At 72.5% G+C, this 57,203-nt stretch carries 47 protein-coding genes (1 of these 47 running past the window's edge); 19 read left to right on the top strand and 28 right to left on the bottom strand.

Features of this window, described 5'->3' with window-relative positions; all coding sequences use genetic code 11:
• Positions 1-604 carry the end of a radical SAM protein gene (locus ACODT5_RS17500; RefSeq protein ID WP_422520227.1) on the top strand. It extends 743 nt beyond the left edge of the window, so only the last 604 of its 1,347 coding nucleotides appear in the window; its start codon lies beyond the left edge, outside the window; its stop codon occupies positions 602-604.
• A 22-nt stretch (positions 605-626) separates the two neighbouring features.
• On the opposite strand, the gene ACODT5_RS17495 is transcribed toward ACODT5_RS17500, so the two are convergent.
• The 10 genes from ACODT5_RS17495 to ACODT5_RS17450 form a co-directional block, all read right to left on the bottom strand.
• Positions 627-4,040: a molybdopterin-dependent oxidoreductase gene (locus tag ACODT5_RS17495; RefSeq protein ID WP_422520226.1), complete on the bottom strand. Its 3,414-nt coding sequence runs from the start codon at positions 4,038-4,040 to the stop codon at positions 627-629.
• 153 nt (positions 4,041-4,193) lie between these two features.
• Positions 4,194-5,126, bottom strand: a complete 933-nt coding sequence (locus tag ACODT5_RS17490; protein ID WP_422520225.1) for an ABC transporter permease — start codon at positions 5,124-5,126, stop codon at positions 4,194-4,196.
• Positions 5,123-6,007, bottom strand: coding sequence for an ABC transporter ATP-binding protein (locus ACODT5_RS17485; RefSeq protein ID WP_422520224.1), 885 nt, complete (start codon positions 6,005-6,007; stop codon positions 5,123-5,125). The genes ACODT5_RS17490 and ACODT5_RS17485 overlap by 4 nt, the downstream gene beginning before the upstream one ends.
• Positions 6,004-6,393 carry a GntR family transcriptional regulator gene (locus tag ACODT5_RS17480; protein ID WP_422520223.1) on the bottom strand — a complete coding sequence of 130 codons (390 nt, stop codon included), beginning with the start codon at positions 6,391-6,393 and terminating at the stop codon, positions 6,004-6,006. Before ACODT5_RS17480 ends, ACODT5_RS17485 begins: the two co-directional genes overlap by 4 nt.
• Positions 6,394-6,471: 78 nt before the next feature.
• A complete protein-coding gene (locus ACODT5_RS17475) occupies positions 6,472-7,512 on the bottom strand; it encodes an LLM class flavin-dependent oxidoreductase (protein WP_422520222.1) in 1,041 nt (346 codons plus the stop codon).
• A 78-nt stretch (positions 7,513-7,590) separates the two neighbouring features.
• Complete coding sequence (locus tag ACODT5_RS17470) at positions 7,591-8,358, bottom strand: GNAT family N-acetyltransferase (RefSeq protein ID WP_422520221.1); 768 nt, start codon at positions 8,356-8,358, stop codon at positions 7,591-7,593.
• Between the two features lie 52 nt (positions 8,359-8,410).
• Complete coding sequence (locus ACODT5_RS17465; RefSeq protein WP_422520220.1) at positions 8,411-9,433, bottom strand: transporter substrate-binding domain-containing protein; 1,023 nt, start codon at positions 9,431-9,433, stop codon at positions 8,411-8,413.
• 128 nt (positions 9,434-9,561) lie between these two features.
• Complete coding sequence (locus ACODT5_RS17460) at positions 9,562-10,296, bottom strand: amino acid ABC transporter ATP-binding protein (RefSeq protein ID WP_422524951.1); 735 nt, start codon at positions 10,294-10,296, stop codon at positions 9,562-9,564.
• A 77-nt stretch (positions 10,297-10,373) separates the two neighbouring features.
• Entirely contained in the window at positions 10,374-11,333 is a 960-nt protein-coding gene (locus tag ACODT5_RS17455) for an amino acid ABC transporter permease (protein ID WP_422524950.1), read from the bottom strand.
• 212 nt (positions 11,334-11,545) lie between these two features.
• Complete coding sequence (locus tag ACODT5_RS17450) at positions 11,546-12,541, bottom strand: amino acid ABC transporter permease (RefSeq protein WP_422520219.1); 996 nt, start codon at positions 12,539-12,541, stop codon at positions 11,546-11,548.
• Positions 12,542-13,267: 726 nt separating this feature from the next.
• Between ACODT5_RS17450 and ACODT5_RS17445 the strand changes: the two genes are divergently transcribed.
• From ACODT5_RS17445 to ACODT5_RS17435, 3 genes are read left to right on the top strand one after another with little or no spacing between them, the layout of a single operon-like run.
• Positions 13,268-14,437 (top strand): LLM class flavin-dependent oxidoreductase, encoded by a 1,170-nt coding sequence (locus ACODT5_RS17445; protein WP_422520218.1) that lies wholly within the window; start codon positions 13,268-13,270, stop codon positions 14,435-14,437.
• Complete coding sequence (locus tag ACODT5_RS17440; protein WP_422520217.1) at positions 14,434-15,435, top strand: ABC transporter substrate-binding protein; 1,002 nt, start codon at positions 14,434-14,436, stop codon at positions 15,433-15,435. The genes ACODT5_RS17445 and ACODT5_RS17440 overlap by 4 nt, the downstream gene beginning before the upstream one ends.
• A 23-nt stretch (positions 15,436-15,458) precedes the next feature.
• Positions 15,459-16,211: an amino acid ABC transporter ATP-binding protein gene (locus ACODT5_RS17435; protein ID WP_422524949.1), complete on the top strand. Its 753-nt coding sequence runs from the start codon at positions 15,459-15,461 to the stop codon at positions 16,209-16,211.
• A 134-nt stretch (positions 16,212-16,345) separates the two neighbouring features.
• On the opposite strand, the gene ACODT5_RS17430 is transcribed toward ACODT5_RS17435, so the two are convergent.
• Both ACODT5_RS17430 and ACODT5_RS17425 read right to left on the bottom strand, forming a co-directional pair.
• The gene (locus ACODT5_RS17430) at positions 16,346-17,227 is read right to left on the bottom strand and encodes a carbon-nitrogen hydrolase family protein (protein WP_422520216.1); all 882 of its coding nucleotides are present in this window, start codon (positions 17,225-17,227) and stop codon (positions 16,346-16,348) included.
• An 8-nt stretch (positions 17,228-17,235) separates the two neighbouring features.
• A complete protein-coding gene (locus tag ACODT5_RS17425; RefSeq protein WP_422520215.1) occupies positions 17,236-18,738 on the bottom strand; it encodes an APC family permease in 1,503 nt (500 codons plus the stop codon).
• Between the two features lie 147 nt (positions 18,739-18,885).
• Between ACODT5_RS17425 and ACODT5_RS17420 the strand changes: the two genes are divergently transcribed.
• A complete protein-coding gene (locus ACODT5_RS17420; protein ID WP_422520214.1) occupies positions 18,886-19,554 on the top strand; it encodes a TetR/AcrR family transcriptional regulator in 669 nt (222 codons plus the stop codon).
• A gap of 104 nt (positions 19,555-19,658) precedes the next feature.
• On the opposite strand, the gene ACODT5_RS17415 is transcribed toward ACODT5_RS17420, so the two are convergent.
• Both ACODT5_RS17415 and ACODT5_RS17410 read right to left on the bottom strand, forming a co-directional pair.
• Positions 19,659-21,488 carry an IPT/TIG domain-containing protein gene (locus tag ACODT5_RS17415; protein WP_422520213.1) on the bottom strand — a complete coding sequence of 610 codons (1,830 nt, stop codon included), beginning with the start codon at positions 21,486-21,488 and terminating at the stop codon, positions 19,659-19,661.
• 337 nt (positions 21,489-21,825) lie between these two features.
• Entirely contained in the window at positions 21,826-22,554 is a 729-nt protein-coding gene (locus tag ACODT5_RS17410) for an SOS response-associated peptidase (RefSeq protein WP_422520212.1), read from the bottom strand.
• Positions 22,555-22,671: 117 nt separating this feature from the next.
• Between ACODT5_RS17410 and ACODT5_RS17405 the strand changes: the two genes are divergently transcribed.
• Positions 22,672-23,106, top strand: a complete 435-nt coding sequence (locus ACODT5_RS17405) for a DUF6924 domain-containing protein (RefSeq protein ID WP_422520211.1) — start codon at positions 22,672-22,674, stop codon at positions 23,104-23,106.
• Here the strand turns inward: ACODT5_RS17405 and ACODT5_RS17400 are convergent.
• Complete coding sequence (locus ACODT5_RS17400) at positions 23,074-26,166, bottom strand: acyltransferase family protein (protein WP_422520210.1); 3,093 nt, start codon at positions 26,164-26,166, stop codon at positions 23,074-23,076. The genes ACODT5_RS17405 and ACODT5_RS17400 overlap by 33 nt on opposite strands.
• A gap of 16 nt (positions 26,167-26,182) precedes the next feature.
• A complete protein-coding gene (locus tag ACODT5_RS17395; RefSeq protein ID WP_422520209.1) occupies positions 26,183-27,922 on the bottom strand; it encodes a glycosyltransferase family 2 protein in 1,740 nt (579 codons plus the stop codon).
• A gap of 292 nt (positions 27,923-28,214) precedes the next feature.
• Here ACODT5_RS17395 and ACODT5_RS17390 point away from each other — a divergent pair, with 292 nt between their 5' ends.
• Positions 28,215-28,769, top strand: a complete 555-nt coding sequence (locus ACODT5_RS17390) for a hypothetical protein (RefSeq protein ID WP_422520208.1) — start codon at positions 28,215-28,217, stop codon at positions 28,767-28,769.
• A 143-nt stretch (positions 28,770-28,912) separates the two neighbouring features.
• On the opposite strand, the gene ACODT5_RS17385 is transcribed toward ACODT5_RS17390, so the two are convergent.
• Entirely contained in the window at positions 28,913-31,822 is a 2,910-nt protein-coding gene (locus ACODT5_RS17385) for a collagenase (RefSeq protein WP_422520207.1), read from the bottom strand.
• Between the two features lie 539 nt (positions 31,823-32,361).
• Here ACODT5_RS17385 and ACODT5_RS17380 point away from each other — a divergent pair.
• Positions 32,362-33,579: a serine hydrolase domain-containing protein gene (locus ACODT5_RS17380; protein ID WP_422520206.1), complete on the top strand. Its 1,218-nt coding sequence runs from the start codon at positions 32,362-32,364 to the stop codon at positions 33,577-33,579.
• Between the two features lie 23 nt (positions 33,580-33,602).
• Positions 33,603-34,469, top strand: a complete 867-nt coding sequence (locus ACODT5_RS17375; RefSeq protein WP_422520205.1) for an alpha/beta hydrolase family protein — start codon at positions 33,603-33,605, stop codon at positions 34,467-34,469.
• 21 nt (positions 34,470-34,490) lie between these two features.
• On the opposite strand, the gene ACODT5_RS17370 is transcribed toward ACODT5_RS17375, so the two are convergent.
• On the bottom strand, positions 34,491-35,144 hold the full coding sequence (locus ACODT5_RS17370) for a TOPRIM nucleotidyl transferase/hydrolase domain-containing protein (protein WP_422520204.1): 654 nt from the start codon (positions 35,142-35,144) through the stop codon (positions 34,491-34,493).
• A 158-nt stretch (positions 35,145-35,302) separates the two neighbouring features.
• Between ACODT5_RS17370 and ACODT5_RS17365 the strand changes: the two genes are divergently transcribed.
• The 3 genes from ACODT5_RS17365 to ACODT5_RS17355 are packed head-to-tail and all read left to right on the top strand — an operon-like array spanning position 35,303 to position 38,831.
• Positions 35,303-36,979, top strand: coding sequence for an NAD(P)/FAD-dependent oxidoreductase (locus ACODT5_RS17365; RefSeq protein WP_422520203.1), 1,677 nt, complete (start codon positions 35,303-35,305; stop codon positions 36,977-36,979).
• Between the two features lie 11 nt (positions 36,980-36,990).
• Positions 36,991-38,481 carry an ATP-binding protein gene (locus tag ACODT5_RS17360; RefSeq protein WP_422524948.1) on the top strand — a complete coding sequence of 497 codons (1,491 nt, stop codon included), beginning with the start codon at positions 36,991-36,993 and terminating at the stop codon, positions 38,479-38,481.
• Positions 38,478-38,831, top strand: a complete 354-nt coding sequence (locus ACODT5_RS17355; RefSeq protein WP_422520202.1) for a UBP-type zinc finger domain-containing protein — start codon at positions 38,478-38,480, stop codon at positions 38,829-38,831. Before ACODT5_RS17360 ends, ACODT5_RS17355 begins: the two co-directional genes overlap by 4 nt.
• A 34-nt stretch (positions 38,832-38,865) precedes the next feature.
• On the opposite strand, the gene cynS is transcribed toward ACODT5_RS17355, so the two are convergent.
• Together cynS and ACODT5_RS17345 are read right to left on the bottom strand one after the other, a co-directional pair.
• Positions 38,866-39,336, bottom strand: coding sequence for a cyanase (cynS, locus tag ACODT5_RS17350; protein ID WP_422520201.1), 471 nt, complete (start codon positions 39,334-39,336; stop codon positions 38,866-38,868).
• A gap of 105 nt (positions 39,337-39,441) precedes the next feature.
• Positions 39,442-40,041 (bottom strand): carbonic anhydrase, encoded by a 600-nt coding sequence (locus ACODT5_RS17345; RefSeq protein ID WP_422520200.1) that lies wholly within the window; start codon positions 40,039-40,041, stop codon positions 39,442-39,444.
• A gap of 123 nt (positions 40,042-40,164) precedes the next feature.
• On the opposite strand from ACODT5_RS17345, the gene cynR reads away from it, so the two are divergent.
• Positions 40,165-41,073, top strand: coding sequence for a transcriptional regulator CynR (gene cynR / locus ACODT5_RS17340; RefSeq protein ID WP_422520199.1), 909 nt, complete (start codon positions 40,165-40,167; stop codon positions 41,071-41,073).
• Here the strand turns inward: cynR and ACODT5_RS17335 are convergent.
• Positions 41,058-42,113 (bottom strand): helix-turn-helix transcriptional regulator, encoded by a 1,056-nt coding sequence (locus ACODT5_RS17335; RefSeq protein ID WP_422520198.1) that lies wholly within the window; start codon positions 42,111-42,113, stop codon positions 41,058-41,060. The genes cynR and ACODT5_RS17335 overlap by 16 nt on opposite strands.
• Positions 42,114-42,424: 311 nt before the next feature.
• Between ACODT5_RS17335 and ACODT5_RS17330 the strand changes: the two genes are divergently transcribed.
• From ACODT5_RS17330 to ACODT5_RS17315, 4 genes are all read left to right on the top strand, one after another.
• The gene (locus ACODT5_RS17330; protein WP_422520197.1) at positions 42,425-43,237 is read left to right on the top strand and encodes an alpha/beta fold hydrolase; all 813 of its coding nucleotides are present in this window, start codon (positions 42,425-42,427) and stop codon (positions 43,235-43,237) included.
• Positions 43,238-43,717: 480 nt separating this feature from the next.
• Positions 43,718-44,368 (top strand): TetR/AcrR family transcriptional regulator, encoded by a 651-nt coding sequence (locus ACODT5_RS17325; RefSeq protein WP_422520196.1) that lies wholly within the window; start codon positions 43,718-43,720, stop codon positions 44,366-44,368.
• Positions 44,361-44,978: a hypothetical protein gene (locus ACODT5_RS17320; protein ID WP_422520195.1), complete on the top strand. Its 618-nt coding sequence runs from the start codon at positions 44,361-44,363 to the stop codon at positions 44,976-44,978. The genes ACODT5_RS17325 and ACODT5_RS17320 overlap by 8 nt, the downstream gene beginning before the upstream one ends.
• A complete protein-coding gene (locus ACODT5_RS17315) occupies positions 44,971-45,657 on the top strand; it encodes a GNAT family N-acetyltransferase (RefSeq protein WP_422520194.1) in 687 nt (228 codons plus the stop codon). Before ACODT5_RS17320 ends, ACODT5_RS17315 begins: the two co-directional genes overlap by 8 nt.
• Positions 45,658-45,683: 26 nt before the next feature.
• Here ACODT5_RS17315 and ACODT5_RS17310 read toward each other — a convergent pair whose 3' ends face one another.
• The 7 genes from ACODT5_RS17310 to pgfA all read right to left on the bottom strand — a co-directional run bounded on the left by ACODT5_RS17310 (position 45,684) and on the right by pgfA (position 55,441).
• Complete coding sequence (locus ACODT5_RS17310) at positions 45,684-45,923, bottom strand: Trm112 family protein (RefSeq protein ID WP_422520193.1); 240 nt, start codon at positions 45,921-45,923, stop codon at positions 45,684-45,686.
• Complete coding sequence (locus tag ACODT5_RS17305) at positions 45,907-46,842, bottom strand: hypothetical protein (protein ID WP_422520192.1); 936 nt, start codon at positions 46,840-46,842, stop codon at positions 45,907-45,909. Before ACODT5_RS17305 ends, ACODT5_RS17310 begins: the two co-directional genes overlap by 17 nt.
• The gene (locus tag ACODT5_RS17300; RefSeq protein ID WP_422520191.1) at positions 46,839-48,158 is read right to left on the bottom strand and encodes a condensation protein; all 1,320 of its coding nucleotides are present in this window, start codon (positions 48,156-48,158) and stop codon (positions 46,839-46,841) included. Before ACODT5_RS17300 ends, ACODT5_RS17305 begins: the two co-directional genes overlap by 4 nt.
• Positions 48,155-52,261, bottom strand: a complete 4,107-nt coding sequence (locus tag ACODT5_RS17295) for an alpha-(1->3)-arabinofuranosyltransferase domain-containing protein (RefSeq protein ID WP_422520190.1) — start codon at positions 52,259-52,261, stop codon at positions 48,155-48,157. The genes ACODT5_RS17300 and ACODT5_RS17295 overlap by 4 nt, the downstream gene beginning before the upstream one ends.
• Entirely contained in the window at positions 52,258-52,989 is a 732-nt protein-coding gene (locus ACODT5_RS17290; RefSeq protein WP_422520189.1) for a class I SAM-dependent methyltransferase, read from the bottom strand. The genes ACODT5_RS17295 and ACODT5_RS17290 overlap by 4 nt, the downstream gene beginning before the upstream one ends.
• Complete coding sequence (locus ACODT5_RS17285; protein ID WP_422524947.1) at positions 52,986-54,173, bottom strand: glycosyltransferase family 4 protein; 1,188 nt, start codon at positions 54,171-54,173, stop codon at positions 52,986-52,988. Before ACODT5_RS17285 ends, ACODT5_RS17290 begins: the two co-directional genes overlap by 4 nt.
• Before the next feature lie 272 nt (positions 54,174-54,445).
• Positions 54,446-55,441, bottom strand: coding sequence for a cell envelope lipid trafficking protein PgfA (gene pgfA / locus ACODT5_RS17280; protein WP_422520188.1), 996 nt, complete (start codon positions 55,439-55,441; stop codon positions 54,446-54,448).
• 260 nt (positions 55,442-55,701) lie between these two features.
• On the opposite strand from pgfA, the gene ACODT5_RS17275 reads away from it, so the two are divergent.
• Together ACODT5_RS17275 and ACODT5_RS17270 are read left to right on the top strand one after the other, a co-directional pair.
• Complete coding sequence (locus tag ACODT5_RS17275) at positions 55,702-55,848, top strand: hypothetical protein (protein WP_422520187.1); 147 nt, start codon at positions 55,702-55,704, stop codon at positions 55,846-55,848.
• Positions 55,849-55,878: 30 nt separating this feature from the next.
• The gene (locus ACODT5_RS17270) at positions 55,879-57,177 is read left to right on the top strand and encodes a PucR-like N-terminal domain-containing protein (protein WP_422520186.1); all 1,299 of its coding nucleotides are present in this window, start codon (positions 55,879-55,881) and stop codon (positions 57,175-57,177) included.
• The last annotated feature ends 26 nt before the right edge of the window (positions 57,178-57,203 follow it).

Raw genomic sequence — 57,203 nt, 5'->3', positions numbered from 1 at the left:
CGCCCAGGCCATCGAGGAGCGCTTCCCCGGCCGCTGGACCGGCAAGGTCGTCGCCCAGGCCCTGCCCCGCGACGCCGTGCAGCGCTTCCACGACCACGGCATCAAGATCTACCACCCCAACTTCGAGGTGTGGGACGAGTACCTGTTCAAGCTCCACTGCCCCGGCAAGGAGCGCTACGTCGGCCGCGACGAATGGCACCGCAGGATCCTGGACTCCACCGAGGTGTTCGGGCCGCGCAACGTGATCCCGAACTTCGTGGCGGGCATCGAGATGGCCGAGCCCTTCGGGTTCACCAAGGTGAGCGAGGCGATCGCGTCCACCCAGGAGGGCCTGCGGTTCTTCATGTCGCACGGCGTCGTCCCGCGCTTCACCACCTGGTGCCCGGAGCCGACGACTCCGCTCGGCAAGGCCAATCCGCTGGGCGCGCCCCTCGAGTACCACGTCCGCCTGCTGGAGACCTATCGGGCGACGCTGGAGGAGTTCGGCCTGAGCTCCCCGCCCGGCTACGGCCCGGCCGGCCCCGGGCGCGCGGTGTTCTCCGTCTCCTCCTTCATGGACAGCCTGGAGGGGCTGGAGGAGAAGGACGCGAGCACTTCTTCCTGACGGCTCCGGCTCCGGATCCGGCTCAGAGGTCGAGGACCAGGTCCGAGGTCGGCAGGGACTGGCCGGTCAGGACGTCGGTGTCGGGCAGGTCCTCCGAGGGGGTCACCAGGTGGGCCGCCGTGCCCTTGAGGACCGTGCAGGCGCAGCTCTCGCACTGCCCGACCCGGCAGCCGCTCGGCATGGTGACCCCGGCCGCCTCGCCGAGGGCGAGGAGCGGGCCGTCGTTCTTGCGCCAGGTGGCGCTGCGTCCGGACCGGGCGAAGGTGACGGTGTACTCGGCATCGTCGGGCACCGCCACCTCCCGCCGGGCCGGGCGGAACTTCTCGCTGAACACCTCGAAGCGGGGGACACCGCGCGCGATCAGCGCGCCGGTCAGGGCGTCCAGCATGGGCTGGGGTCCGCACATGTAGAAGCGGGCACGGCGGGCGATGAGGCCGGGGTCGATGTCGTCGACGGTGATGAACCCGGCGCGGTCGTAGTCGCGGCCGAGGACGTCCTCCGAGCCGGGAGCGGCATAGTGGTCGACGACCGTCAGCGCCGGTATCAGGGCGGCCAGTGCGTGCAGCCGGTCCCGGAACGGGTGGTCGGCCGCGTTGTTGTTGCCGTAGTGCAGGACGACTTCGGGGACCGTGCCGCCGGTGGCGGCGAGGGTTTCGAGGTAGCTGAGGAACGGCGTGATGCCGATGCCGCCTGCGAGCAGTACGACCGGGTTGCCGGTGTGCGTGGGGATGGCGAAGACGCCTCCCGGGCTCGCCAGGTGGAGCCGGTCCCCGACCTCGAGGTCCTCGTGGATCCGGGTGGAGAAGGCTCCGCCGGGGATGTGGCGTACGGCGAGCCCGTAGTCGGTGCGGCCGGCCGCGAGGGCGGGTCCGGTGAGGGAGTAGCTGCGGCCGTCGGCCGGGTCCTGGACGGTGCCGTCCCGGTTCTCGGCGCGGACGGTCAGGTGCTGGCCGGGCCGGTGGTCCGGCAGGGCTCCGCCGTCCTCAGGAGCGAGCCGCAGGGCGCGTATGCCGGGGCTCACCTCGGTGAGGGCCGTCACGGTGAAGGGGCGGGTCCCGGTCCAGGTGCCGTCTCCGGGAACCGGGCCGATCCGGCAGGCGGCCGCCCGCATCGGCGCCGACCCGCTGAGCGGGTCGGTCTCGGTGTGGTCGATGAGCCGGTTGAAGTTGCTGCCCGTGGCGGCGGTCGGGTCGGCGCCCGGGAGGGCGAGGTCGGTGGCCTCCTGCCACCAGCCGTACTCGCCCACGACGACGGAGGGGTGCAGGGAGTCGTCGAAGCGGGCGCGCAGCCGGATGGAGCCCAGGCGCGTGGCGAGCTCCAGCCATTCGCCCTCGCCGATGCCGTGGGCGGCGGCGGTACGCGGGTGCAGGTCCACGGAGGGGTCGGTGGCCCGGCGGCGCAGCGAGGTGAGGGAACGCTGCTGGCTGTGGACGAAGTACCCGTGCTTGGCGCAGGTCAGCACGAGCGGGTACGCGGCGTCCGTGGGCGTGGGGTCGTGGTGCTCGGGCACCGCCGGGTAGCCGTGCTCCAGCAGCCGCTCGGAGTACAGCTCCACGCGCCGGGTGGGCGTGGCGAAGCCGGTGACCGTGTCCGCGTCGCCTGCTACGGGGGCGGCGTACTTGCGGTAGGCCTCCTCGCGGGGCACCCGGACGCCGCCCTGCTGCCGGCGCAGCTCCTCGACGGTGAGGCCGAGGGGTTCGAGCTGCCAGTTCCACGCCGCCTCGATGTCCCCGTCGAAGAAGTCGGCGCCCATGCCCAGACGGCAGGCCAGGTCGAAGACGAACTCGGTGTCGCTGCGGGACTCGCCCTGCGGCTCCACCATCCGGGGCCGGAGCTGGACCTGCTCCTGGGCCCGGTGGCCGACCTCGAAGCCGAAGCGCAGGGCCTCGTGCTCGTAGGAGCTGTTGACCGGCAGGACGATGTCGGCGCTGCTGCTGGTCGGGTTGTGGAAGAGGTCGAGGTGGACCTGGAAGTCGAGCACGCCCAGCGCCCGCGCCGTGCGGTCGGAGTCGGGCTGCGCGACGACCAGGTTGGACCCGAAGCCGACGAGGGCGCGGACGGGGTAGGGGCGGCCCGTCTCGATGGCGGTGCACAGGTCGCCGGAGTTGATGTAGCCGAAGGCCGGCGGGCCCAGCGGGTGCTTGTCGAGCCCGAGGGCCTTGGCACGCTGCGCGGGGGCGAACTGGTCGAAGGACGCGGCCGGGTTGTAGGGCGGGGCGGGGACCACATGGTTGCCGCCGGGGGCGTCGTAGGAGCCGGTCAGCGCGTAGAGGGTGGCCAGGGCGCGCTCGGTCTGGGCGGCATTCGCGCTCTGCCCCACTCCGGTCCAGCCGTAGTAGGTGACCGAGGGCGCGGCGGCGATCTCCGCGGCGAGGGCGCGGATCTCCCGCTCGGGGATCCAGGTGGTGGCCGCGACCCGGTCCGGAGTCCAGGCCGCGCAGGCGGCGGCGTACCGCTCGAAGGCGGGCGCGCAGTCGACGACCGAGCCGTCGGGGAGGGCGACCGCCCGCGTGCCGCGCAGCGCGAAGCGCTCCGGGCGGACGGCGGTGCGTGCGGAGTCGTACGCCTCGGCCAGGCCGGTCTCCTCGTCGAAGACGGCGAAGCCCCTGCCCTCCTCGGGTGTGCCGGGGAGCTCGTCCGCGCGCAGGAAACGTCCGGTGTCGGCGCGGACCAGGAGGGGGCCGTTGGTCCAGGCGCGGACGAATGCCGCGTCGTAGCCCTCGTCGGCGATGAGGAGGTGGGCCAGGCCCAGGGCGAGCGCGGCGTCGGTGCCGGGCCGGACCCGCAGCCAGTGGTCGGCCCGCAGCGCGCTGGTGGAGCGGCGCGGGTCCACGACGGCGAGCTTGGTGCCGGTCGCCTGGGCGGCGGAGAGGGCGGCGGACTGGGCGAGCCAGGTCTTGGCCGGGTTGAAGCCCCAGAGGAGGGCGAGGCCGGCGTTCGCGTAGTCGGGCGGCGGGATCGGCGAGCCGAAGGTGAAGGCGTGTGCGAAGTCCTTGTGCCAGTTGCAGATCTCCGCGCTGTACACGGTGTTCGGGCTGCCGAAGAGGCGTACGAAGCGCTCGATCCACTCGGTGGCGTCCGACACCATGGTTCCCGAGGGCGTGGCCACGGCGAACGCCACCGACTCGGGGCCGCTCTCGGCGGCGATCGCCCCGATCTTCTCGGCGATCTCTTCCATCGCCTCGTCCCAGGAGACGGGCACCCAGCCCGGGTCCGGGTCGGACTTGGGGTGGGTCCGGCGCAGCGGGGTGGTCAGCCGGTTCGTACTGTGCGCGATCTCGGGGGCGGAGCGGCCCTTGGGGCACATCGCCGTGCCGGTGGGATGGTCGGGGTCCGGCCGGACGCCGGTCAGCCGGCCGTCCTCGATGGTGAAGATCGCGCCGCAGCGCGACTTGCAGAGGGTGCAGAACCCTCGCTTCTCTTCGGACACGGACACGACGTTCTCCCTGCTCGCGGGCCTCCTTCCAGTGGACAGCCCGGCGTACGGCACTGACCAGCGGCGATGGTCGCGAACGGAGTACCGGACGACCCGCCCGGCCGGGACCTTCGCCCCGGGCCGAACGGGTCGTGCGCGGTGCTCACGGGAGGTTCAGGGGTGTCGTTTGCGCACCAGGCGGAAGGCGGCGTAGAGGGCCGCGGCGGCCAGGGCGAGGAGGATGGAGGTTTCGATGAGCTGGGTGGGCCAGTAGTGGGAGACGGGGTGGAAGTCGACGTACTGCGCGGTGATGTTCAGATCGGCGGGGCAGTCGCCCACGCCGTGCGTCCGTTCGAAGCAGGCATTCTCCGAAAGACGCTCGCCGGCGGCGGTGAGGAACCCGGTGTCCATCATCAAGGCGGAGGGGGGCATCGGCGCATTCAAGTGCCCCGAGGAAGGAGTCGTGTTCGTCACCACAGGGAGGAAGGACCAGCGCAGCGCGCCTAGGGCCAGCAGTACGAGGCCCGTGAGGAAACCTGTGACCGCCATGGCGGGCAGTGTCCGTCGGATCAGCTGCCCGACCAGGGCGCCCAGGGCCACGCCGAGCAGGCAGTAGCCGAGGAGCACCGGGCCGGTGGCCTCGTAGGGACCGCGGTCGGCCCAGGTGACTTGCCATGTCTGGTTCACCCGAACCCATCCGAGGCGGTAGACCCCGATCAGGGCGAGCGACCCGAGTACCGATACCGCGGCCGCCACCAGGACCTTCGAGCCGAGCCAGGCTTTCGGCGTCGTCGACTGGGTGAGGGCGAGCCGCCAGGTTCCGCTCTCCAGTTCGCGGGCGACCATCGGGCCGGCGACGAAGGCTCCGACCAGCAGCGGAAGGAACAGGAGGGTGTTGCCCGCGTACATGATGCAGAGCCGGAGGAACTCCCAGACGTAGTGCTCGGTCGACATGGTCATTCGGTCGGAGTCCGAATTCCCGCTCCAGGCACGCAGCGCGATCACCATGACGAGGCTCGCGCCCACCAGCGCGGGCACCGCCCACAGCACGCGCCGGTGCTGGCGGGCCGTGACCCAGTACGGCCCCTTCAGCGTCAGCGAGCTCATGCCGACACCCCCTCGGCGGCATCGGCGTCGACAACGTACGCCGGGGCTTCGGGCGCGCGCAGATGGGCGAGCAAGAGTTCCTCCAGGGACGGGTGGGTCGTCTGCCAGGTGCCGCTGTCGATCGGGCCCCGGGGCCGTACGAGCGCCGTGAGTTGCCGGCCCGTCGTACGGGCCTCGACGACGGTGTGCGCGGAGAGTTCGTCACGGGCGGTGGCGGGGCCGGTGAGCAGCTGGTGCGCCGCTCCGATCTCGTCGATGGGGCCGGAGAGGCGGATCCGGCCGCCGTCCACCAGGAGCAGGTGGTCGCAGGCGCCCTCCAACTCGGTGAGGATGTGCGAGGACATCACCACGGAGGTGCCGTTCTCGGCGGCGTCGGCCATCAGCGTGCCCATGAGCCGGTGCCGGGCGAGGGGGTCGAGGTCGGCCATCGGCTCGTCGAGCAGGAGCAGGCTCGGGCGTTTGCCGAGGGCCAGGGCCAGGGCGACCCGGGTGCGCTGCCCGCCGGAGAGCGCACGGATCTTCGCGTGCGGGTCGAGGTCCCCCGCCTCCACGATCTGCTCCGCCCTGCTCGCGTCCCAGCGGCCCGGGTTGAGCTCGCGGCCCATGCGCAGCGTGTCGCCGACGGTGAGCTGCGGGTAGAGCGGCTTGTCCTGGGCCACGTAGGCCAGTTCCTCGCGCGGTACCGAGCGGAGGTGGCCCTCCGTCGCGGACACGAGCCCGGCAGTGATGGTCAACAGGGTTGACTTCCCTGCACCGTTGGGTCCTACGAGTGCACAGACACGGCCCTCGGGCAGCCGGAAGGAGCAGTCGCGCAGCGCCCACCTGCCCCGGCGTCCGTAGCGCAGGCCGAGGCCGTCCGCCTCGATCACGGTGTGCGTCATACGTGTTCTTCCCCCTTGAAGTGCTCTTCCAGTACGGCCGAGAAGAGTGCGGCCGCGTCGTCCCGCTCCATCCCGGCCTCCCGTGCCCGCCGCGCCCAGTCGGCCAGTTCGGTGCGCAGCGGGGATTCCGCCGGGGCGCCGCCCAGGGACTTGCGGATGAAGGTGCCCAGGCCCCGCTTCGCCTCGACGAGCCCCTCGCGCTCCAGCTCGCGGTAGGCCTTGAGGACGGTGTTCGGGTTGATGGCGGTGGCCTCGACGACCTCGCGCGCGGTCGGCAGCTTGTCGCCCGGCTCCAACAGACCCAGGCGCAGGGCCTGTTTGGTCTGCTGGACGATCTGCAGGTACGTGGCGATGCCGCTACGCCGGTCGATGCGGTACTCGAGCACGACAACACCACCCTTTCACTAGGCAAGTAGTGAAAGGGTGGTGCAGGGGGGTGCTTCTGTCAACTGTCCTTCGCCGGCTCAGGCGAAGGAGGGGTCCGGAATCGAGCTGCGCAGCACCGGGGCGATCCGTGACTGGAACAGTGCGAGGGAGTCCCGGTGTTGGGCCCCGGTCAGCCCGCCCGGCTCGGCCTGGAGGTGCAGGACCGTGTGGCCGAAATCCTCGTGGTAGCGGTGCACCTTCTCGATCACCTGCTCGGGGCTGCCGATCAGTGCGGAACTGCGCTCGACGAAGTCCTCCAGGGTCGGGAACACCGGATCCAGCCCCTGCGCGGCGTGGGCCGCGAGGTACCGGGCGAAGGCCGGCCGGTACGCGGCGACCGCCTGCTGCGAGGTGGGCGCCGTGTGGAAGCCCGCCGTGCCCGCACCCACGACCGCGTGCGCCGGATCGTGTCCGTAGTGCTCCCAGCGCTCGCGGTAGTGGCGGATCAACGCGGCGTACGGGCCGATGGGATGGGTGACGTTCGCGGAGAAGAGCGGATCGCCGTAGCGCGCCGCGAGATCCACGGACTCACGGCTCGTGGCGCTGCCGTGCCAGACCCGCAGCGTCTTCTGGTACGGCCGGGGCAGCACCTCGGCGCCGGTCAGCGCGGGCCGGAAGCGCGGCTGCGCCGTCACCTTGTCCTCGTGCCAGATCCGCCGGAACAGCTCGTAGCCCTCGGAGTTGCGCTCCCACTGGTCCTCGGAGCTCACGTCGAACAGCTCGCGCTGCGCGGTGCCGTTCCCCTTGCCGATCATCAACTCCAGCCTGCCGTCGCTGAGGTGGTCGAGCGTCGCGTAGTCCTCGTACGCCCGCACCGGGTCCAGCAGGCTCAGGGTGGTCACGGCGGTGTACAGCCGGATGCGGCGGGTCAGGGCCGCGATGTGGGAGAGCACCACGGGCGGGGAGGACGACAGGAACGGCCGCTCATGGCGCTCACCGACCCCGAACCCGTCGAAACCGAGCTCCTCCGCCAGCAGTGCGGCGTCGACGACCTGCCGGAACCGCTCGCGGGTGGGGGTCGGGGCGCCCGTCGCCGGATCCGTGCCGTCCGCGATCAGGGTGATGGCCAGGAATTTCACGTCGGCGCTCCTCGGAAATGGCATGCCCGAAATACGGGACGCGGAAATGACGGGAGTATGAAAACGAACTCGGCACTGTTAAATGCGTGTGGCGGCAATGTCACCCGCGTCCTCCGGCGCCCGGAAGGCCATGAAGAAGGGCCTGTGGCGCACGGTGAAACCGATCGACTCGTAGAGGCGGACGGCGCCGGTGTTCTCGGCGGCGGTGTGCAGGAACGGCACGTCCCCCCGGTCCCGGATGCCCGCGGCGACGGCGCGGACCAGGCGCGTCGCCAGGCCCCTGCCGCGGAAGCCGGGATGGGTGCAGACCGCGCTGATCTCCGTCCAGCCGGGTGGGCGCAGCCGCTCCCCGGCCATGGCCACCAGCCGGCCCCGGTCGCGGATGCCGAGGTACGTGCCCAACTCGACGGTGCGGGGCAGGAAGGGCCCGGGCTTCGTCAGTTCGATCAGCTCCAGCACCTCGGGCACGTCCGCGGGACCGAGCCGCACCGCCTCCGGAGCGGGCTCGGCGCGCAGCGAGGTGTCGACCAGCTGGACCCCCGGGGTCGACCCGACGGTCTCCCAGCCGGGCGGCGGGGTCAGCAGCCCGGAGAGTGCGACGACCCGGTCGGGGCCGGCCAGCGAGCGCAGCGCGTCCCAGGACAGGGGGTCGGCCGGATCGGCGAGCGCGGAGAACACGGCGACGTCCGGGGCGTAGCGTGCGGCGCGGCCGCCGGCCCGCACGGCGAAGGCAGCGTGCGGGCCGGACAGCGAGGCCCAGGCCGGGTTGTCGAGGACGTGCGGGGCTGCCGGGGCCGCCGGGATCCCTGGAGTCACCGGGCTCGGGGTGGTGGTGCTGGTGCTCATGGGGGCGGAACCCTCCTTCCGTGGGGTGCCCGGGCCGGGGACGGCCGCGGGGTCAGGAGTTGGTGAGGGGCAGCCCGGGCGGGTTGACCTGGGAGGTGGTCACGGCCTCGTCGGAGAGGTGCCAGGCGGTGAGGAGCTGCGTGTACTGGCCGGTTCCGACGAGGTGGTTGATGGCCTGGGCCACGGGCTCGGCCAGTCCGCTGTCCTTCTTCGCGGTCGCGGCGATCAGCCCCTGGAGGGTCTCGCCGGCGCCGGAGAACGAACCGGCCTTGCGGGTCGGGGCGTTGCCGCTCGCCGTCTGGGTGATGTGGTAGGCGATCGCCGGGTTCGGGCCGAAGTTGAGGTCGATCTTCTTGCCGCTCAGGGCCAGGTAGACGCTGTTGGCGTCGGGGAAGTGCTTGACCGTGATGTCCTTGCCCTCGGACTGCAGCTTCTTCTGCCACTCCAGGAGGATCTTCTCCTGGTTGGTGCCCTTGCTGACCGACACCGTCTTGCCCGCCAGGTTGCGGTAGTCGCCGCCGAACTCCCAGGTGTTCTCCTTCAGGGCCTCGAAGGCCAGGTTGTCCTCCCGGTAGGACGCGAAGTCGTACTTCTTCTTGCGCTCCTCGGTGACCGTGACGTTGGTGAAGGCCACGTCAACCTTGCCGCTGTCGATGCCGACGAAGAGGTTCTCCCACGTGGAGTTCTTCACCACGGGCTTCAGGCCCAGGGTCGCGGCGACGAGGCGGCCGAGGTCGGGCTCCGAGCCGGTGATGGTCTTCTGGTCGGTGCCGACGTAGGTGAGGGGCGGGAACCCGGCGGGCAGGGCGCCGACCCCGATGACCAGTTCACCGCGGTCGCGCACGGCCTTCGGGAGCTGTGCGCGCAGGGACTCGACGACCGGGACGGTCAGTTCCGCCTGCTGCGCGGCCCCGTTGGAGACGGCACCGACGGTCACCTTGCCGGAGCCCGACGCGGTGCCGGTGGCCTTCGCGTCGCCGCCGCACGCGGTGAGTCCGGCGGCGAGGGCGACGGCGGCGGTCGTGGCACCGAGGCCGCGGACGAGTCTGTTGCGCAGGAGGGACGGGCGGTGCATGGCGTTGCCTTTCGGGTGTTCGGTGATGCGGGGAATCCGCGGGAAGGGGAAGCTGTGGAGAGGGTCGGGCAGGGGCAGGGGCAGGGGCAGGGGCAGAGGCAGGGCAGGGGGAGGGCCGGGCAGGCCGGTCAGAGCACCTTGCTGAGGAACTCCCGGGTCCGCGGGTGCGCGGGGTGGTCCAGCACCTGCTCGGGCGGGCCCTGCTCGACGATGCGGCCCTCGTGGAGGAAGACGATCTCGTCGGCGACCTCGCGGGCGAAGCCGATCTCGTGGGTCACGATCACGAGGGTGGTGCCCCCGGTGGCCAGGTCCTTGATCACGGAGAGCACCTCGCCGACCAGCTCGGGGTCGAGCGCCGAAGTGGGTTCGTCGAAGAGGATGACCCCCGGCCGCAGGGCGAGGGCCCGCGCGATGGCCACCCGCTGCTGCTGCCCGCCGGACAGCTGTCGCGGGTAGGCGCCGCCACGGTCCCCGAGCCCCACGCGGCGCAGCAACTCCTGCGCCAGGGCCTGTGCCTGCGGCCGGGACAGCCTGCCCGTGGCCACCGGGGCGGCGGCGACGTTGTCCAGCACGGTCAGGTGCGGGAAGAGGTTGAAGTTCTGGAAGACGAAGCCGATCCGGCCGCGCTGGGCGAGGATCGCCCGTTCCCTCAGCTCCTTGAGCCGGCCCCCGTGCCGCTGGACGCCGATCAGCTCGCCGCCGACGCTGACGTGGCCGGCCTCGGGCTTCTCCAGGTGGTTGAGGACGCGCAGCAGGGTCGACTTGCCGGATCCGGAGCGCCCCAGGATCACGGTGACGGTGCCGGGCGCGACGGTCAGGCTCACCCCGTCGAGGACCCGTCGGCCGCCGAACCACTTGTGCACGTCGTGCACCTCGATGGCGGCGCCGTCGGCCGGCCGCGAGGCCGTGGTGGTGACGGTGAGGGTGTTCGCGTTCCCGGTCATCGGGCCGTCTCCTTCCGGTAGCGGATCCGCAGGTCGCGCAGGCCCGCCCGGGCCCGCTGGAGGGGAGTCGGCACCGGGGTGCGCAGCGCTCCGCGGGCGTAGTACCGCTCGACGTAGTACTGCACGACGGAGACCAGGCTGGTGAGGATCACGTACCAGACGGTCGCCACGACCAGCAGCGGGACGATGTCGCCGGGATAGGTGCTGCCCAGGCTCTGCACCGAGCCGAACAGGTCGAGCAGGGACACGTAGAAGACCAGTGAGGTGGCCTTGAGCAGGCCGATCAGCTGGTTGACGTAGGAGGGCACGATCGAGCGCAGTGCCTGCGGGAAGACGATCCTGGCGAACTGGTACCGCTTGGGCAGTCCCAGGGCCGCCGCCGCCTCGTGCTGGCCCTGGTCGACGGAGAGCACCCCGGCCCGGACGATCTCGGCGGCGTACGCGGCCTCGCTCAGGCTCAGGCCGACCACCGCGACCACCATGTCGGTGGCGAGCCGCGACTCGTCGAAGGTCAGGAAGGCGGGCCCGAACGGCACGCCGATGCTGAGGGTGGGGTAGAGGGCGCTGAGGTTGTACAGGAAGAGCAGGACGACGATCAGCGGCACGGAGCGCAGGAGCCAGATGTAGGTCCAGCTGACGGACCGCAGCACCGGGCTGCCCGAGAGCCGTCCGAGGGCCAGCAGGACTCCGCCGGCCAGGCCGAGGACCGCGCTGTACGCGGCCACCTGGAGGGTGATGAGCAGCCCGTCCAGGATCACCGGGCGGGTGAACCAGTACGCGAAGCGGTCCCATTGGTAGAAGGGATTGGTGATCAGCCCGTGGGCGGCCTGGGAGACCAGCACCAGGACGACGATGCCGGCGACCCACCGACCGGGCCGGCGCAGCGGGAGGACCCGCTCGGCGGGCCCGGGTGGCCCTGGCGGCCCGGAGGGGCCGGCGGGCGCGGAGAGGAGCAGTGATTCGGTCAAGGACACTCCACGGCTTCGAATAGGCGCAGTCTCGAAAAGCAGCCGTCAAGCAGAACAGGAGAGGCCGCCGATATCTCTTTGTCTGCGGCGTAAGCTAGGCAGCCCGGAGAAGGGGTGTCAACGGCCCTGATATCGGAAAGCGTGAAATCGTGTTCCGATTTCATCCGCCGTACATACAATGCCTCTTGGTGAAATGAAACTCAGCGATCGGCCGGTGCGGTCACCGAGTTCAGGCGGCCCCGCAGACCGGCCAGCCGGACGCGCACCAGCCGCAGCGGCGTGGGCGGGAGGCCGCGCGAGCTGCCGCGGGCGTAGTGCCGTTCGACGTAGTACTGGCCCGCGCTCAGCACGGTGGTGACGGCCACGTACCAGAGGGTGGCCACCATCAGCAGCGGGATGACCTGGTAGGTCTGGTTGTAGACCAACTGCACCGAGTACAGCAGGTCGTGCACCGCCAGCACGCTGACGATGCTGGTGCCCTTGAGGGTGCCGATCAGCATGTTCCCGGCGGTCGGCACGATCGAGCGCATGGCCTGGGGAACGACGATCCGGTACAGCGTGCGGCGCCGGCTCAGCCCGAGCGCCTGCGCGGCCTCGGTCTGGCCGGGGTCCACGGAGAGGATGCCGCCGCGCACCACCTCGGCGGCGTACGCGGTCTCGTGCAGGGTCAGGCCGATGACGGCGGTGAGGGTCGGGCCGAGCAGGTTCACCGTGCTGACGCTGAAGAGCTGGGGGCCGTAGGGGATGCCCAGGCCGAGCGTCGGGTACAGGGCGCCGATGTTGAACCAGAACAGCAGCTGTACGAGGAGCGGTGTGGACCGGAAGATCCATACGTAACCCCAGCTCAGGGTGCGTAGGACCGGGTTGGCCGACAAGCGCATCACGGCGAGCACGGTGCCGAGGAGGAACCCGAGCACCATCACCACGCCGGTCAGCCAGAGGGTCAGCAGCAGCCCGTCGAGCACGGCGGAGGTGGTGAAGTACCGGCCCACCAGGCCCCATTGGAAGGCGTCGTTGCGGAGGACGGAGGCCAGCACCATCGCGAAGACCAGCAGTGCGGCGGCGGCGGACAGGTGACGGCCGAGGCGCCGGCGCGGCACGATCGGCGGCGGTTCGGCGCCGGGGGCGAACACGGGGGAGGAGGGGGAGGCGCCGGAGACGGGAGGCGCGTCGGAGACATCGGAAACGGTGGTCATGGAGGTGCTCCGGGAGTGGGAGGGATCGCGGGCGCGGCACACGGGCTGCCGGACACCGGACACGGACACGGCACGGTCGTCGTCACGCTCGCCGTGTCCCTCAACACGGCCGGACCGGCCTGCGCGCTAGGCGGGGCCGGAACGCCGCCGATCGTATGCGTCCACCGCACGAACGTGTCAACAGGGCGCGGTCGAGCGGTAGTCCAGTGGCGGTCGAGCGGCGGTCGGGCCCGTCCGGCATCCGGGCCGTTGCTTGACGAAAAGTGCTGCGTACTGTTCAAGTAGTCGCATGAACGCCCATCAGCGCCTGGTCTCGCGCGACTACATCGACTTCGGTCGGGTGTGGTCCGCGGCCTGTTGCGCCTGACGCGGCAGCGGGCCGTCCGACCGGCCCTTCCCTCCCTCGGTGACCCCGTCGCGGGCCGAGAACTCCTCTCGCTCAACCGTCCCGCGGCCATGACCGCCGCCTAGGGCGGACTGTCGCGAGCCCGGACGCGCGCTGCCGCCGCACCCTGCTTCCCCCGCCCAGCGTCGTCACGCCCGCAGCGTCGCGCTCCGCTGCACCCGCCCACGTCCCAGCTCCGCCCCCCATCTCCACCCCCACCTCCGCCCCACCCGTTCCGTCCTGCGACACCACGCGGCTGACGGCTCATCACGCATCGGCGTACCGGCGGTGGTTCACCCTGCCCCGGGACGATCCGCCGCACCTTCCGAAAGGCCACACCCATGCCCGTGGAGTTCCTCGGCATAGCCGCCACCAACGACGGCTCCGAAACCACCGCACGATCCGGCGCCGCCTTCGACAAGGAGTACACGCTCAGGCTCGCCAGGGCCCACGAGGACCACGGCTGGGACCGGGTGCTGTTCGCCTACGGTTCCGGCACCCCGGACCCCGCGCCGGCCGCCGCGTACATCGCGAGCAAGCTGGAACGCCTCCAGATCCTGCTGGCCCACCGGCCCAACGTCTCGTACCCCACCTTCGCCGCCAAGACCTTCGCGACCCTCGACCAGATCAGCGAAGGCCGCCTGGCCGTGCACTTCATCACCGGCGGCAACGACCACGAGCAGGGCCGCGAAGGCGACGTCCTCGGCAAGGACGGGCGCTACGCCCGCACCCGCGAGTACATCCGCATCGTCAAGAAGATCTGGACCACCCGCGAGCCCTTCGACCACGAGGGCGAGCACTACCGCTTCCACGACTTCGTCAGCGACGTCTTCCCCGTCCAGCAGCCCCGCCCGCAGGTCTCGTTCGGCGGTTCCTCACCCGCCGCCTACGCGGCCGGCGGCGCGGAGGCCGACATCTACTGCCTGTGGGGTGAGCCCCTGGAGCAGACGGCCCAGCAGATCGAGGCCGTACGGGCCGCCGCACGGGCCGCGGGCCGCACCGAAGCGCCCCGCATCCAGGTCGCGTTCCGCCCGATCATCGCCCCGACCGAGGAGCTGGCCTGGGACAAGGCCCACCGGACGGTGGGCGCCATCCGGGAGCGCAGGCGGGCGGGAACCGTACAGCGCCAACGCAACGGGGTGTCGGAGGCCGCGGCCCCGCAGAACACCGGATCGCAGCGGCTGATCGCCATCGCCGAGGCGGGGGAGCGCTACGACCGTGCGCTGTGGACCCCGACCGCCGCCGCCACCGGGGGCGCGGGCAATTCCAACGCGCTCGTCGGCACCCCGGAGACGGTGGCCCAGGCGCTGCTGGACTACTACGACCTCGGTGTCGACATCCTGTCGGCCCGGGGCTACGACCTGCTCGGCGACGCCGTCGACTTCGGCCGGTACGTCATCCCGCTCGTCCGCGAGGAGGTGGCGAAGCGTGACGCGGCGCGGGACGCCGTACGCGACGCCCGGCCCGAGGACGGGTTCCCCCGCCAGACCCTGACGGCGGTGCGCGGATGAACCTCCTCGTGAACAACGTGAGCAACGTGAACAACGCGAGCAAGGGGGCCGGGCTCCGCGGACGCCTGCGCACCGCGCTCATGATCCTGCCCGCCCTTCCCCTGCTGGCCACCCTGGCGGCCTGCGGCTCCGGTGACGGAGCGGCCCCGTCGGCCGCCGTCCTCGCCTCGCCCGCGCCGGCCGACGATCCGGTCGCCGACGTACGCGCGGTCGAGCCGATCGCCGCCCTGCTCCCGGCCGAGGTCCGCAAGGCGGGCAGCCTGCGGCTCGGCGGCTCCGTCGGATCCCCGCCCTCGGCGTACTACCCGAACGGGCAGGACAAGCCGCCCGCCGGCCAGGACGTGGACATCGCCGCCGCGGTGGCCAAGGTCCTCGGCGTGAAGCTGGAGCGGCAGGACGCCTCCTTCGAGACGATCCTCCCCGCCCTGGGCAGCGGCAAGTACGACGTCGGCACGGGCAACTTCGGGGTCACCACCGAACGCCTGAAGTCCGTGGACTTCGTCACCTACATCAACGACGGCCAGGGCTTCGCGGTGAGGACCGGCAACACCGCACTGACCGGCCAGGTCTCCGACCTCATCCAGCTCTGCGGACTGACCATCGGTACCGGCGCCGGCACCACGTTCGAGAAGACCCTCACCGCGCAGAAGGAGGTCTGCGCCGCCGCCGGGAAGAAGCCGTACGAGGTCAGCGTCTTCTCCGAGACCGGGGCCGTGACGACGACCCTCCAGCAGGGCCGGATCGACGTCGTCATGTCGACGATCAACGGGCTGCGCCACCAGGCCGCGCAGCCCGCCGCGCAGACCACCTTCCTCGGCGAGTACCACCGCCTCGACGTCGGCTTCGCCTTCAAGAAGGGTTCCCCGCTGACCCCCGCGTTCCAGGCCGCCGTCAACGCGCTGATCAAGGACGGCACCTACGCGCGGATCCTGAAGAAGTGGGGCACCACCCCCTCCGCGATCGACACCTCGCAGATCAACCCGGCCGAGCACAAGTGAGGGAGCCCGCACCCGAACGGGTCATGGTCGAGGTCCGGGGCGTCCACAAGAGCTTCGGACCCCTGGAGGTGCTGCGCGGGGTCGACCTCAAGGTCCGCGCCGGGGAGGTCACCGTGATCCTCGGCCCCTCAGGCTCGGGGAAGTCCACCCTCCTGCGCACCATCAACCACCTGGAGAAGGTGGACCGCGGCTGGGTCAGCGTCGACGGCGAGCTCATCGGCTACCGCGGCCACCGCGGCAAGCTGCACGAACTCAAGGAGAAGGAGGTGCTGAAACAGCGGACCCACATCGGGTTCGTCTTCCAGGACTTCAACCTCTTCACCCACCTCACGGTGCTGGAGAACCTCGTCGAGGCTCCCGTCTCCGCGCTGCGCCGGCCGCGGGAGGAGGCCACGGCGACGGCCCGCCGGCTGCTGGAGCGCGTGGGTCTGAGCGAGAAGGCGGACGCCTACCCGAGGCAGCTGTCCGGCGGGCAGCAGCAGCGGGTCGCGATCGCCCGCGCGCTCGCGCTCGAACCCAAGGTGCTGCTCTTCGACGAGCCGACCTCGGCGCTCGACCCGGAACTGGTCGGCGAGGTCCTGGACGTCATCAAGGACCTGGCCCGCACCGGAACCACCATGCTCGTGGTCACCCACGAGCTGGGCTTCGCCCGGGAGGTCGCCGACACCGTCGTCTTCATGGACGGCGGGGTCGTCGTGGAGCAGGGGGCGCCCGGCGCCGTCCTGGACGCCCCGCGGCACTCCCGCACCCGCGCCTTCCTCGCCAAGGTGTGGTGAGGGACCAGCCGAGGGGTCGGGTAGCCGAAGCCGGGCCCGCCCACGGCCACCGGTACCGGGACGCCCGGCGGCAGGTGCGGGGCGAGCCGGGGTCGGGCCCCCGCCTGTCGACCGGGTTTCCGGCTTCTCCACGGTTACGCGTTCCGGTCCACCAGCCACTGCGGTGCACGGAAGGCGGCGCCGCCGTACATGGGGAGGGCGATGGACTCCCCGTACCGGGCGAGCTGGTCCCAGGGCCGGTTGATCCCGGTGGAGCCGTAGCGGCGCACCCGGGTGACGGTGTCGAGGTCGAGTACGTCGACGAGCACCTCCTCGCCGGGGCCGGCCTGCTGGCGGACGGCGCCCTCGGGGTCGACGATCGCGCTGGCGCCGACCCCCGCCGGGTCGGCGGCGTTGACGTTGACCACGTACACCTGGTTGGTCCAGGCGTTGGCGCGGGCGCAGACCAGTTCCATCTCCCGGTCCCGGGTGGGTGTCAGGGTGGGCTGGATGACGATCTCCGCTCCCAGCCAGGCGAGTTGGCGGACCGTCTCCGGGAAGGAGCCGTCGTAGCAGATGGCCAGGCCCGCCCGCCCGATGCCGGGGAGGTCGAAGACCGTGAACTCGTGGCCGGGGCGGGTCTTTTCGTACGGCTGCCAGGGGAAGACCTTGCGGTAGGTGGCGACGATCTCGCCCTCGGGCGAGACCGCGATGGCCGTGTTGTAGATGTGCCCGTCCTCCGCTCGCTCGTAGAGGCTCCCCGGGACCAGCCACAGCTCGGTCTCCCTGGCGAGGTCGCAGATCCGGTCGGTGAGCGGTCCGGGGATCGTGACGGCTGCCTGCTCCATCCAGTCGTCGGGTGCGGGCCGCAGCAGCGGGCCCTCGGCGGCGAGCAGGAGTTCGGGGGCGACGACGAGCTGGACGTGGGGGAAGAGCTCGTGCGTGGCGCGGACCTGGTCGCTGAAGCGCTGCCAGCTCGCTTCGAGGTCGTGGGCCACGGGCGTGGTCTGCAGGGCGGCGATGGCGAGAGTGCGCATGGGTGGGATCAGTCCTCGGTGACGGTGCGCGCGGTGACCGACGTGCGGCCTTCGCGGAAGAAGCGGGGGAACCGGGTGCGGGCGATCAGAAGGGCCAGGGCGCCCGCGGCGAGGGAGCCGGCGCCGAGGAGGAAGACCCCGCCGACGCCGTGGAAGGAGGTGCTCCCGTACGCGGGGTCGTACATGTCGTAGGCGCTGCGGGCGAAGGCCGCCAGCATCATCAGGCCGCCCAGCAGGGGCAGCACGCCGCGCAGGATGAGGTGGCGCGGGGAGTCGCGCAGGCTGCGTCGGAAGTGCCAGACGCAGCTCAGGGCGGTGGTGCCGTAGTAGCAGGCTATGAGCAGCCCGACGCACAGGACGGCGTCGCCGAGGAGGTCCGCGGAGACGAGCCGGAGCAGGACCAGGGTGCCGGCCGCTGCCGCTCCGCAGGCCAGGGTTCCGAAGGCGGGCGTGCGGTGACGGGGGTGGACCTGGGAGAAGGCGCGCGGCAGGGCGCCGTGGGAGGCCATGGACAGGGTGCCCCGGGAGTTGCCGACGAGGCAGGTGAGCAGGGCGGAGACCGCCGAGACGCAGACGGCGAGCTCCATGACCTTGGCGAGCGCTCCGCCGAGTACGGGAGGTGCGAGGGTCGTGAGGACGTCGGCGGCGTTCTCCGGGTTGCCGAGGCCCGTGCCCGTGGTCCCGGTGCCGGCGAAGCTGATCGCCGCGAATGCGGTGAACAGGTAGGTGCCCAGGAGCACGAGGGTCGAGATGACGGCGGCCTGTCCGGCCACGCGCTCGCCGTCCCGGGTCTCCTCGTTCACGGCGAGCAGGGAGTCCCACCCCCAGTAGATGAACAGACAGAGGAGGACGGCTTCGGCGAAGGGCCCGAAGCCGTCGAAGGCGCTGGGGTCGAGCCACGCCGGAGAGGGGGTGACGGCGCCGTCGCGGGCGAAGGCGGCCACGCCGAAGCCGAGCAGGGCCGCCAGCTGCAGGCCGAGGAGCACGTACTGCACGGAGGCTGCCAGGTGCAGTCCCCGTACGGAGACCAAGGTGCATGCGGCCAGCAGGAGGAGCGCGGTCACCGTGACGGCGGCATCGCTCCCGGCCAGGGAGTGCAGACCGAGCAGGTTCAACAGGTACACGGCGCCGACCTGGGACAGGGCGGTCATCGCGATCAGGGTGGCGACGATCACGACCCAGCCCCCGGTGAACCAGCCGGCCACCGGTCCGAAGGCGCGGGTGGTCCAGACGAAGTTGGTGCCGCAGTCCGGCATCTCGCGGTTCAGCTCGCGGAACGCGAACGCTGTGAGCAGGATCGGTACGAAGCCGAGGAGCAGGGCGGCCGGAGCCAGTTCTCCCACGGTCAGCGTCACGAAGCCGAGGGTGACGGCGATGCTGTAGGCCGGCGCCACGGACGACAGTCCGAGGGTGACGGAGGCGAGCAGGCCCACGGAGCCGCCGCGCAGCCCCTTGCCGACGGGGGCGGGCGCCGGCCCGGTTCTGGCCCCGGTGTCGGTCGGGTTGGTCATGATGCCTCCTGGAGGCCGCAGGTGTGGTGCGCAGAGCGTGAGACACTGCGTTAAACGCAGATTTAAGACTGGGCGTCATGGACCGTCAATAGATCGAGCGATATTGTTAAACCCAGATTTAGACGATTGATCTCTGGAGGAGATGGCGTGGGAGCCAGGAAGGGCACCGGCAAGGAGAACCGCCGGGCCGAGCTGGGCAAGGCGGTGGAGCGCGCCGTACTGGTGCGCGGACTGGAGGGCCTGCGGCTGCGCGACGTCGCCGACCAGGCCGGGGTCACCCCCGCCGCGGTGCTCTACTACGGCGATCTGGACGCCCTCGTCCACGCCACGTACCAGCAGGCCATCGAGCGCTACAGCCAGGAGCGCGAGGAGGCCGCGGACCGCTTCGGCGACGCCCGCGACAAACTGCGGGCCTGCATCGACCACGGAGTCGCCGGCGGCCCCGACGACGCGCTGACCCGGCTGCTCTTCGAGTACTGGCCGCGCTGCCTGCGCGACGCCCGCGCGGCGGCGCTCGACAGCGCGCTGACGGAGCGTCAGATCGCCGTGTACTCGGGCATCTTGGTGCTCGGCCAGGCCCAGGGGCACTTCCTGCTCCAGGATCCGCCCCGCCTGCTCGCCGCGAACTTCGTCGCCATGGAGGACGGCTACCAGATGGAGGTCCTCGCCGGGCGGCGCACGCGCACCGAGGTGATCGCCGCCCTGCGCTCCTACGCCCGCGCCGTCACGGGGCACGAGCTGACCGGCCCGCAGCCGGACGGTGAAGAGTCGGACGACCGCGAGCCGGACGACCGCGAGCGGGACGGCTCTTCCTGAGCCCGGCCCGGACGCACCGCCGGCCCGCCTCGTTGTGAGGCGGGCCGGCGGCGATCATGCGTGCGGGGCGTCCCGTTGGCGGCGACGCCGGTGCGGGTGCCGGGTCAGGGGCAGGTGGCCAGGAGGACGGAGACGACCGTGCAGCTGGCGGTCGCGCTGTCGTTGAGCGGGCCGGGGTCGGTCGGCGCGGACGCCGTACGGGTGGCGGTGACCGAGACGCGCCCCAGCGAGAGCAGGCCCAGCGGTACCCGGAACGTCTTGGTGGCGGAGGCGCCGTTGGCGATGGTCCCGTAGGCGCAGGTCACGGTGGAACCGGCGGCCGTGCAACCGGGGGACAAGGTGTTCGCGGACGCGCCCGCCGGCAGGGTCGCGGTGAGCGTGGCCGAAGTGACCGTACCGGGACCGGTGTTGCGGGCGGTCAGGGTGTAGGTGAGGTAGGGGACCAGCAGGCTGAAGCCCGGCTGTGCGGTCAGGTCGACGTCGATGTCGGCGGGCGGGAGCTGGTAGGTGTACCGGCCCGCGCCGGTCACGGCGCTGGTGCCGCCGGGCGTGGTGACCTGGACGTCCACGGGGCCCGCGGCGTGGGCGGGTGCGGTGGCGGTGCAGGCCGTGGGGGTGCAGGAGAGGCCGGTGGCCGGGTTGCCGGAGCCGAAGACGAGCGCGGTGGCGCCGTCCAGGCCGGTGCCGCCCACGGTGACGACCGTACCGCCGGCCGTCGTGCCGACGGCGGGGCTGAGCGAGGTCACCACGGGGACGGGTACGTAGGTGTACCGGCCGGCGGGGGAGGGGTCGCTGGTGCCGCCGGGAGTGGTGGCCTGTACGTCCACGGCGCCGGTCCCGGCCGGAGCGGTGGCGGTGCAGGAGGTCGCCGTGCACGTGACGCCGGTGGCGGGGTTGCCCGCGCCGAAGGTGATGACGGCGCCCGTCAGGTGGGTGCCGGTGACCGTGACGGCCGTACCACCGGCCGCGGGTCCGGCGGCCGGGCCGACCGCCGTGACCGTCGGTGGGAGGGTGAAGGCGAACACGATCCGGCCGTCACCGGCGTTGGCGCCCTTGGTCAGGGTGACGGACGAGCCGGGAACCGTCCCGGAGGCCAGGCTGGACCCGCCGCCACCACCTCCTCCGCCACCACCGGTGGCGCCGTATCTGCCGCCGCCCCCGCCCCGGCCGCCGCCGCCGTACCCGGCTCCGCCGCGGCCGCCGGCGCCCGTCGGGCTGAACACGCCCTGGGCGGCGGAGCCGCCGGAGCCGTTCGGGAAGGCGCCCGGGGAGCCGTTCGGGCCCTCGTTGTCCGCGCCGGGCCCGCCGGTCCCCGCGGCCCCGCCGGCCGTGTCGGTGCCCGCGCCGCCACCCGTACCGCCCTGCGCGTCGGGGACCAGGCCGTTGCCGTCCGCGCCCGGCCGGCCGCTGTCACCGCCGGGCGCGCCCGGGTAGGCGGGGGAGCCGATGCCCGCTCCGCCCGCCCCGCCGCCCGAACCGGCCGTCAGCAGCGGCGCGCCCGCGGCGGTGGTCACCGCGACCAGGGCGCCGCCCGACCCCGGCACGCCGAACTGCGCGCTCGCGGTGCCGTTGGCACCGCGCCGGCCCACGGTCACGTTGAAGGTCTGTCCGGGCGTGGCCGGGACGGTCGCGACGAGGTGCGCGCCCTTGCCGCCGGCGGTGCCGTCGGCAGCGGTGCCGCCCCCTGCGCCGTCCAGCGTCACCACACCGCTGGAGACCCCGTCGGGCACCGTGACGCTTCCGGAACCCCCGGCCAGGCAGGTGATCGTGGTCGTGGCCCCCACCAGGACCGGGGCGGCGCACACCCCCTCCGCCGACGCCGGGGGCGCCAGCACCGTCAGGCCGCCCGCGGCCAGCGCCGAGGACGCGGCCACCGCCAGCAGGCGGCGCCGCCACCGGGCGCGCGGTCCGTGTAACACAGCAGTCGAAGACATCGAAGTCTCCCCCTCTCGCCTCCGCCCGGCAGCGGCCGGAGTCGCATACCCCTGGGAAGCCGCGGCCGGACGCTCCCGTACGACGAACCGCCGGAGTGCAGCTTGCTCCGGCGGCGCCGCCCGATCGCCGGTATTCCAGGGCCCGTTGGAAGGATGGCGGTTTAGTGATACCGGCGGAAGCATCGCAGCGGCCGGGGCACGGCGGGCACCAAATGCCGGATCGTCCCGCCAAACCGTTGGAAACCCCGAAATCAACGCCCGCGCTCGTACGAATTTCCGAGAGGATGCGAGGTTGCGGTGCCGTCGCGGCCCGGTGCGCCGTTGCGATGAGGTGTCGTCAGGCGGCGGGGTCGAGGAGGTGGGGGCCGTTGTTGCGGACGCTGTTGACGGCGGTCGAGACCGCGCTCACCGCGAGCCGGCCGCCGGCGGGGGTGTGGAGCAGGGCGCGCAGATCCGTCGTGTCCTCGTGGGAGGGGTCGAGCCAGGCCTCGTAGTCGCCGGGGTCGAGGGCGAGCGGCATCCGGGGATGGACGCGGCCGGCCGCGTCGGTGGCCTCGGTGGTGATGATCGTGGCCGTGGTGAGCCAGGCGTCCGGGTCGTCCCGGTCGGCGACGGCGGGGTCGCGCCAGAACTCGTACAGCCCGGCCATGGCCATGACGGAGCCGGTCTCGGGCCGGATGAAATAGGGCTGCTTGTAGGCCTTGGCCGTACCGGTGGCGGGTACGGCGACCCACTCGAAGAAGCCGTCGGCGGGCAGCAGGCACCGGCGTTTGGCCAGGGCCCGCCGGTAGGCCGGCTTCTCGTGGACGGTCTCCACCCGGGCGTTGATCATCCGGGAGCCGACGGCGGGGTCCTTGGCCCAGGACGGCACCAGACCCCACCGCACGGGACGCAGCTGCCGCCCGAGCTCCCCGGTGTCCCGGTCGGCGCGCTCCAGCACCGCCCACACCTCGTCGGTGGGCGCGACGTTCCACGAGGGCTCCAGAACCCGGCCCGGATCGAGCTGGGCTTCGAAGAGGCCCGCGAGGTCTTCCGGGGCCCGGGAGGAGGCATATCGACCACACATGCCTCCACTGTCCCACCCTTCCCGGGGTGGGCGGGACAGCGCTCGCCGGTCAGCGCTCGCCGGGCAGGGACGGCGCGCCGAGGGCCGATGCCACCACCGGGTGGGAGCATCGGCCCCATGCCCCTTCCCCTTCCTCTTCCTCGGCCCGATGACCTGACCTCGCTGGTGCTGCGCACGCACTTCGGCGACGAGCGAGCCTGGGACGCGCTGCGGACCGGGATCGACGGCGCCGACGAGTGGTGCCACGCCACGTACGTCAGCGACGTCCGCTTCAGGGAGGTGGATGTTCGGGCGCTGCTGGAGCAAGAGGCCGCCGTGGAGGAACACGAGCAGATCAACCACCTGTTCCTGGCGGACGCGACCGCGCTGGAGGATCCGGTCCCCCTGCTCCTGGCAGTGGACCTGTGGGCCGAACCCGGGCGGACGTTCAGGGTCCCGGTCCGGTGGTTTCCCGACGTGTCGGCCAACCTCAGCCTTTCGAACATGGACTTCGCGGAGTACGCCGACGCCGCCGACGGATCAGGGACGTTCCGCGGATTCGGAGCGGACTGACCCCTCACCGCCGAGTCGAGGCCGGGTGGAGACGGTCACCCGGTCGACCCGCATCGGGTGGCCCGGTTCGGTGCCCGGGCCCGGGGTCGCGCCGTCGGCGAGGGGGAGGGCGCCGCCGATGGCCACGTTGAGGATCAGGAACAGTCCGTGGTCCACCGCCCGCTTCCACGTGCCCGGGTCCATACCGGATGCGGCCACCCGGTGGTGCACCCGGCCGTCCAGATACCAGCGCACCTCCTCGGCGCCGGGGGAGCGGTCGACCTCGACGGCGTACGTGTGGAAGCCCGTACGGCAGTCCCCGCAGGCCTGCGGGCCCGAACTCAGGCCCGCCGGCTCCCGGCACGGGCCGCCCTGGAGGGTCCCGCAGTGCATGGTCGCGAACACGCTGTCCCGGCCGTTGACCGATTCCATGATGTCGAGCTCCCCGATGCCCGGCCAGCCCGTGTACCCGTCGCGCAGCGGCGCCCCGAGGGTCCAGAACGCCGGCCAGTAGCCCGCCGCCTTGGCGCCGGTCACCTCGGGCAGGGCGATCGCCGCCTCGATCCGCAGGGTTCCGCCGGGCGGGGCCGCGAAGTCGGAGCGCCGGGTTTCGATGCGGCCCGAACTCCACGCGCCGTCCGTGCGGGTGGGGACGATCTCCAGCGCGCCCTTGCCGTCGAGGCGGACGTTGTCGGTCGAGTCGGTCATCGTCTCGATCTCACCCGTCCCCCACTGGGGTGCGGGGCAGCCCGGGTAGCAAGTACCGGTGTCGTGAACCCAGTTGGCAGCGGAGGGTGGGCTGCCCGCGGGACCGTCGAACCCGTCGCGGAACACCTCGGTCCACCCCGACGGCAGCGCCTCGCCGGATGCGGCCCCGGCCCTGCCCGCGGCGGGAAGCGCCCCGGAGTCCGTGAGCAGCCGTTCCAGCCGGAGGGTCAGGACGACGACCGCCACGTTGGTGAGGTGGGCGTCGTCCCGGTAGAGCAGGATGCGGTCCAGTACGGCCGGGCACGTGGGCCCGTCGCCCGGGCACAGGACCGGATTCACGCTCACGGTGCGTACACCGGGCAGGGCGCCGGAGGCGACCAGCCGGGCCAGCGGATCGGGCTGGTAGGCGTTCGTACGGTTGAACGCGCAGGCGGCGGGCTCCTCGGGGCTGCCGGAGACGCACGCGGGGACGTCCGTACCCGGAACGGGGGTGTCCTCGATGTAGACGATCGGCACACCGATCGCCCGCAGGGGCGCGAGGGTCTTCTCCCAGCCCTCGGCGAGGACTGCGGAGTCGGCGGTGTAGCGGTTGAGGGAGGAGATCACGATGAGCCGGGGCTTCGGCTGCTGCCGCAGCCGCTCCAGGGTGTCGGCGCGCCAGGTGTCGCACTCCCGGTAGGCGCGGCCGAGCTGGGGACTGTTCACGGCCAGCTGCGGCAGTGGGCAGCCCTGCTTCACGAACTCCTGCAGGGCCCAGCCCCGTTGCGAGGCCATGGCCAGCATCGCCGAGAACCACTGGCCCGCGTGCGAATCGCCGAGCAGCACGATCCGGTCCGGACTGTCCACCGCACCGAACAGGCAGTCCGGGCTGCGCGTCACGGCCGGGGCCACCTCGCACTCCCCGTCCGGCGGGAAGTCCTTACGTGCCTGCGCGGGAGCCGGCACGATCGGGCCGGCCTCCAGCGGCGCGGAGCCCGAACGGGCGAGCAGGTGCGGGCCGGAGGCGGCGCCCGGGGGCAGCCCGCCCAGGTGGACGGGCGTCGCCGGACCCAGCAGGTTCAGTGTGGTGGTGCCCACCACGAGCGCCAGGACCACCGGCAGGACCACGGCCGTGATGCCCACCGACAGCCCGCGGCGCGGGAGTTCGGAGACGGTGCGGCTGCGGCGCAGCGGCTGCTCGACCCAGCGCATGGTCGCGTAGGCGGGGAGGGCGGCGGCCAGCGTGAGCGCGGCCTTCACCGGCCAGTCCTGGGGGCCGAACCGGGCCTCGGCGAGGACCAGCACCGGCCAGTGCCACAGGTACAGGGTGTAGGAGAGCCGACCCACCGCCCGGGGACCCCGCCCCGCGAGCAGCCGGCCGATCCCGTAGATCCCCGGCGTGCTGCGCTCGCCCCGGCCGGGTATCGCGGCGAGGATCACCGCGGCCGCACCGAGCGTCGGAACCAGGGCCGCGTATCCGGGGTAGGGCGTGGCCGCGTCGTAGGCGAAGACGCTCCAGACGATCGCCGCGCCCCCGGCCCAGCCGCACAGCAGCCGCAGCGGGCGCGGGCCGCGCATGAGGTGCCAGGGCAACAGGGCCACCAGCGCGCCGACGCCGAACTGCCAGACCCGCGAGGGCGTGGCGAGGTAGGCGAGGGAGGGGGAGTGCTCCGTCCAGCGCAGCGACAGCGCGAACGAAGCGAGCACGACCGGGACGGCCGCCAGGGCCACGGCGGAGCGCACGGCGCGGCCCCGGCGCACGGCCCGGGCCGCGCCGAGCACGATCAGGGCGAGCAGCGGCGCCCACACGAGGTAGAACTGCTCCTCGACGGCGAGGGACCAGAAGTGCAGGAGCGGGCTCTGCTCGTGCCCGGCGGCGAGGTAGTCGGTCCGCTGCGCGACGAAGCGCCAGTTGGCGGCGGAGAGCGCCGCCACGACCACGTCGTACTCCAGGTCGGCGCGGCGCAGCGGCACGGTCAGCCAGGCACCGGCCAGGGCCACCGCGCCGAGGACGACGGCGGCGGACGGCAGGAGCCGGCGGGCCCGCCGGGAGAAGAAGTCCAGGAGCCGGATCCGGCCGGTGGTGATCGCCTCGCGGACGAGCAGGCCGGTGATGAGGTAGCCGGAGACGACGAAGAAGACGTCCACGCCGACGAAACCGCCCGCGAGCCCCGGAACCCCGGCGTGGAAGGCGAGGACCGCGAGGACGGCGACGGCGCGCAGCCCCTCGATGTCGGGCCGGAACGCCGAGCGGTGCGGGCTGGGCCCGGACTCGCCGCCGGAGCGGGCCCGGGCACCCGGGGGGCCGGGCGGCGGGGCGGTGTCGCGCGGAGGTTCGCGCCGCGCATCGGGCGCCGGCGAGGACGGCGAGGGGGATGGTGCGGGGGAGTGCATGGTGGTGTGGAGCCTTTCAACTCAGCCAGGGAAGCATGGGGTTGACCCACCCGGATGCCACCAGGCCGGTGAGCAGGAGCACCGCCGAGGCGGCGAGGGTCTCGGGCCAGCGGCGCGGCAGCACGCCGGTGCGGGAGCGGTCGGCGAAGGCCCGTACGAGGCTGCGCGGGCGGCGGCCACCGGCCCGAGCCGGGCCGGCCCCGGCGGAGGTCTCCTCGCGCCTCGAGGGTGTCCCCGGACGCAGCTCGGTGATCAGGTCGCGGACCAGCGGGCCGTTGATCTGGCACTGGACCAGGAAGTAGAGGAGCAGACCCCAGTTGGGCTCCCAGCCGTTGCGGGCCACGGCCAGCGCCAGGCCCGCCCCGGCCGCGCCGTTGGAGAGGACCAGCCAGAGCAGCGAGACGCCCACCACCCGGCGGGCCATCCCGCCGGAACGGGCGGGGCCGCGGGTGCCGGTGGGCACCCAGTCGGCGCTGCGGCCGCGCAGGGTGTGCAGGAAGGCGGTGGCGGCGGCGACGCTCGTCAGGACGTTCGCGCGGATCACCTCGACCCGCCAGCGGGTCCTGCTGATCCGGGGCAGCAGCACGTGCCAGAGCCACAGCGGGGCGAGCAGCGGCAGGACGTGCCAGGGCCGGATGTCGTCCGGGTACCAGAACATCATCACCAGGGGCGGCAGCGGCGCCGCGAAGGTGTTCACGGCGGCGGCCAGGTAGCCGACGATGCCCTCGTAGAAGCACAGCCGCATCCGCCAGGGCGCGCCCATCCCCCGCAGGACGGGCGAGGTGAGCAGGTGGAGGTTGCCCATCGCCCACCGGTACTGCTGGTTGACGAAGGAGGTGACCTCGTCGGGGGAGGTGCCCTTGGCGACCAGGACCGGTACGTACAGGGTGCGGAACCCCTGCGCGTGCAGGGCGAGGCCGGTGTACAGGTCCTCGCTGTGGTCGAGGCGGGCGAAGCCGCCGGCCAGGTCGATGGCGGCGCGCCGGTAGACGGCGTTGCTGCCGCAGCAGATGGCGGCGTCGCTCGCGTCCCGGGACGGCTGGATCCAGCGGAAGAACCACTCCTGGGCGGAGCCCGCGGCCCGCTGGATCCAGCCCATGCTGCCGTCGGTGTCGAAGCACTGCGGGCTCTGCACGATCCCGACGCCCGGGTCGGCCATGTAGGGCACGAGGTGGCGCAGGAAGTCCGGCCGGGGCGCGAAGTCGGCGTCGAGGATGGCGATGAACTCGGCGCTGCTCAGGGTCAGCGCGTGATTGAGGTTGCCGGCCTTCTTCAGGTGCCCCCGGTCGGGCCGTACGACGTACTCGTACCCGTACGAGGCCGCCAGCGCGGCGACTTCGGGCCGGTCGGCGTCGTCCAGGACCCAAGTGGTCAGCGCGCCCGGCCAGTCGACGGCCGAGACCGCCCGGTAGGCGTTGTCCAGGACGGGGAGCGGCTCGCCGCAGGTCGGCAAGTAGAGGTCCACGCGCGGCAGTCGGGCGGGCTGCCAGGCATGGACGAGCACCTCGTGCGAGGGCCGGGTCAGCCTGCGCTGGCGCAGGCTGTTCACCGAGGAGAGGACGAGGGCGACCAGGTTGAGCCCCAGGACTGCGAGGAAGGCCCACAGGGCCGGAGTGCGCAGCGCGAAGGTGAACATGGTCGCTGCGGTGAAGACGAAGGCGAGGCTGGTGCTGATGAGGACCCAGCGTCGTTGCGGGCCGAAGTACCAGTAGAGCTCTTCGTCGGAAGGGGGTTGCGGAAGGTGAGACAAGGTCATAAATCCCTCAACAGCTGTTTTTGCGCCTGTTTCAGGTGGCCACCATAGCGCCAGAGGTATAGACCAATTGTTTCAGCGTGACCAACACGTCTAATCGGCCACGGGATTGGCGCATCTCATGTGGTCCAGACCTGTGTTCTGATCATTCGACCCGCCGCACCGCCTCCGGCCGGGAAGATGCAGGTCACGGGGGAGTGAACAGACACCGAAGACTTGCGTGGCCGGGGTGGACCCTGCGGCGGCCTTCTCCTCCGGCCGGACCGGTGCCGCCTCAACCCGCTACGCTCCGGGCGTGCTTGAGAATCCGGGCAAGGGAAGCGCCGCCGATCCGCCCGCGTGGTGGTCGCCGCCGCGGATGGTCGGTGGACACGTCACGGGGCCGGTGGTGATCGGCCGGACGGACGGGGTCGTGGTGGTGGCCCGGCAGGTCCTGGCCTATCCGGTCGGGCTCGAGATCGAGGTGGAGGCCCACGCGCGCGGCGCGGCCTCCCCTCCGGGCGAGGGGGCCCCGCCCGGTCCCGTCGGCTTCACGGGGCCCGCGCGGCCGGCCTTCCGTCTCCGGCTCCCCGACGGCCGGGACGTGGTGCAGGACGAGACGTCCGGGCTGCGGGACGGGCGCGGTCCGTCCCTGGTCGTCAGCGGTTCCGAGGGCAGCTGGGGCGGCCCGGAGGGCGGCGGGGACGTACGCCTGACGTTGTGGGTCCGGCCGCTGCCGCCGCCGGGCCCGCTCACGCTGTCGTGTACCTGGCCGGAACGGGGGCTTCGGCACGCCGCCCTGGTCCTGGACGGGGACGCGGTGCGCGCCGCGGCCCTCCGGGCCCGGCCGTTCTGGGCCGAGAAGGGGTGAGGCGCCGCCGGTGACGTGTCGGGGTCGAGGGGGAGCGGAGCGCCGCCGGTGACCTGGGGGCGTGGCCGCCGGAGGTGACGCGGGTCACGCGGAAGCGGCCCCACCCCTCCGAGGAGGGGTGGGGGCCGCCGTGGCGTCCGGGGTCAGAAGCGGCTGGAGACGGTGGCTCCGGCGAAGTCCTGGGCGGCGTGCAGGCTGACGTAGAGGTAGCCGGCCGGCGGGTTGTTGATGGTCAGGGTCTCGGTGTTGCCGGCCTGGGCCGAGCGGGTGGTGTAGTTGCTCGTGGTGGCCCAGGTGGTGGGGCTGTAGTAGAGGTCGGCGTTGCCGGTGCCGCCCGAGACGGTGATCTTCAGGGAGGCGGTGCCGGCGGGGACGTTCACGTAGAAGTAGCGGTAGTTCCCGGCGGTCGCCGAGACGTTGGAGCGGCTGCAGTCCGCACCCAGCACCCGGATGTCGGCGTCGGCGCACTCCACCTGGGCCGTCCCGAACTGGGTCGAGACGGTGACGCCCGCGAAGCCCTGGACGGCGTGCAGGCTGATGTAGACGCGCCCGGCCGCGGGGTTGTTGATGGTGAGGGACTCGCTGTTGCCGCTCTGCGCCGAGCGGGCGGTGTAGTTGCTGGTGGTGGCCCAGCCGCTGGGGCTGTAGTAGAGGTCGGCGTTGCCGGTGCCGCCGGAGACGGCGATCTTGAGGGAGACGGTGCCGGCCGGGACGTCCAGGTAGAAGTACCCGTAGTTCCCGGTCGTGGCCGAGACGTTGGAGCGGTGGCAGTTGTCACCCAGCACCCGGACGTCGGGGCTGGTGCATTCGCCGGGCCCGGCGCTGCCGACCGTGACCGCCTTGCTGGTGGTGGCGGTGGCGCCCTTGTTGTCGGTGACCGTGAGCTTGACGGTGTAAGTACCCGCCGCCGCATAGGTCTTGGCCGGGTTGGCGGAGGTGGAGGTGGTGCCGTCACCGAAGTTCCAGGCGCGGGAGGCGATGGTGCCGTCCGCGTCCGTGGAGGTGTCGGTGAAGGTGACCGCCAGGGCGTTCACGGCGGAGGTGAACCCGGCCACCGGGGCCTGGTTGGCCGGCGGGTTGGTGGTGCCGCCGCAGTCTCCGGCCGCGCACTTGACCAGCCACGCGGCGAAGTCGGCGTCGTAGCGGGTGCCGATGGTGGAGGTGAGCAGGGTGCGGGCGGCCGCCCAGTTGCCGGTGCGGTAGTGGCCGAGCAGCGTGGCCACGTCCTGCGGGTGCGACTGGACCAGGTAGCGGACCGCCAGGTAGCCCCAGCGGTAGACGCGGGTGGAGTCGGAGTTGTCGTAGGTGGTGTCGAACAGCGTGCTGAGCTTGTAGGTGTTCTTGCCCGCCTCGGCGGCGGCCTGGTCGTAGGCGACGCCCCGGTACGAGTACGAGATGTACTCGGCCAGACCCTCGACCCACATCACGGTCGGGGTGGTCATCCCGGCGTTGAAGTCGCCGTACATGTTGTAACGGCCGTCGAGGTAGTGCGTGTACTCGTGGTTGAGGTTCCAGATCTGGAACTCCGGCCGCACCCACTCCGCCTCGTAGGCGATGAAGCGCGGCTGGTTCCCGGTGACCGAGGGGTCGCCCTCCAGGTACATGCCGCCGTTGCTGGTGCTGATCCCGAAGATGACACCGGCGTAGGCCTGGTAGTCGGTGCTGGAGTCGAAGGCCACCACTTCGAGCGCGGTGTTCTTGTCGTTGGCGACCGGGCCGTTGTCCTTGACCACGTTGTGGAAGAAGGCGTCCTGGTTGGCCAGGCTGGTACAGCTCGCGGCGAGCTCGGCGGTCGTCATCTGCTGTGCGACGATCCGCAGGCTCGGGCTACAGGTGTGGTTGACCGTCAGGACGGCGGCACGCACCCGCGCCGGCAGGTCGCAGGTCCCGTAGGAGGAACAGTTGGACGCGTCGTACGAGGCGGTCATCTCGGCGAGCGGCACCCACAGCGAGGAGGTCCGCCCGGTGATCGAGGTGCGGTCCAGCAGCTGCTTGACGAGCGGCCGTACGGTCGCCTGGAGCGCCGAGTGCTGGAGGAAGCGGCCCAGTTCCCGGCCGGCGTTGGCCGTCAGGTAGCTCCTGTCCGTGCCCAGCAGGGCATCGTGGGTGACGGCGAAGTCGCGCAGCACCGTCAAGATGCTGGGGTCGGCCTGCACGGCGGGCAGGAACTCGGCGGTCTGGTGACCGCGGAAGAGCACCGTGTAGGCGTTGTTGACCGCGGCGACCATCGACGAGGAGCTGTTGTACGAGGAGTTGTAGCCGGTCAGCAGCCGCTTGGCGACGCCGAGGTAGCGCGCGTTCTCCTGGGCGCTGTCGATCAGGATGACGCTCTCGCCCAGGGTCGGGCCGTTGGCATCGGTCACGTCGGCCGCACGCGGAGCGGCGAAGAAGGTGTCCAGTGCGCCCCGGATCGAGCTCTTCAGGGCCGGGCCGTAGGCCCCGACGGTGGACTCGTTGTACCACTGCACGTAGTAACCGGCGCGCAGGAAGAGCACGAGCTGCCCGGTCTTGGTGCTGTTGTCACCGGGGTAGGTGGCGGCGGAGGCGCGCAGGGCGTCGGCCACCGAGACCATCTGAGCCTCGCGGAACGCGGCCTGCGCGTCGTTGCCCTTGAGCAGGAACAGCGAGTTCACGCAGTCCATCTCGGAGGCCTTGATCTGCTGGACCAGCGCGGCCCCGGTCTTCGAGGTGAAGTCCGCGACGTTGCAGGCCGCGGCGAGGGCCTCGGCCGCGGCGGCGGCGCCGGGCGCCAACTTCGCCTTGGAAGACTGCTGTTCGGTGCGCGCGGCCTCCTTGGTGGCCCGCAGCGGGGCGCGCTGGGACAGGTCCGCGTCCGGGCGGGCGGCGTGCTCGGCCCGGAGCGCGGCGGCTGCGGCGGCCGGGGTCGAGGGCTGCGGGGCGACGCCGGACTTCCAGGCGGGAGCGGGCGTGGCGGGCTTGGCCTCGCGCGCGAAGGCCTGGCCGACGGGGGCGAGCATCGTCAGGCCGAGGGAGCAGGCCAGGGCGGCTATGAGGGGCCGGGCACGGCCCTTCGTGGTGGGGGAACTTCGCATGGGGGGTGGGCCTCCGAGCCGGTCTGCGGCCGCGCTGGCAACGCGGCGGATGAGGGGTGCGGACCGTGACGTCGACGCGAGTTGGTGGGGATTTCAACTCTGTCGTGTACACGGCTATGCAGTGTGCGATGTAACATGGCACACATCACATGGCTCTGGAACCCCCGGGGCGGCACTGGGCAGTATCTGAGTGACCGTCACCTGTGGATGTGACGGAACGTCCGCCTGCTTCGCCCGGTTTCATCCCGGCTGCCCGGCACGGGACGTGGCGGCGGAGTCGTGGAGCCAACGGCCCGCTCCGGCAAGCCTCGAGGGGCGGGGGCCCGGTCGGGCGGCAGGCGCTCGCCCGGAGTCTCTACCCGGTCGCCGGGGTCGGATCAGGCCGACCGGGATTCCGGAGGTCCGCTGCTGCGGGGTGGCCGTGACGGGCCGGCATCGCCCCGACCGCGGCGGCCGCCCCGGACCCTGCCCCGGCCGCGCCGCGGGACGCCGCACGGCACCGCGTGCGGCGCATTGCGGTGACCGCCATACTGGACAACGTGAGGCGTACTCGTACGGTCTTGCTGTGCATCGCCGGTCTGATGGGCGCGGCCCTTCCGGCGGGGACCGCCGTCGGCCTGGAGGCGGCCGCCGCGGCTCCGGCTCCCGGGGCGTGCGTGAACTCTCCCGGCCCCGCCGAGGGCGACGCGCTCAAGGTGCTCACCATCGCGCAGCAGGCACAACGGGAGTTCGGTCTGAACTCGGTGGTGCTGCGGGTGTCCTCCGACGGCCGCGAGGTGCTCACCAAGGCCCTCGGGGAATCGATGACGGGTGTCCCGGCCGAGCCGGCCATGAAATTCCGTACGGGGTCCGTGGCCATCGTCTACATGGGCGCCGTGCTGCTCCAACTCGTCGACGAGGGCAAGGCCTCGCTCGACGATCCCGTGTCCCGCTGGCTCCCGGACGTGCCGCACGGATCCGAGATCACCCTGCGCATGCTGGGCAGTTCCACGTCCGGCCTGCACGACTACGTCACCGCACCGGCGTTCCTCGCCGAGTTGGAGGCCAAACCGTTCCGCCATTGGACGGCGGCCGAGGTCATCGGCATCGCGACGGAGAAGCCGCTCCTGTACGAGCCGGGCACCAACTGGAGCTATTCGCACGCCAACTTCGCACTGCTCGGCGAGGCGCTGGAGAAGATCAGCGGCCTCCCGCTGGACCGGCTGCTGAAGGAGCGCGTCTACGAACCGCTCGAACTGAGCGCGACCAGCAACCAGTACACCCCGCAGATCCCGGAACCGGCCCTGCACGCCTTCACCTCCGAGCGCGGCACCTACGAGGAGTCCACCTTCTGGAACCCCTCGTGGACCACCGCTCCCGGCGCCGTCCTCGTCCAGAACATCTGCGACCTGGACCGTTCCGCGCGCGCCGTCGGGACCGGGGAGCTGCTGTCCGCGAAGTCCTTCAAGACCCAGCTCGACCCGGGCACCATCGGCCTCGGCCACCCGACGGCCTCCTGCCCGGACACCGTCTGCCTCCTGACCAACACGGAGGCCCACCACTTCGGCCTGGGCGTGATCGTCGTCAACGGCTGGATCCTGACGAACCCCTCCTTCTCCGGCTACGCGGCCATCCAGGCCTACTTGCCGGCGGAGAAGCTCGCCATCTCCGTCACCGTGACCCAGGGGCCCAAGAGCCCCGCGGGCAATTCGGCCCAGGTCATAGCCGAGCGCATCTCCGCCGCCCTCGCCCCCGGACACGTGCTGAAGATGCGCTGACGCTCCTTCTGTACGATCCCGCCATGATCGCCTTCACCGCGGAACCGCTGATACGCGTCCTCCACGACGAATCCCGCCCGGACCTGCGAGAACCGGCCCGTCCGCGCCCGATCCGGCTGTACGTATGGGAGCCGTTTCGTGCCGGGGAAGCGCCCGCCCCGCTCGTCGTCGTCTCGCACGGCACCGGAGGCTCGGGCAGCGACATGGACTGGCTGGTACGCCCGTTGCGCGAGGCGGGGCTCCGGGTGATGGCCCTCGACCACCACGGCAACAACTTCGTCGACGGCTACGAGCCGGAGGGCTTCCTCCACCCCTGGGAACGGCCCAAGGACATCTCCTTCGCCCTCGACGCGCTCGCCGAGGAAGAGCCCCTGGGTCCGGTCGGCGTGGCGGGCTTCTCCATCGGCGGCTACACGGCCGCGGCGCTCGCCGGAGCCCGCATCGATCCGGGCATCCTGCTGGCCGTGTTCACGGGCGAGGCGCCCCTGCCGGAGATCCCCGAGTTCCCCGGCGTACTGGAGGCACTGCGCGCGAAGTACGCGCATGACGATGCGCCGGAGCGCACGCTGGTCCCTGCAGGCGACGACCTCTCCGACCCCCGGGTGCGGGCGGTCTTCCTGGTGTCCCCGGGAGTCGGCGCCCTGGTCACCCGGGAGAGCCTGGAGGCCGTACGGGTACCGGTCGCCATCCGCTGGGCCGGAGCCGACACGATCACCCCGTACACGATCGACACGAGGCCGTACCTGGAGCACATCCCCACCGCGAGCGGCCGCTCGGTCGGTCCCGCGGTCCGGCACGACGACTTCTTCGCCCCGGAGCCCGCCGATCCGACCGCCCGGGTACGGGCCGGCGAGGACGCGGCGGCCTTCTTCCTGGAACAACTGGGCTGAGCCCGGGCGGGGGCTGCCGGGTCAGAGGCTCGCGAGCAGGTCTTCGAGGGGCGCCGGTACGCGGTCCTCGTCGAGGGCCTCGACGAGGACACGGCCGTAGCGGATCTTGCGCCCCTTCTTCGTGCCGAGGAATCGCCGCACCTGCTGCTGCGCCGTGCGGCCCTGCTGCGCGGGCTGGCGCTGGAAGGTCCGCAGGGCACGGTGGTCCCCCTCCTCCCGGACGAGCTCCTCCACCCGGGGCACGCCCAGGGCGCGGATGAGCTCGTCCTCCAGGTCCGCCGCGCAGACGAAGAACCCCTGCGGCTCGGCTCCGGCCCGCTCCCAGCCGCGCACGTAGAAGTCGCGCTCCGCCTCGTCGCACAGGCCCGTGAGGCGCAGGCCCAGCCCCTGCGGTCCGAGGAACCCGGCGAAGCGCGCGACGCTCATCGCACCGCCCATCGGCAGGACGCAGACCCCTTCGGCGGCCAGGTTCCGGCCCCGCCTCGCGGCCAGGGCGTCGACCGCTTCGGCGTCGCTCGCCCCCTCGAGCAGCACGACGGTCCGTACGGGCAGCCGCGCCGCGAGCTCACGCGCCTCGTCCGCCGCCTTCCCGGCGTCCCCCACGTCACCGAGCCCACCGGCGTCACCGGCCGCCCACGCGGTCACCGCATCCCCGAACGCCACCATGTCAGCCATGGCACGAGTCTGATCCACTTCCGGCCGCCGCGGTACGGAATTTCCGCCGGTGAGGGCGCCCGCGCGGACCCGGACGATCGAACCTAGGATGGACGGGAACCGGGTGCGGGCGGCTCGCCGCGACGCCGCCAGTCCAGGCCGCTCGGGGCGGGAGAGCCATGACAGAGGTCGCCGAGACGGCACGGACCGTGATCCTGACCGTGGACGACGATCCGGGAGTGTCCCGGGCCATCGCCCGCGACCTGCGGCGGCGCTACGGCTCCGGGTACCGGATCGTGCGCGCCGAATCCGGAGAGTCCGCGCTGGAGGCGCTGCGCGAGCTGAAGCTCCGCGGCGACCTGGTGGCGGTGATCCTCGCCGACTACCGCATGCCGCAGATGAACGGCATCGAGTTCCTCGAAGAGGCCATCACCGTGTACCCGGGCGCGCGCCGCGTCCTGCTGACCGCCTACGCCGACACCAACGCGGCGATCGACGCGATCAACGTCGTCGATCTCGACCACTACCTCCTCAAACCGTGGGACCCGCCCGAGGAGAAGCTCTACCCGGTCGTGGACGACCTCCTCACCGCCTGGCGCACCGGCGACCACCGGCCCGTGCCCGCCACCAAGGTGGTCGGACACCGCTGGTCGGCCCCCTCGTCGAGCGTGCGGGAGTTCCTGGCCCGCAACCAGGTGCCCTACCGCTGGTACTCCTGCGAGGAGCCGGAAGGACAACGACTGCTGCGGGCGGCCGGGGCCGACGGACAGCGACTGCCCGTGGTGATCACCCCCGGTGGCACCGTACTGATCGAGCCGGCCGCACCCGACCTCGCCGCCCACGTGGGGCTGGCGACCACGCCGACCGCCGACTTCTACGACCTCGTCGTGATCGGCGGAGGCCCGGCCGGGCTCGGATCCGCGCTGTACGGGGCCTCCGAGGGACTCCGCACCGTACTGGTGGAGCGGTCCGCGACCGGCGGACAGGCCGGACAGAGCTCCCGCATCGAGAACTACCTCGGCTTCCCGGACGGAGTGTCCGGAGCCCAGCTCACCGAACGGGCCCGCCGCCAGGCCGGCCGGTTCGGCGCCGAGATCCTCACCGCACGCGAGGTCACCGCGCTGGAGGTCAACGGCGCGGCCCGCGTGGTCCGCTTCTCCGACGGCTCGGCGATCGGCGCCCAGAGCATCATCCTGGCGACCGGCGTCACCTACCGCCAGCTCGGCGCGCCGGGCTGCGACGGCCTCACCGGCCGCGGGGTGTACTACGGCTCCTCGCTCACCGAGGCCGCCTCCTGCCTGGAACAGGACGTGTACGTCGTCGGCGGCGCCAACTCCGCCGGCCAGGCGGCCATGTTCCTCGCCCGCGGCGCGAAATCGGTGACGGTGCTGGTGCGCGGGGATTCCCTGGCCGCGTCCATGTCGTACTACCTGATCCAGCAGATCGAGGAGATGCCCAACATCACGGTGCGCACCCGCACCACCGTCGAATCGGCGCACGGCGAAGGCCACCTGGAGCAGCTCACGCTGCGCGACGTGGACACCGGAGCGACCGAACTCGTCGACACCCAGTGGATGTTCGTCTTCATCGGCGCGGCCCCGCTCACCGACTGGCTGGACGGTACGGTGCTGCGCGACGACCACGGCTTCATCCTGGCCGGACCGGACCTCACCCCGGACGGGCGCCCGCCCGCCGCATGGGAACTGGACCGGCCGCCCTACCACCTGGAGACCAGCGTGCCCGGGGTGTTCGTGGCGGGCGACGCGCGCGCCCGGTCGGCGAAACGGGTCGCCTCAGCCGTCGGAGAGGGAGCCATGGCCGTGATGCTCGTCCACCGGTACCTGGAGGAGTCGTGAGCGGGCAGGCGATGCCCTGCTCCCCGCAGGAGATCGGCTCGCTCTTCCTCTTCGAGAAGCTGACCCCGGAGCAGCTCGGGCGGCTGTGCGCCGAGGGCCGCGTGGAGCGGTTCGACACCGGCCCCGTGTACACCGAGGGCGACCCCGCCACCTGCTTCTACGTGATGATCGAGGGCACCGTCGTCCTGTCCCGCCGGGTCGGCGGCGACGAGGTGGAGGTCGGCCGGACCTCCCAGCGCGGGGTGTACGCGGGGGCCATGCAGGCCTACCTGGGCGACCAGGTCCCGCAGACGTACAACAACTCGATGCGGGTGACCGAACAGACGCGGTTCTTCGTCCTGCCCGCGCAGTCCTTCTCGGACATCATGCGGGAATGGTTCCCGATGGCCGCGCACCTCCTGGAGGGGCTCTTCTTCGGCGCCAGGAGCACCCAGCAGGTCATCGGCCAGCGCGAACGGCTCCTCGCGCTGGGCTCCTTGTCCGCGGGCCTCACCCACGAGCTCAACAACCCTGCCGCGGCGGCCGTCCGGGCCACGGCCACCCTGCGCGAACGCGTGGGCAAGATGCGGCACAAACTGGCCCACATCTCCCAGGGGAACTACCCGCGCGAGGCGATCGCCGAGCTCATCGAGATCCAGGAACGCACCGTCGAACGCGTCGCCAAGGCCCCGGTGTTGAGCCCGCTGGAGGCCTCCGACCGGGAGGACGAGCTGGCCGACTGGCTGGAGGACCACGGCGTCCCCGAGGGCTGGCGGATCGCACCGGTCTTCGTCCAGGCCGGCCTGGACACGGACTGGCTGGAGCAGGTCGCGGCGAGCGTGGCCGAGGACCTCCTGCCGGCGGCGGTCGGCTGGCTCAACTACACGGTCGAGACCGAGCTGTTGATGGACGAGATCGACGACTCCACCACCCGCATCTCCCACCTCGTGGACGCCGCCAAGCAGTACTCGCAGCTCGACCGCGCCCCGCACCGGGTCGTCGACGTCCACGAACTCCTCGACAGCACCCTGCTGATGCTCTCCGGCAAGATCGGCCCCCGGATCCGGGTGGTCAAGGAGTACGACCGCTCCGTGCCGGACGTGCCGGCCTACCCCGCCGAACTCAACCAGGTGTGGACCAACCTCATCGACAACGCCGTCTTCGCCATCGGGAGCACGGACCGCGAGGGCACGCTGACGGTCCGCACGGCACGGGCGGGCGACCGGCTGCTCGTGGAGTTCCGCGACACCGGGCCCGGCATCCCGTCCGAGATCCGCAGCCGCATCTTCGACCCGTTCTTCACCACCAAACCCGTCGGTGAGGGCACCGGTCTCGGCCTGGACATCTCCTGGCGGATCGTCGTCAACAAGCACCACGGCAGCCTCCAGGTCGAGTCGGCCCCGGGGGACACCCGCTTCCAGGTACTGCTCCCGCTGACCGCCCCGGAACCCGATCCCGACACGGATACCGCCAACGCCAACGCCAACGCCACCGATCCCGAGCCCTCCGAGGAGCCCGTATGACCGCCATCGACGGAGTCGACCCGAGCGTCCCGCCCTCCGGCAGCGGCTGCGTCGAATGCGATGCGTTGGGCGGCTGGTGGTTCCACCTGCGGCGCTGCGCCCAGTGCGGCCACATCGGCTGCTGCGACTCCTCGCCGGCCCAGCACGCCACCGCGCACTGGAACTCCACCGGCCACCCCCTGGTGCAGAGCTACGAACCGGGCGAGGACTGGTTCTGGGACTATGCCGCGGGCGAGCTGTACGAGTCCGGCCCCGAGCTGACCCCGCCGTCCGGCCACCCCGCCGACCAGCCGGCCCCGGGCCCGGCCGACCGGCTCCCCGAGGACTGGACCCGCAGGCTCCACCGCTGATCCGGGCGGATCGGGGCGGATCGGGTAAGGCGGATCAGAAGGGCTTGGTCGGCAGGTACTTGCCGTCCAGGGTGATGACCGCACGCTCGCCGCCGTCCGGGTCGGCGACCTTCTTCACGTCGAGCTTGAAGTTGATCGCGGAGACGATGCCGTCGCCGAGCTGCTCGTGGACCAGGGCCTTCAGCGTGGTGCCGTAGACCTGGAGCATCTCGTAGAAGCGGTAGATCGTCGGGTCGGTGGGGACGCCGCCCGGGACCGAGCCGCGCGTCGGGATGGTCTGCAGCAGCCGCGCGTCGTCGGAGTCCAGGCCCAGGAGGGCGGCCACGGCCTCGGCCGAGGCCCGGGGCAGCGGGTGCTGGCCGAGGACGGCCGCGGTGACGAAGGCCACCGACAGGCCGGCGGCGTCCGCGATGCGCTGCCAGGTCAGGTCCTCGCGGATCTTGGCGTCCACGGCCTTGACGGCCAGGGCCTGACGGGCGGTGTTGTCGAACTGGGCGTGCACCATGAGAGGGCTTCCTTTCGATGAGCCGCTCACCGGGTGTGGGGGAGAGCGGCGGATGGGGTGGGAGATGGGGGGAATGCGGGTCGGGGACCCGAGCGGTGGCGGCGGTCAGGCCGCGGGGGAGACCGTGCGGGGGGAGTCGAGCTCCTCCACGCCGCCGGCACGGATGTCGTAGACCCAGCCGCGCAGGGTCACCGATCCCGCGGCCAGGGCGCGGGCCACCGAGGGGTGGGTGGCCAGGTTCGCCAGCTGTGCGCGCACGTTCTCCCGTACCAGGGCATCGACCCCGCGCCCGTCCTCCTCGGCGCCGGTACGGGCGAGCGAGGCGTCCGCATGGCGCAGCCACCCGGCGACCGCCGGGGCGGCGCTGAGGTCGTGCCGCTCGGCCAGGGCCGTCATCGCGCCACAGGCGGAGTGCCCGCACACCACGATGTCGCTCACGCCCAGGACCGCGACGGCGTACTCGATACTGGCCGCCACCCCGTCCGTGCCGGGGGCGTGGGCGGGGACCAGGTTGCCGGCGGTACGGATGACGAACAGCTCGCCGGGCTCGCTCTGGGTGATCAGCTCCGGCACCACCCGGGCATCGGAGCAGCTGATGAACAGGGTGCGCGGCCGGTGGGCCGTCGCCAGCAGGGCGAAGAGCTCCGCCTTGGCCGGGTAGACCTCCCGCCGGAACTGCGCGACGCCCTCAATGAGGTCGTGCATGGTCACTCCCTTCGGTGACTGCCGACCCGTCGGGCCGACGAGATCCACCATGCACGACCTGCACCTATAGCGTCCAAGACGCATTGACCATTCCTCCTATAGATGCCATCTATACTCCGTCCCATGGCCCTGGAACTCCGTCACCTGCGCTACCTGCTCGCCGTCGCCGAACAGGCCAGCTTCACCCGCGCCGCCGAGGAGCTGCGGATCTCCCAGCCGACCCTGTCCCAGCAGATCAAGCAGCTCGAAGGCACCGTCGGCGTCCAGCTCCTGGACCGCACCGGCCGCGGCGGCGTCCGGCTCACCGACGCCGGGGAAACCTACGTCCACCACGCCCGCCGGGCCCTGCGTGACCTCGCCGCCGCCGAACGTGCCGTCCACGACGTCGCGGACCTCTCGCGCGGCCACCTCCGGCTGGCCGTGACGCCGACGTTCACCGCCTACCTCGTCGGGCCGCTGGCCGCGGAGCTCCACGCCCGCCACCCCGGCATCACCCTCGACGTCAGGGACATGGCCCAGGACCGCATCGAAGCCGGCCTGCTCGCCGACGAGCTCGACCTGGGGATCGCCTTCGACGGCCCGCACCTGCCCGGCATCGCCGCGACCCCGCTGTACGCCGAGACCCTCAGCCTCGTCACCGCCGCTCACCCCGCCACCGGCGGTTCGCAATCACCGCTGCCCGTAGTGGAGTTGGCGAGCCGTCAACTAGCGCTGCTCAGCGGTGATTTCGCGACCCGAGGCCATATCGACGCCTACCTGGCCGACCACCGGGTGCGGCCGCGCATCGCGGTGGAAGCCAATTCGGTCCAGACCCTCACCGAGATCGTCCAGCGCACCGACCTCGCGACCGTCCTGCCCGACGCGGTCACGGAGGACCACCCCCACCTCGCGCCGATCCCCCTCGAACCGGCCCTGCCCACCCGCACGGTCGCCCTACTCGGACGCGAGAACGCCTACCGGAGCGCCGCCGCGGGCGCGTTCACCCGGATCGCCCACCACCACGTCCGAGCCCGCGGCTACACCCCGGCCTGAGCATCCCCGCCGCGTCCGGCGCGGCGCAGAGCGGCGGGTGTGGTGCCGTACCAGCGCTTGACGGCCCGGCGCAGGGCGCGGGCGTCGGCGTAGCCGCTCCGGGCGGCGATCGAGTCGACACTGAGATCGGTGCCGTGGAGCAGCCGGGCGATGTGGTCCCGGCGCACGGCTTCGACCTCCTCGCTCCACGTCGTGCCGTGCTCCTCGAGGCGGCGCTGGAGGGTCCGCGCGCTGATGGTCATGCGCTGCGCCACCGAGGCCAGCGTCGGCGCACCGCTGTCGTGGGCGGAGGCCAGGGCGGTACGGAACAGGTCCAGCCAGCCGTGCAGCGGGATCGCTCCGGCGCGGGTCTGCTCGGCGTGCCGGCGGAGCACGGCCGACAGTCCGGGCTGGGCGTGCGGCGTCGGGGTGCTCAGGTTGGCGGCAAGGAAGGTGATCGAGCTGGCCGGGGCCTCGAACTCGATGTTCCGGGTGCCGTAGAGCTCGATCAGGACGTCGTGCCGCGGCGGCGCCTTGGCGGCGAGGGAGACCCGCAGGGGAACGAGGCACCGCCCGGCGGCTTCGCCGAGCCGGCGCCGGTACAGGCCGAGGGCGTAGCCGCGGATGCCGCAGGCCGCTTCGTGGGCCATGTCGGCCCGGTTGACGTGGCTGATGGTGACGCGTTCGCCGTCCTCGGTGATCCGCATGCCGTCGGTCAGGGGGTCGGCGACGGCGGCGAAATAGGCCGCGGCGTCCCGGATCCCCTCGAGCGGGGTGGGCGCGGAGGTGATCAGGTAGTCCCAGACCCCGAGGGTGCCGATGCCCGACTCCCGCGCCAACAGCACGGACATCTCGGTCCAGTGGGCGTGGACCGTCGTGAGCTCCGCGATCCGGATGGCCGTCGCCGAGGGGGTGCGGAACAGGTCGTCGTTGAGGTGCTGTGGCGCCATGCCCGGCAAGTGGGCGTATCCGTGCGGGCGTATGCCGACCAGTTGCGCGACGTTGACGCTCAGGCGGGCGAGGGCGGAGGAGGTTGTCCCCTGATGTGCGTGCGAGACCACAGCGGCAGAGCATAGTCGAGCGTGAATGACCAGGTCATCGCGGGGGTTTGGCCCCCACGGTCCCCAACACGGCGTGCGCGGTCCCCCCATGACGCCTCCGGTCCCCTTTCCGGCGCGTGCTGCCATGGGAGAGGTGAACTGGTGGCCCATAGAGTGGCGTTCGTTCCCGCACGGCATGGCATGGCACGGCACGGACGCATCAGAGCCCCCTCACGGGGGTGGGGGGCTCGCTGTCCGGCCACACGGGGGTCGGCTCCCGGCCGCCGCGCCGAGGGAGCGGGACAACGGAACCGGATGCTGGGGGAATCGACATGTTCACGGTGGTCTCGTCCGACGGTACGGAGATCGCAGCCGAGCGCCACGGCGCCACGGGCCCCGTACTCATCCTGGTCGGCGGCACCTTGATGACCCGGGCCCGGCACGCACCGCTCGCGGCCCTCCTGGCACGGGAGTTCAGCGTCGTCAACTACGACCGGCGGGGCCGCGGTGACAGCGGCGACCACCCCGACTACGCGGTGCAGCGCGAGGTGGACGACATCGACGCGCTGATCGAGCACGTGGGCGGACCGGTGCTGCTCTTCGGGATGTCCTCCGGAGCCGTACTGGCCCTGGAGGCCGTGGCCCGGGGCAGCTCGGTCCGCGCCCTGGCCCTCTACGAGCCGCCGTTCGTGGTCGACGCGACCCGCCCGCCGCTGCCCGCCGACTACGTGGACCGCCTGGAAGCGGCCCTCGTGCGGGGGAGCGCCACCGAGGCCCTCACCCACTTCCTGACGACGGGCCTGGCCATGCCCGCCGAGGCCATCGCCGGCATGCGGCGGACCCCGGTCTGGGCCGCGTGGGAGGCCGCCGCACCGACCCTGCCCTACGACGGCCGGCTGATGTCCGCCACCATGTCCGGCCGGCCGCTGCCCACCGACCGGTGGTCCTCGGTGAGCGTGCCCGTCCTGGTCGGGCACGGCGGCGCGGGCGAGACGTACACGGCCCACGCTGCGCAGGAACTCGCCTCCCACGGCGACAACTACACCCTGCACACCCTCCCCGGCCAGACACACGCCGTGGACCCGCAGGCCCTGGCGCCCGTCCTGACCGCCTTCTTCGCCGGCCTGCCGCTGGATGCGCAGTAGGCCATGGTGTAGGTCCGGCCGGTCCGCGTGGTGACGGCCCCGCGCGGCTGACGGTGGTGGTGACCCGGTCGTCGGAGGCGTCCACGTACCCGGCCACGGTCAGCCGGTGCCCGCCCTCGGTTTCCACCCGGTGCTCGGCGCCCGGCGCCGCGGGCGTCCAGCGCCGCGGGCGTCCAGCGCCGCGGGCGTCCAGCGCGAGGAGTTGGCCGGATCGCCCAGGGCGCCGAGAACCAGGCCCCGCCTGTCCTGCACCACGGAACACCCCCGCGTCGGCGCCCGGAAGGGCTGACGCCATCGCGCCGGGGTACCCGCGAGGCGGCTCGGCCCCGCTGCGATCGATCACCAAGGTCGCGCTCGACGCCCCGCTGGACGGCATCATGATCGCGATGCGCCCGGCGGGTACCCACCTCGCGGCCGTCACCCGCGGCAAGGGATCTAGTGGGGTGTACTGCTGGTGCACCCCGCTGGTACTCTGTGGTCATGCCTCTTCCCCGTTTCGATCGCCTGCCCGCGGAGCGCCGGGAGCTCATCCTGGGAGTGGCGCGCCGGCACTTCGCCGAGCACGGCACCGAAGGCGCCTCCTACAACAAGATCATCGAAGCCTCGGGGGTCTCCAAGACCGCCGCCTACCACTACTTCGACGGCCGCGAGGACCTGCTCACCGCGGTCCTCGCCGGAGTGCTCGAGCGGCTGCTCGACGCCCTCGGCCCCTGGGTCCCGGCCCGTGACGAGGCCGGCTTCCGGGCCCGGTTCGCCGACGGCTCCGCCGCCCTCGCCGCCCACCTGCGGGACCACCCCGAGGACCTGGCCCTCGCCGACGCCGCCATCGGGCGCACCCACACGGGCCCGTGGCTCGCATGGTTCGCAGCCCTGGTCACCGACGGGCAGCGGCTCGGGCTGATCCGGACCGACGTGGACCACGAGCTGCTGGTGTCGGCGACCGCGGCGGTCATCCGGGCCGCCGACGCCTGGGCCCTGGCCCGTATGACGGGCGGGCGCGTCCTCCCCGACGCCGCCGGCTTCCCCGAAGGCGAGGCCTCGGCGCAGCTGTGGTGCCTCTTGTACGGCCTGTGGGGCGGGGCGGCCACCACGGGCCCCACGACTGCCGGAGAGGAGCCGACCGATGCGTAGTGACGTGCAGATCTCCTGGGAGATACCGGCCACCCGGCCCGGCCTTGCGGGACGCCTGGAGCGGTTCATGGGCCCCGGCAAGTCCCGTTCCGAGTCCGTGGTGGAGACCCTCGGCCTCCTCGGCTGCACCCTGGTCCTGGCCGCCGGCCTGTGGACCTCCGGGATCGCACGCGACATGTCCACCGTGCAACTCCTCGTGACTGCGCTCGCCGGGCTCGACCTCATCGGCGGGGTGCTGACCAACGCCACCAACGCCGCGAAGCGTTGGTACCACCGGGCCGACCCCGGAGCCAGGCGCGCCCGGCTGCTGTTCGTCTCCGGGCACCTGGTCCACCTCGCCGCGATGGGGCTCGTCGTCCTGTCCGGTGACCTCGCCTGGACGCTGACCAACGCCGCACTGCTGCTCGGCGGGGCGGTGGTCGTGGAGTTCACACCCGTGCACCTCAGCCGGCCGGTGGCGATGGCGGTGTTGATGGCGGCCGTCCTGGTCAATCTGTTCTGGCTGCCGGTGCCCGCCGCGCTCGCCTGGTTCGCGCCGCTGTTCTTCCTCAAGCTGCTCGTCTGCCACCTCGTACCCGAGGCGCCGTTGGAGCGGAGGCGGGATGTCTGAAGCGGCGGCGGAGGAGGGTTCCTGGCGGATCGACATCGACCCCGACCCGGTGGCCTGCGCCGACCTGCTGGTCGCCGCGTTCGCGCGGGAGCCCGCCGTCTCCTGGATCTGCGGCGGTTCGGCCCGCGTACGCACTCGCTGGTTCCGTGCCACCCTGCGCACCCATGCCGGCCTCGACGGAGCCCGCCGTACCGCGCTCGTGGGCGCGGAGGGCCGGCTCCTCGCAGCGGCCGTCGTCACCCCGCCGGGTGCGACCCCGGCCGCCGGATCCCGAGCCCTGTGGGTGGCCCGTACCGGGCTGCGCTGCGGCCCGCGCGCCCTTGTCCGGACCCTGCGCTACCTGGACGCCACCGGCGGGGGCGTACCCCCGGAGGCCTGGACCCTCGAGTTCGTCGGCGTCCGTCCCGGCCTGACCGGACGCGGCGTCGGCCGCCTCCTCTTGGACCACGTCCTGGCGACCACGCCCGCCCCCCACGGCCTGTACCTGACCACGGCGGACCCGGCGAACGTTCCCCTCTACCACCACCTCGGCTTCACCACGCTGCGCAAGACCCCGCTGGGGCCGCTGAGCATCACGTCCATGAGCCGCGCGCCGGAGTGGGCGGGAGCGTCCGACCCGCAGGACGACACGCTCGGTCAGGTGTCGTCGGACCCGCCAGTCGACCTCCGGCCTACGTGAAACTCGACGCCGGAATTGGTAGCCCCTCACGGGGCGGGAGGCACGCGATTCTCGATTCTGGAAAGGAGCTCCTGGTGCCGGACGTCGTCGAGGGTGAGGGCGTCGAGCGGGCGCAGGTAGGGGAGGTTGTCGCGGATCGGGTAGCCGCGCCGCAGGCGGGGGTTGTAGAGGAGCTCGTCTTCGGGGACGTGGACGAGCGGGCCTTTGTCCACGGGGCAGGCGAGGAGGGGGAGGAGGCGGGGGTCGGGCTCAGTGGGTCGTCGCACGGCGGGGTTCTCCTTGGCGGGTCGGTGCGGCTGAGGGTTCGTCGTGGCGCGGGAGGGTGAGCAGGACGAGGACGGCGAGTGCGGTGCCGCCGAGGCGCAGCGCCAGCCGGAGCGGGTCGGTGGGGAGGTGTTCGTCGAAGACCACGGTGCCCGCGATGACGGTGAAGATGCTGGACACGGTGGTGGTGACCGGGACGATCACGGAGGCGCGGTAGCGCTGGAGCGCGGTCTGGGACAGGGCGAGACCGGCGGCTCCGGTGGCGACGAGCAGCCAGGGGTGGGGTCCGCGCAGGAGCTCGGGCAGGGCTGCCGTCACCGATCGGTCGGCGAGCACGGCCGAGGTGCCCTTGATGGCGAGTGAGCTCACCCCGTACAGCAGCCCGAGGGCGACGCCGTACGGTACGCCGGAGCTGCTGCGGCGGTGCCGGCGGCCGGCTCGGCGCAGCGAGGCGAGGAACAGCAGGAGTCCGAAGGCGAGGCAGGGCAGGCAGACGGCGAGCAGGGGCAGGACGGGGGCCGCCGCTCCCACCCGGTTGCCGTCGGCGCCGCCGTCGCCGAGCGAGCCGATGACGGCGAGCAGGGCGAGCAGGATGACGCCGGTGGCGAGGAGTTCCCGGCGGCCCGGACGCTCGCCCAGCGCGACGGCGGAGAGGGCGATCAGGAGCACCGTCCCGGAGAGGAACACCCCCTGGGCGGCGGCGATCGGAAGCAGTTGGTAGACCTTCAGCTGGGCGCCGAAGCCCAGGCCCAGCACGGTGAAGCCCAGCAGCCAGCCGGGGCTGGAGGCCAGTGCCCGGACCAGGTGCAGCGGGCGGCGGGGGTCCAGCGTGGGGAGGGCGGCCAGCGCGCGCTTCTCGAGGACGAAGCCCGCGCTGTAGAGGGCGTTGGCGAGCAGGGCGACCGCGACGCCGAGGATCATCGGCGTCGTCCTTCCCGCGTCAGTGCGTCGAGGTTCTCGGCGCAGCGCCGGGCGAGCTCGGCGGCGGCGGGTCGGTCGAGCAGCTGGTGGCAGTGGCGGACGGCGAGGTGGAGGCGGCCGTCGAGGGTGAGGGCGCTGACGGAGAGTCCGCGGGGCATCCGTACGGGCGCAGAGAACCACAGGGCGTCGGGCGGGCCGGCGGGGCCGAAGTCGAGCGGGTGGGTGACCCGGCCGAGGTTGCTGACCAGGGCGGTGGACGTCCAGGGTGCGGCGACGCGGCGCAGCGTCCGGGTCAGCGGGGCCTTGGCACCGACGGGCAGCCAGGGGGTGCTGACCAGGCCGGCGACGAGGCCGCCACCGGTGACGGGGGCGGCCTTGGCGGCGCGGGTCTGCGCGCTGATCCGGCCCAGCAGCGTGGCGGCACCGGAGCCGGGGGCGGGCGTACCGGCCCGGATGGTCGCCAGGTGGTTGTGGTTGCCCATGGGGGCGCCGGGGGCGAGTGGCCCGTACGGGCGGTCGTCGATCGGCATCGACAGGTGGATCGGGCCGGTGGGGCGGTCGTGCCGGTGGTTCCATTCGGCCAGGGTCAGCTGGACCGCCGTCAAGAGCAGGTCGTTGACGGTCGGTCGGGGCCGGTCGGCGCCGGTGCGGGGGAGCGGGAGCACGCTGAGGTGGACACCTGTGCCGGGAGAGGGGCTTGCGGCGGGCGCGATGCGCACGGGGCGGCCGCCCCGGTCAGTGCCTGCTGCGGAGCCGTCGGCCGAACCGGCGGAGTGCCCGCGCGGTGCGGTTGCACCGGCCGAGCGCCCCCCGCCCGGGGTGCCGGAGTAGTGGTCGGCGAGGTCGCAGAGCAGCCGAAGACAGGTGCCGGCGTCAGCGAGGGTGTGCGCCGCCGTCAGGAGCAGGGCGGTGCCGCCGCCGGGTGCGGGTGCGGTCTCCAGCCGGAGTGGTGGGCCGGCCGCCAGCGGGGGCGGTTCGGTGAGGGCGCGGTGGCGGGTGGTGCCCAGGTCGGCGGTGGCGGCGACGGCGGTGGGGTCGACCGGAGCCGGTTCCCAGTGGTAACGCCGGTGCCACCAGCGGGAGTCGCACTGTCGCACCTGGAGCGCCGGGTGGCCCGCCAGGGTCCGGGTGAAGGCGGCCCGGAGCCGCTCGACGTCGACGGTGCCGGGGAGGTGGGCCTCGACGTGGACGGTGTCCGCGTCGAGGTGCTCCTGGAGCAGGTGGCGCGAGTACTCGTCCATGGCGGGGAAGGGGACGCGCCCCTGCCGCCCGGACGGGGTCCGGGCGGCAGGGGCGGCGAAGGACGGGCGGATCACGGAGCCTCGGCCCGGTGCCGGGGCCCGGTGGCCTGGCCGCCCGCAGTGACCAGCGTGGCGGCGATCGCCAGCAGTGCGAGCACCTGGGCGGCCGGGGCGAACGCCCCGCTCGGGGGCGCGAGGACCGCCACCAGACCGGCGCCGGCCATGGCCGCCCCGGCGACGTACGGCAGCAGGTTCGGCCACCGGAACGCGATCAGGACCAGCGGCAGCGCCAGCAGTGCGAGCGGACCGCCGACGACTCCGAGGACCAGCAGCGGGAAGACGAGGCCGAGCAGCCACCGGGGCGCGTCGGCCGCGTCCCAGTCCTGCGCACCGGGGACGTCAGGCCGGCCGCTGCGACGCCGCAGCGCCGGCACCACGACCATCCCGGCGAGCACCAGGAGGGCGAGGCCGCCGAGGACGAGCCCGAGTTCGTACGTGGCGGCGGGGGCAAAGGAGAGCAGTACGGTTCCGCCGGTGCCCGCCGGGACCACGTAGCCCTGTTGCCAGCCGTCGAGCCGGACCGACTGCAGCGGCTTGCCGTTCAGGGTCGCGCGCCAGCCGGAGTTGGCGTTCTCGTGCACCTGGACGTAGGCGGCATCGCCCTCGCCGATCCGTACCCTGCGCTCGTCCCCGGACCAGGACAGGACTTCCACCGTCCGCGGCGAGCCGGGACCGGCGGCCGGGCCGGCGGCGCGGGCCGAGAGGGTGAGGTCGGTGACGGCCAGTGCGCCGTCGTCGGACGCGGACACCCGGTGCTCGCCCTGGCCGAGCGTCAGGGTGGCCCCGGTGGCCGGGCACAGGCTGACGGTGACGGGGTGCCGGTTCAGCAGGGACGCGACCGTACCGGACACGGAGGTCTGGTGGGCGACTCCGTCCACGGTGACGACCGGGCCCTTGCCGCAGGGCAGAGTGAACCCGGCGCCCTGGGTGCCCGGGGACTCCTGGCGGACCATCAGGTCGGCCAGGGCCGGGATGTGCACCTCGCTCAGGCCCGCCGGCAGCTGGAGGTTCTGTCCGGCGAGCGGGTTGTGGACGAGGACGGGGGCGGTCGCGGTGACCGTGATCGTCAGCTGGTCGGTGGTCAGCGGGGCGAACCGGACCAGGCCGCCCGCATCCACCCCCGCGCTGACGGCGTCGGTCGGAGTGCTGAGCTGAACTTGGGTCGGCCGGGAGGAGAGACCACCGGCGCCGCCGAGCACCAGCTGGTCGATGCTGCGGCTGCCCTGCCAGGCGAGTCGGACGGTGGGCTTGCCGCCCGCGATCCAGGCGGTGGTGAGGTCGCCGTCGAGCAGATTGCGTGGGCTGCCGGAGGTGGTGGAGTCGGCCTCGGCGACGATCCGCCCGGTGGCCCGGCCGGGGGCGACCTGGTTCAACAGGGCGTCCAGAGCCGGGCCGGGGAGGGCGACGGCGCTGCCGGTGACCGTGAAGGCCCCCGCATCGGTGGTGAGTTGACGGTTGAGCCCGGTCTCGACGCTGCCCGACTGGGAGCCGCCGAGGTCGAGGGTGCGGTGCAGCGAGTAGGTGTCGGCCGGAGCGGCCGGAAGGGACAGCACACGGGTGGCCTTGACGCCGGGGATCGAGATCTCCGAGAACCCGGCCCCGCCTACGCCGGTGTTGGCGGTGACGGCGCCCTCGATGGTGATCTTGACCCATGTGGCGGGCCCCGCCGGGGCGTTGACGGTCTGCGCCACGGCCTGCGGCTGCAGCACGCTCACCTGCGAGCCACGGTCCGTGGTGATCCGGATCTTGGTGATGGTGGGCCGCAGGGAACCCCCGGCCAGCGGGGTGACCTTGAGGGTGGCGGGGAGGTCCGTCGACCCGTTGAAGCCGATCCGCAGCCACTGGCCCACCGGGTCCGCGCTGCTGCCCTCCGCCCACGCCGTGCCGGAGTTCCCGTCGAAGGCCCCGACCGGGTCGTACTGCGGCAGGGCGAACAGCCAGGAGCCGTAGGAGGAGGCGGTGACCGACTTGGCGCCTTCGATCACCGAGGTGGTCTGTTCGGCGGTGGAACCGGCCGGACCCGAGGGCAGGATCTGCCTCGGTGCGCCCCCGGGGTCCTGGCCGGCGTCCGCCGGGTTGGTCTCGGTGGCCGTGTAGGTGTACGAGTTGTTCCCGTCGACCAGACCGAAGAGCGTGTCGCCCCGGCGCTGCCCGTCGGCGGTGGCCCGCAGCGCGGCGTTGGTGCCGGCCGGCAGGGGGTCGCCGGAGAGGATCACCGGACGGTCCGTCACCGTACCGCTCGCGGAGAGCTGGAGCAGCGATTCGGGGCCGCCGCTGACCACCGCGGTGTCGGCGACCGGGCGGGTGGTGACCCGACCGGGTGTGGCGTCACGACCGGCGGGGGCGAAGATCTCCACCGCGTCGTACTGCCGGTACAGGCCCTGGACCTGGACCGGGGTGTCGGGCGGGAGCTGCCCGGAGGTCGTGGGGGAGCCGAAGCCGGTCACCCGCTCGTAGCCGGAGGCCAGCAGGGTGGCGCGCACCGTCTGCGGCGGGATGTAGCCGGCCTGCGCGGGGTCGAGGTCGTTTCGGACCACCAGGTGGTGCACGCCGGACCGCTCCAGGAAGGCCCCGAGCCCCGGCACCCGGGTGCCGGTCGCCAGAGCCTCCTGGATCGCCTCCAGGTAGCGTCGCTCGCCGGCCTGACCGAAGGGCACGAAGTTGTACTGCGCCCATGGCGAGTCCGCCAGCACGTCGAGCGGCTCGTCGATGGTCGAGCCCCAGGTGTAGAGGCCGTGCGCGTCGGCGGGGACCACCAGGGCCCGGCTGTCGGATGCCTTCGCGGCCAGGTACGCGGCGGTCTGCTTCCACTGCGAGGGCAGCGTCTTGAAGGATCCCGGCTGGACGATGTTGCCGTTCAGGTAGGGGAGCGCGAGGCCGGGCAGTACCGCGAGTGCGACCAGCGCCGGGACCAGCCGCAGTCGGGCGGCCATCCGGGGCAGTGGCCGGCCGCACAGGTGCGTCAGGCCCAGGGCCAGCGCCAGCGCGAGGCCGGTCTGGAACTTGTAGATGTTGCGCAGCGGCGCCAGCGCACCGTCGAGCAGCTGCTGCACCGCACCGTGGAAGGGCGCCCCGAGGGAGCCGCCGTATCCGGCGAGGGTGATCAGCGCGACCGTGCCGACGACCAGGAGCAGCCAGCGCCGCTCGGGCAGGTCGCGGCGGGCGAGACCGGCCAGGCCCAGCGCTGCCGCGAGCGCGGAGCAGGCGATCACCAGGACGTTCGCCGCGACGTCCCAGCCGGCGGGCAGCCAGGCCGAGCCGAAGTGCAGGTAGGCCACCCAGTTCCCGGCCCCGCGCAGCAGCTCGGTCGCCGACATGGTGGCCGTGGTGGTGGATGCCTGCTCGATGTAGCGCAGGAAGTCGGCGCCGTAGGAGTTGAGCAGCACCAGCGGCACGGCCCACCAGGCGGTGGCGAGCAGCACGCCGGGCACCCACCAGGCGATCAGGCGCCACTTGCGGCTGCCCCCGGGCCGGCTGAGCAGGTAGAGCCCGACCGGAAGCAGTGAGGCCGCGACGGAAGTCGCGTTGACGCCGCCCATCAGCGGGATGACCAGTGCGGAGCGCAGTGCGGCGGCGCGCGCCGAGACGAAGCGGGTGAGCGGCAGCAGGACCCAGGGCAGGACTGCGCCGGGCAGCGCGGCGGCGGAGGTGGAGCCCACCACGATGGTGAACACCGGCCACAGGGCGTAGCAGGCCGCGCCGAGCAGCCGGCTCGGCCGGGAGCCGTACCCGAGGCGTTCGGCGAGTCGCACAGCGCCCCAGAAAGCGGCGGTCACCACCAGCGACAGCCACAGCCGCTCCGCCAGCCAGACCGGCAGCTGGAGCAGATCGGTGATCAGGTAGTACGGCAGCATCGGGAAGGCGTAGCCGACGTACTGGTTGGACAGACCGCCGAAGCTGCCCTCGCTCTGCCAGAGCGTTCCGAGCGAGCCGAGGAAGCCCACCGGGTCGAGCGCGACGGCGAGTTTGGTGTCGAAGGCGATCCGCCCGGGCGCGGCGGCCAGGAAGGCGGACAGGACCAAGAGCCAGAAGGCGGCGAGCCAGCGGCGGCCGGTACGCGGCTCGGGGCGCGGCATCGAGGGCCGCGCGGCGGGGAGCTGCACAGTGGGGGCGCTCATTCGGAGGTTCTCCGCATCACCAGGAGAAGATTCCAGGACGCGATCTCGCGCAGGCCTGGAATACGGACGAGGGTCTCGGCCAGGAACGGCCAGTAGCGCGATCGTGCGGAAAGGATCTCGACATCGCCGCGCCCGCGTACGTGACGCAGCACCGGGCCGATGTGTACGCGGTAGAGGTTTTCGCCGAGGGTGTGCTTGGCACTGTGCCCGGTGCGCCGCTGGTAGCGGCGCCGGGCCCGCTCGGCGCCGAGCAGGTGCCAGGGCGAGGTCTCGTGGCCACCCCAGGGGGAGAACCAGTTGGTGTACGAGACGTACACCAGGCCGCCGGGGCGGGTGACCCGCACCATTTCGCTGATGAAGGTCTCCGGGTCCGGCACGTGCTCCAGCACGTTGGAGGAGAAGCAGACGTCGGCGGCGCCATCGCTCAGCGGTAGCCAGTACCCGTCCGCGACGACCGCGTGGTCGGGTGGGGGTCCGCCGCGCGAGTGCAGCTCGGCCAGGTCCGGTTCGAAGAGGAAGGCGTGCGCGCCGCGGGCCCGGAAAGCTTCGGTGAAGTGGCCGGCGGCGCCGCCGACGTCGGCCACCACGGCCCCGGCCAGGGGTGTGTACCGCTCGACCTGGTCGGCGGCGTCCTCGGCCAGCAACGAGTAGAACGTCTCCGGGTCGCTCTGTTCGCCACGGAAGGCGCGGAACAGCGCGAGGGAGCGTCGCAGGGAGGGGTCTTTCACGAGCGCTCCGCCGTGGTCGGGGCCGGGGGCTCGGCCATGGTGCGTCCGGACCCGGCCCGCCCGGAGGAATGCAGGGCCACGGCCTCGGCGGCAGCGGCCTGGAAGCGGTCGACGCTGTGCTCCCAGGTGAACTGCTCCGCGTGGCGGCGGGCCGCCGCACCCATCGCGGCGCGGCGTTCGGCGGACAGGGCCAGCGCGCACCAGGCCGCGGCGAACCCGCTCTCCGCCCGGGCGAGCAGGCCGGTGCGACCGTGGACGACGGAGTCCCGCAGGCCGGGAATCTCGAAGCCCACCGCGGGCGTGCCGCGGATGGCGGCCTCCGTGACCACCAGGCCCCATCCCTCCAGCGAGGAGGGGTGCAGCAGCAGCCAGCTCCGGCAGAGCAGCCGGTGCTTCTCGGCTTCGTCGACCCGCCCGGCGAAGACCACGCCGGGCCCGGCCTGCGCCTCCAAGCGGTCCCGCTCCGGGCCGTCGCCGACGATGACCAGTTTGCCGCCGGTGATCGGGCGTACCCGCTCCCACAGCCGCAGCAGCAGGTCGATCCGCTTGTACTCCACCAGCCTGCCCACGGCGGTGAACAGCGGTTCGTCGGATTCGGGGAGCAGCGGCGCCGGGGCCTCGACCCCATTGGGAACGAGATGGATGCGGTCGGCCGGTACGCCGATCCGCGTCATCGCCTCGGCGGTGGACGGGGACACCGCGACCATCAGGCTGCGGCGGTGGGTCCGGGTCAGCGCCCGGTGTTCCAGCATCCGGCCGGCCCGGGCGACCGGCCCGGGCAGGCGCTGGTCCCAGAGATCGGTGTGCACGTGGTTGACGAGGCACATCACCGGTCCCCGGTGCCACAGCGGCGCCAGGTACGGGACGCCGTTGCAGACCTCGACCAGCAGGTCGGTCTCGCCGACGCTGCGGCCGAAGGCGCCCGGGGTACGGAGGAAGTGGTCGTACGTGCCGCCCGAGGAGACCACGCGGTAGTTGCGGTCGACGGACGGTTCCGGGCCACCGCAGAGCAGGGTGACCTCGTGCCCGCGATCGGCCAGTCCGGAGGACAGCCGGTCGACGAGCAGTTCCGAACCGCCGGCCGCGGGGTTGGCCAGGTCGCGCCAAGCGAGGACGGTGATCCGACGCGGGACTTCCCGCGACGGTCGCACGGCTCTGACGGCCGGAGGATGGTGTGGGGACATCTGATGTGCCATGGGAGCTCCTGGGAGGTGCGGTGCTCAAGGCAGTGAGGGCAGGGTCGAGCAGGGACGGGCATGACTCAGGGGACCGGGGGGTGACCGGTGGGGCAGTCGCACGGGAGGGACCGGGGGATGTGCGGCTGGCGGCGCGCGGATGGCGCGCGCCGCCAGTCTGGGCTGTTGCTACCGCCCGGTACTACTCACCAAATTGATAAATTCCGGTCGGGTTCAGCCGGAGTACATGTTTCCTCTGTCACTTCGGCGAGCGCCGGGTGTCAGTGCGAGGCGCGACGGCGCAGGAGCACGCCCGCCGCAAGCAGGCACACGAGGCCCGCGGTGCCGGCCGCGACGGGTGCCGTGGTGCCCACCAGCCCGAGCTTGCGGGCGGCGGCCTGCGCGGTCCGCACCTGGCCGTCCCGGCTCTCCGCCGACATGGTGAGATCCGCCCGCAGCAGGACCAGCAGGTCAGGGCCGTCCGCCGCGGTCCGCAGGCTCACCAGCGGCTGCGTACGGGCGTTCATCACCGTGCCGGTGACCGGGTCCACGGTCACGCTGAACCCGCCGTTCGCGTAGTACCGGTCAGCGACGACCTGACTGCGGTCAGCCAGTCCGAGCAGCTTGCCGGGGACCTGCTGGGTCCCGACCTTGGTCGCGCCGAGCACGGCGCCGTAGCGGTAGCCGGTCCGGCCGTTCACGGTCGTGGTGCCCTGGAAGTCGAGGGTGACGGTGCCGCCGAGCGTGGAGTCCCAATAGACGTACGGGCGCTTGGCCAGGCCGAACGGGAACTTCAGGTACGCCTCGCCGGAGAAGACGGGGCTCTCGCCGTGCGAGTGCAGCGGCAGGTTGGTGCTGCGGTCGGTCACCCAGCGTTCCACCGTCCACTGGACGGACTTCCGCGGGTCGTGGAGTCCGAGCGTGGCGGCGGTGTCGATCTGTGTGGAGATGTCCATCACCGCGCGGGTCGGTCCGCTCAAGGCGACGTTGCCCACCACCCGCCGGGTGAGCGTCAGGTCCTGGACCGGGCTCACGGCGACGGCCTTGGTGTCGAAGACGGTGCCGCTGCCGGTGAAGACGGTGGTGGTGTTGGTGTCGATCGGCGTCTTGCGCAGGTTCGGCAGTGCGTACCAGTGCAGTAGCGGCGCCAGTACCAGGAGGAAGGCCGCGACGGCGGTCAGTACCAGGCCGGTGCGGGACAGGCGGCGGGGCGCCGGGGCGGGTCCGGGGAGTTCCCCGGCGGGGTGGTCGAGGATCTGATCTGTGGGCACGGGCATGGTTACGCTCCGTAAGGGGATTGGGTGGACGCAGACCGTGTGGCGGTGAAGGCGGTGGTGCGACGAAAGATCCCCAACGGCTGCCGATGGTGAGGCAGGCCCCGTGTACATCCCCTGAGCGCGGAACCGTAGGTCTCCCCTTGACGGATTGTCAACGTCAGGGCAAAACTGTGCGGGCACGGGACCGGGCCGGTGCGAATGGCGTCGCTTGTCGTTTCGCCCCGCTCGTTCGGGGCCTACGGAAGGGACAATCCGCAGCCATGCGTACCCGACGCCCCATTCTCACCGTCGTCCTCACCGCCGCGACGGGGGCATTCCTCGCCGTCGCCGCCGTACTCGGCCTGGTCGCTCTCACGACCGCCGCTCCCGCCCAACCCGACGTGCCGCTCGTATCCTTCACCGGCTGATCCCGGCGCACACTCAGGGAGGCTTCCCGCATGAGCGTACGAACCGATCCCGCTCCGGCCGCCGCACTGCGGGCGGCCTCCGTTTGGAGCACTGTCAGCGCCGCCGACACCGAGCGGTTCATCTGCCTCGCCTCCGCCGAGATTCCCACGCTCTCGCTCGAGGTGATGCAGCAGATCCACGCCCAGTTCCCGCAGGTCGTGGAGATCTTCGACGACCACGGCGTCTCGGGGGTCCTCACCCGGATCAGGCTGGCCCTCGGCCCCTTCGTCGAGAGTGTCCGGGCGGCCGGCGGCCCGACGATCGAGGGGGACGGCGCCGTACGCTTTCGCGAGGTCGCCGCCTCCCTCAACCGGTGCGAGACCCTGCCCGGGCCGGCGCTCGACTTCATGCGCGCGGTCTACCGCTTCGGGGCACGGGTGTCCTGGCGCCGGCTCACCGAGATCGCGGACGGAGTGGGGATCCCGCCCGCCGCGATGTACGAGCTGGCCGAGGCCGGCTTCGACTACATCGAAGCCCTCGTCGGTGAGGCGACCCGGGACCAGCTCGGCAACGAGTCCCTGGCCGCCGGCGAACGGCTCCGCCGCCAGTGCCGCATGGTCGGGCTGCTGCTGGCGGAGCAGCCCGCCAACCTTGAGGCGATGGCCCAGTACGCCGCCAACATCGGCTGGCGGCTCCCGGAAACGGTCGCGATCGCAGTTCTCAGCCGCAACGGGAACGTGCTCCTGCCGCCGGCCCTCGGCACCGGCATCCTGCTCGACTGGGAGAGCGAGCAGCCTCGGCTGGTCGTCCCGGGCTCCGTCCAGGCCGGCCGGGCCGACGCGCTGCGCCAGGCGCTCCCGGGGTGGAGCGGCGCGCTGGGGCCGACCGTACCGCTGGCCCAGGCGGCTCGCTCGTTGCACTGGGCGCAGACGGCGGTCGGGCTCATCACGGCCGGGGCCCTGCCCTCCCGTGGTGTGCTCGACTGCAGCGAGCACACCACGGCACTGCTCCTGCTGCCCCCCGCCGAACTCATCGACGACCTGGCCGCCGGCTGCCTCGCACCACTGGCTTCCTGCAGGCCGGGCCAGGCGGACCGGCTCGCGGAAACGCTGCTGGCCTGGCTCCAGACCCGGGGCGGCGCGGCGGAGGTGGCGGCGCGGATCGGCGTCCACCCCCAGACGGTCCGCTACCGGATGCGCCAGCTCAGGGAACTGTGGGGCGACGCCCTGGACGACCACGACCAGCGCTTCGCCCTGGAGCTGGTGCTCCGCGCCCGGAAACTGCAGTCGCCGCTCGCGCCGGTCGCGCCGTTGCGCGATCTGATGACGGGATCGTCCCCGGCGGCGTAGTGCGGGGACGGCCCCTCTTCCGCTGC

The organism is Streptomyces tatrensis, assembly GCF_049310065.1.
In the GTDB taxonomy this organism is placed as follows: domain Bacteria; phylum Actinomycetota; class Actinomycetes; order Streptomycetales; family Streptomycetaceae; genus Streptomyces.
Note: the sequence above shows the minus strand (reverse complement) of the source record. Positions and strands in the feature narration are given on the sequence as shown.

Bases quoted from the DNA above. Each gene is read 5' to 3' on its own strand.
- ACODT5_RS17490 (WP_422520225.1), bottom strand. From the start codon at position 5,126: ATGAGCTCGCTGACGCTGAAGGGGCCGTACTGGGTCACGGCCCGCCAG.
- ACODT5_RS17485 (WP_422520224.1), bottom strand. From the start codon at position 6,007: ATGACGCACACCGTGATCGAGGCGGACGGCCTCGGCCTGCGCTACGGA.
- ACODT5_RS17470 (WP_422520221.1), bottom strand. From the start codon at position 8,358: ATGAGCACCAGCACCACCACCCCGAGCCCGGTGACTCCAGGGATCCCG.
- ACODT5_RS17465 (WP_422520220.1), bottom strand. From the start codon at position 9,433: ATGCACCGCCCGTCCCTCCTGCGCAACAGACTCGTCCGCGGCCTCGGT.
- ACODT5_RS17450 (WP_422520219.1), bottom strand. From the start codon at position 12,541: ATGACCACCGTTTCCGATGTCTCCGACGCGCCTCCCGTCTCCGGCGCC.
- ACODT5_RS17445 (WP_422520218.1), top strand. From the start codon at position 13,268: ATGCCCGTGGAGTTCCTCGGCATAGCCGCCACCAACGACGGCTCCGAA.
- ACODT5_RS17440 (WP_422520217.1), top strand. From the start codon at position 14,434: ATGAACCTCCTCGTGAACAACGTGAGCAACGTGAACAACGCGAGCAAG.
- ACODT5_RS17435 (WP_422524949.1), top strand. From the start codon at position 15,459: ATGGTCGAGGTCCGGGGCGTCCACAAGAGCTTCGGACCCCTGGAGGTG.
- ACODT5_RS17430 (WP_422520216.1), bottom strand. From the start codon at position 17,227: ATGCGCACTCTCGCCATCGCCGCCCTGCAGACCACGCCCGTGGCCCAC.
- ACODT5_RS17425 (WP_422520215.1), bottom strand. From the start codon at position 18,738: ATGACCAACCCGACCGACACCGGGGCCAGAACCGGGCCGGCGCCCGCC.
- ACODT5_RS17415 (WP_422520213.1), bottom strand. From the start codon at position 21,488: ATGTCTTCGACTGCTGTGTTACACGGACCGCGCGCCCGGTGGCGGCGC.
- ACODT5_RS17410 (WP_422520212.1), bottom strand. From the start codon at position 22,554: ATGTGTGGTCGATATGCCTCCTCCCGGGCCCCGGAAGACCTCGCGGGC.
- ACODT5_RS17405 (WP_422520211.1), top strand. From the start codon at position 22,672: ATGCCCCTTCCCCTTCCTCTTCCTCGGCCCGATGACCTGACCTCGCTG.
- ACODT5_RS17400 (WP_422520210.1), bottom strand. From the start codon at position 26,166: ATGCACTCCCCCGCACCATCCCCCTCGCCGTCCTCGCCGGCGCCCGAT.
- ACODT5_RS17395 (WP_422520209.1), bottom strand. From the start codon at position 27,922: ATGACCTTGTCTCACCTTCCGCAACCCCCTTCCGACGAAGAGCTCTAC.
- ACODT5_RS17385 (WP_422520207.1), bottom strand. From the start codon at position 31,822: ATGCGAAGTTCCCCCACCACGAAGGGCCGTGCCCGGCCCCTCATAGCC.
- ACODT5_RS17375 (WP_422520205.1), top strand. From the start codon at position 33,603: ATGATCGCCTTCACCGCGGAACCGCTGATACGCGTCCTCCACGACGAA.
- ACODT5_RS17370 (WP_422520204.1), bottom strand. From the start codon at position 35,144: ATGGCTGACATGGTGGCGTTCGGGGATGCGGTGACCGCGTGGGCGGCC.
- ACODT5_RS17365 (WP_422520203.1), top strand. From the start codon at position 35,303: ATGACAGAGGTCGCCGAGACGGCACGGACCGTGATCCTGACCGTGGAC.
- ACODT5_RS17360 (WP_422524948.1), top strand. From the start codon at position 36,991: ATGCCCTGCTCCCCGCAGGAGATCGGCTCGCTCTTCCTCTTCGAGAAG.
- ACODT5_RS17355 (WP_422520202.1), top strand. From the start codon at position 38,478: ATGACCGCCATCGACGGAGTCGACCCGAGCGTCCCGCCCTCCGGCAGC.
- cynS (WP_422520201.1), bottom strand. From the start codon at position 39,336: ATGGTGCACGCCCAGTTCGACAACACCGCCCGTCAGGCCCTGGCCGTC.
- ACODT5_RS17345 (WP_422520200.1), bottom strand. From the start codon at position 40,041: ATGCACGACCTCATTGAGGGCGTCGCGCAGTTCCGGCGGGAGGTCTAC.
- cynR (WP_422520199.1), top strand. From the start codon at position 40,165: ATGGCCCTGGAACTCCGTCACCTGCGCTACCTGCTCGCCGTCGCCGAA.
- ACODT5_RS17330 (WP_422520197.1), top strand. From the start codon at position 42,425: ATGTTCACGGTGGTCTCGTCCGACGGTACGGAGATCGCAGCCGAGCGC.
- ACODT5_RS17325 (WP_422520196.1), top strand. From the start codon at position 43,718: ATGCCTCTTCCCCGTTTCGATCGCCTGCCCGCGGAGCGCCGGGAGCTC.
- ACODT5_RS17320 (WP_422520195.1), top strand. From the start codon at position 44,361: ATGCGTAGTGACGTGCAGATCTCCTGGGAGATACCGGCCACCCGGCCC.
- ACODT5_RS17315 (WP_422520194.1), top strand. From the start codon at position 44,971: ATGTCTGAAGCGGCGGCGGAGGAGGGTTCCTGGCGGATCGACATCGAC.
- ACODT5_RS17305 (WP_422520192.1), bottom strand. From the start codon at position 46,842: ATGATCCTCGGCGTCGCGGTCGCCCTGCTCGCCAACGCCCTCTACAGC.
- ACODT5_RS17295 (WP_422520190.1), bottom strand. From the start codon at position 52,261: ATGAGCGCCCCCACTGTGCAGCTCCCCGCCGCGCGGCCCTCGATGCCG.
- ACODT5_RS17285 (WP_422524947.1), bottom strand. From the start codon at position 54,173: ATGTCCCCACACCATCCTCCGGCCGTCAGAGCCGTGCGACCGTCGCGG.
- pgfA (WP_422520188.1), bottom strand. From the start codon at position 55,441: ATGCCCGTGCCCACAGATCAGATCCTCGACCACCCCGCCGGGGAACTC.
- ACODT5_RS17275 (WP_422520187.1), top strand. From the start codon at position 55,702: ATGCGTACCCGACGCCCCATTCTCACCGTCGTCCTCACCGCCGCGACG.
- ACODT5_RS17270 (WP_422520186.1), top strand. From the start codon at position 55,879: ATGAGCGTACGAACCGATCCCGCTCCGGCCGCCGCACTGCGGGCGGCC.